This window comes from Salmonella enterica subsp. diarizonae (genome assembly GCF_008692785.1).
Classification (GTDB): domain Bacteria; phylum Pseudomonadota; class Gammaproteobacteria; order Enterobacterales; family Enterobacteriaceae; genus Salmonella; species Salmonella diarizonae.
Map to the genome: position 1 here is coordinate 1 of NZ_VXJV01000006.1, position 57,671 is coordinate 57,671.

Consider the following 57,671-nt stretch of genomic DNA (forward strand, 5'->3'; position numbering starts at 1 on the left):
TATATAAAACCCGGGACATAGCCCGGGCGGATATCTTCGATTACATTGAAGTGTTCTACAACCGTACCCGACGCCACAGCCACCTCGGTGGCGTCAGCCCAGAGGCCTTCGAAAAGGCCTCACCGTGGGGACAGAAACTGTCTACCGGAGCGTGGTCACTCCAATTTTTTTACCTGTGGCTGCAAAAATTATTCACATCCATATGCTCTGTAATTGAGCCCGTCGCCAACGATTACTGGCATAAAGCTGCTTTCAGGTACTCTCTGTTCCTGATAATAACCGAAATTCAGAAAAAGACATCACTGACCAGCGATATACTATCTCAGTATGTATGGTTTCGTTGATGTGTCGTATAATTATATTGTAGTTAACTATTGTCTTCTTTTATCTCATGTGGCGGTATGGTCCTGTAAATTCGTTTACAGTTATCATGAAACATTTTCCGTTGTGCTGCATGAGAATATCCTTTCATTTCACATACCGTCATAAATCCATGAAATATGTCACTGAAACTACCGCAAAGACTATCCACAGGGAAATTACTTGCAAACATGATTCTGTCTGGGCCAAACATTGATATAACTTCAGAGATAATCCACAGGTTATTTTCCACCGACCACGGGATACCCTTTAAACCAATACCTGACACTTTCACCACAACATTTTCGCACTCGGCTAAAGCTGCCATTGATGAATGCCATCCGGCAAGTCCTTCAACAGAACGCTGGGCGGGTAGTCCCGTATGGTTCAGGATTATCATCGTATCCGGGAAATCATTGGCCAGTTTAACCGCTTCATGTAAATTCCACCACGGAGTCTGTAGATCAAACATCAGATTATATTTTGCAAGTAATGAATAACCATATCGCCATTTTTCATTACTCATCAGGGTGGTGTACTGCCCTACATCTTCAGGTTTGTCAGGTCCCTCCGGTTTATGCCTGATGCTGCGCATGAGTTCGTATGTACTTTGCATTTTCAATACGGACTCTATGTCATCATGGTGTAACCAGGCCTGACCGACAACAGCATTCGGATACCCCGTCTTTTTGGCCACCGAGGTAATAAAATCACTTTCACCACAGGGGTCTGTTGGGTCCCATTCTGTTTCCATATAGCAGGTTTCCACAACATTAATATTCCCGACATCCAGGAAATAATCTTCCGGGTAATACTTTTTCTTAATGGCTGTATAATCACCATATCGAAAAGGGATCAACACATCAGGCTTCAGCCACGGATGGTCATTTTCAATTGGGTCCCAGAAATGATGATGGGCGTCAATAACCGGACCATCATATAATTTCAATTTTTCAGTATTCATCTTTATCTCCTAGCGTACATGACGTAAGTCAATAATATTTGTCATAATAATGAATATTACAGCACAACCTGCGAAGAAGTAGAGTACCGGGTCAAATGAACCTGTCAGGTCTAAAATAAGACCAACTATTAATGGAATACAGATCCCACCAACGCTACCAGCCATATTCATCATACCACCCACTGTTGCTACCCGGGAGCGTGGAGCCAGCAATGGAGGAAATGTCCAGTACATACTCCCCCACATTAATACAAATGCAGCGCAGGACAGAAGAATAATGGATGTTTTGACATCCGGGATGCTAGGTAATACCGCAAATGCAAAGAGTGTACAAACGCCTGAGATTGTCAGTAATAATTTGCAGGACCGACCCCGACCTAAACCTTTGCTTGATAATTTATCCGCAAGCCAGCCACCACAAAGGCTACCACATCCCCCTGCACAGAAAATTATCATCGTAGCGAACCCAACGGATTTCAAATCCAGATTTAATGCTCGTGTCAGATATCCAGGTCCCCATGTTAACAACCCAAAGAAACACATTGCCCATGAACAACGACCCAGAAGCATACCTGTGAAGGAACGCAGCGGAATAATTTTTAGCAATGGTTCCTTATTTTCTTCAACAACTTCATTTTCAGTTCGATCAAGATTAATAATTTCCAGTTCACCGTCATTTACTTTAGGTGAGTCTTCGGGTTTGTCACGAATAATCCAGTAGGCTATCAGTCCAAGAATAACTGCAGCTACACCACAGATAATAAAAGTAATCCGCCATGATGAAAAATACAGAATCATTTCGGCTACTAATATTCCACCAATTGCGGCACCAAACGGACCACCGGCGTCCATTAGCGTGGCCCCACGCGCTCTTTCATTCTTGTTTAACCAGATAGCATTCAGTCTGGCGCCGGAGGGAAACACAGGCGCTTCACTTGCACCGAGTAAAAGGTTAGCAGCAAGTAAAGCAAAGCCTGTTGGACAAAGCCCTAACAGGGCTTCTGCAATACCCCAGAGGACTGCAGATAAAGTCAGTATAACCCTTGCGCCAAACTTATCCGCCAGGAATCCTCCAGGGATCTGCATACAGGCATAAGTCCAGAAAAAACCACTCAGGATCAGCCCCTGCATGGTATCACTCAGACCCAGGTCTTTAGCAATCGTCGGCATCGCTATTGATATTGAAGCACGGTCAATCATACTGACAACAACAAGAAGGAAAAGAACGAAAAATATTCGCCATCGGATATTAGTTGGCTTTTGGATCTTGCTCGAAGAAACAGAGTTTATTAATTTATCACTGAATGACATGGCTGGCCCCCTCAAATTAACTAATGAGAATTTAATTAATTTTCAATTTTTAATGGGTGTTTAGTTATGCATGATATATTTAATATTTATATTCAATGATGATTTCTTTTATTCCTTTTTCAGCTCACAGAAAGTATCACCGATTTTTATTTATGTGTTGTGGACGCCATTCTGGCTGCAACAGCAATAGCGCGTTCTGTTGCCAGTGTTTTGGCCACGCCCTTGCCTGCAATATCAAATGCAGTACCGTGTTCCGGCGTTGTGATTGCATACGGTAATCCTGCTGCCACCGTGATCCCCACGTCAAAAGCATGGAGCTTGGTGGCAATCTGCCCCTGGTCATGGAACAGGGTCACAACCGCATCGTATTCATGATTAAACGCATGAATAAAAACAGTATCACCCGGTACCGGGCCGTACATATCCATCCCTTTCTCGCGGAAGCTTTCAATGACCGGGATAAGAACGTCAATCTCTTCCTTGCCACAGGTGCCGCCATCGCCGGCATGGGGATTCAGGGCTGCTACTGCAATTCGTGGGTTTTCAATGGTCGCCATACGTAATGTGTCATAGCATAACTGAACCGAACGGCTGACATTTTCAGGTGTAATATGGCTGGCAATATCTTTAAATGGGATGTGCCCGGTCACACGAAATACCCAGAGGTCATCGAGCACGTTCAGCAATCCACGCGGTCTGTCCAGACATCCCAGTTGTTCAGCGAAGAGATAATGTTCGTCCTCAATATCCCAGCCGCCTTTCTTGAACGCTTCTTTATTCAGGGGGGCGAAGACAAAACCGTCAATCTTTCCGGTTTTAAGTAATGACATGCAGGTCACCAGTGACTCGCCCGTTGCGTGCCCGGAGCAGGTATCAATGGTGCCCATGACCAGATTTTCAGGATTAAAGTTTTTCAAATCCAGCAGCGGAATATTCCCGGTATTCCAGTCCGCATCAGACGGATCGCTGATGACATCCCACTGAAAATCCACGCCGGCAATTTTTTGACCAAGCGCCATAACCCGTGCGTCGCCAATCAGGATAGGTCGGCAGTACTTATAAACGGTACCATCAGCCACCACTTTAGCAATCAGCTCAGGACCGATCCCGGCTGCTTCACCCAGAAATATCCCCAGAACAGGTTTACGTTCCATTATTCACCTCTGTGTTTTACAAAATTTCGTGTTGCGTTTCCTGACATGCCAGGTCAACGGTTATTACATAATTGCGTTCATTATCCAGGGGACAAATTCCTGGCTGCCATAACCAAGTTCTTCACTTCGCGTCCGGGCACCCGAGGCCATCTCGATAAGTCTCTGATAAATTCGCTCCCCGGCCTGTTCAATTGTTTCCTCGCCTTCCACAATGGTGCCGCAGTTCACATCCATATCATCCTGCTGACGGCGCCACAGAGTATTGTTGGTCGCAATTTTCAGACAGGGTGTCGGTTTAGAGCCGAAGGCTGATCCCCGGCCGGTGGTAAAACACACAAGATTTGCCCCGCCGGCGATTTGCCCGGTGACAGCCATCGGGTCGTACCCGGGGGTGTCCATAAAGACAACGCCTTTCGCAGTGACCGGTTCGGCATACTCGTAGACTTCCATCAGGCTGGTCGTACCGGCTTTGGCGATACCCCCCAGTGATTTCTCCAGTACCGTCGTCAGACCGCCCGCTTTGTTCCCTGCTGACGGGTTGTTATTCATTTCACTCCCCGTTCGTTCACAGTAGTCCTCCCACCACTTAATCCGGCGGATCAGTTTTTCCCCCACTTCCCGGCTGATGGCCCGGCGCGTCAGGAGATGTTCAGCGCCGTAAATTTCAGAGGTCTCTGACAGTATTGCGGTTCCCCCCTGGCGAACCAGCCGGTCCACTGCGTACCCGAGTGCCGGATTTGCAGAGATTCCGGAGTAGCTGTCAGAGCCACCACATTCGAGGGCAAGAATGATTTCCGAAACCGGTACCGACTCGCGTTTAACCCGGTTAGCCTCCGGTAACATGTCGTGGATCAGGGAGATACCTTTTTGGATAGCATTACGGGTTCCCCCACTTTCCTGAATGGTCAGGGTATGGAACATCGCGCCTTCACTCAGTTTATGGACATTCATCATGTCCTTTATCTGAAAGGATTCGCACCCCAGTCCCACGATCACTATCCCGGCAAAGTTTACGTGGGTGGAATAGCCCGCAATCGTCCGGCGCATGACTGTCATCATTTCGCTGTCAGATCCGAAGGCACAGCCAAAACTTTGTGGCAGGGCCACAATGCCATCCACATTCGGGAAATCACTGAGACCACGGGCACGGAAATGATCTTCAATTGCCCTGACGACCGTCGCGCTGCAGTTCACCGAACTGAGTACACCGATAAAATTGCGGGTTGCCACCCGACCGTCTGCTCTGCGGATCCCCATAAAGGTATCCTGATGCGCTTCCCGTTCCGGAGGACGACTGTCCGCTCCCCAGGCATAGTCCCGCTCAAAATTGCCCATACCGAGATTGTGCACATGAATATGTTCACCCTGCCGGATGTCACGAGTGGCAAAGCCAATAATCTGTCCATAGCGCTTTACCACGCTGCCGGCTGATATATCATGAAGTGCAATTTTGTGGCCAGCCGGAATGAGATCGCACGTTTCCAGACCCTCAGCTTCCAGCCTGCTTCCTGCAGGAAGGTCCTGTCGGGCAATCACAACATCATCCGCTGCGTTTAGTTTGAGTACCGGACTGTTATTCATCTTTCGACCCCCATGATTACTGGTGAATACTTGCCAGAATGGCTTTCACCTGAGCAGTTTTTTCATCACTGAGCGGCAGTGCTGGCGCCACAACGGCGGTAGATATGTCAAGCCCACACAGTCTGATGGCGGTCTTTATCACACCAAAGAAAGGCTGCTCCAGCGCGTACAGTGGAGAAAGTTTGGCCAGTTGCTGCTGAAAATAACGGGCCTGCTCCAGGTCGTTATCCTGAAAAGCCTGATAAATACCTCTGGTGATATCCGGCGCAAAGTTGAAGGTGGCCGGAATGCCGCCGTGGCCACCCAGCAGCAGGGTATCCAGCATATATTCGTCATATCCACTGAAGACAATGAAGTCCGGGCGAAAAGTATGCACACGGTTGATGATCTCCCGGGTATGGCTGATATTATCGATCGTGTCCTTGATGCCCACGATGTTCGGTACTTCTCTGGCCAGCCGGGTAATGACATCCAGGCCAATATCCTGGCCTGTCAGGTCAGGGAAGTTATAGAGAAATACCGGCGTATCGAGCGCGTCAGCAATATTTTTGTAATGCATGAACCTGGCGTCATCGCTGAGTTTTACATAGTACGGGTTTACAACCAGCACGCCATCCGCACCGTGCTCCTGCGCATGACGGCCCAGTTCAATGGTCTCTGCAGTCCCTGTACAGGCAATACCCACCAGAACCGGTACTCTGCTGTCCACATGATGCAGGCAGAATGCCGCTATCTCTTTTCGCTGCAGGGAAGAAAACTGTGAGAACTCGCCTCCACTGCCCAGGATCAGCATTCCGTCCGCGCCACTTTCAATAACATGATCAAGCATACGGGCCATACCTGCTTTATCCAGTTCCCCCTGTTCATCGACAATGGAGGGAACCGGAGGGAAGATACCCCTGAATTTCGTTGACATACTACCCTCATCTAGTTCAATATATGGAACTTAAGTTCCGCTCATTGAAATTAGTACATCAGAATTCGATTCCGGTAGTCAAAGGGTTTTACAACGAGAGCTGATATCTGTGAGTTATGTCAGATTTATAGCGGGATACCCGTAACCGGAAATGATGTATAACACCAGAAGAAGGCGGTTCTGTGCTCCATAAATGACCGAGTACACTACTTATGGCTATGAATTAAAGAACATTTTCCTCTATGAATAATCAAACCAGTAAAACATCCGTACCTGCACTCGATAAAACTGTCCGGATTTGCAATTATCTTTTTAACTCCCCGGGTGCCACCTTCAGTCAGATCCAGCAGGATCTGGGGCTGCCCAAAAGCAGTACTTCATCTTTACTGACAGCACTGGTTGAGCATCACTTTTTACGCCAGGAGAGAGGTAGATTTTTCCTGGGACTGAAGCTGTACGAATGGGGAAACCGTTCCCTGGAACAGTTCGACATCAGTAAGGTTGCCAGGCCGGTGCTGGAGAAACTGAGGGACAGTACAGACCTTATTTGCCACCTGGGGATCCTTGATGAAGTTGCGCCCATTTATATCCTGAAGCTTGAAAGCGCCCAGCCAATAGGGATAAAGACATGGGTGGGCAAGAAACTGCCACTCCACAGCTCTGGGGTAGGTAAGGCTCTGTGCGCGTGGCTGCCGCCGGAGACCATTGATACGCTGTTACCGGATGAAACCTTGCCGCGCTATACGGATACCACTATCACCTGTAAATCTGAGCTGATGCAGGAATTCGCGCATATTCGTGAGCAGGGATGGGCTTTTGATAATGCGGAGGATTCACCGGGAATTTACTGCATTGCCGCGCCAGTCTTTAACCGGGCGCAGGAGGCTGTGGCCGCAATCAGTGTCAGTGGTGTTGAGGTTCAGTTGCCTAAGGAAAGAATTCCGTACTATTCCTCCCTGGTTCTGGAAGCCTGTCAGGAACTGTCAGTAAAGTTAAAATATATCTGAAAATGGATATTACCACCCAAATGTATGACGGTATGCTTTATGTATACCACATCAAACGATACCGGCTAATATTATTGTGACCATATGAGTGATGCCACAATTATGAGACGACAATAACTCCCGTCCGGCGCATTGACTCAGCATTTTTGTTACCCAACGCGCACTGTTGCCTCACCAAAATTGTTACTTTGGTTGTGTGATAAATAATCAGTCAAAGGTGTACCTGTGAACAATGTATTGTTGCCTATGGATACCCGTCGTCAGCTTCTGCGGGCGCTGAAAACGCGATATCAGGCAACCAGTAAAGCCGAGAAAACCCGGATACTGGAAGAGTTCATACTGATCAGTGGGTACCATCGTAAATCAGCAATCCGGTTGCTGAACGGTGCCATCACCAGCGGTAATCACCGGCGTCGCTCAGCCCCGGCTCGGTTTATGGCGCAGCTGTTCAGCAGGCTCTGATCGTTCTCTGGGAAGCTTCAGATCGGTTGTGCGGTAAGCGTCTCAGGGCATTACTGCCCCAGCTTATTCCAGCGATGGAGAAACACGGGCATCTCAGTCTGAATCCGGCACTTCGCGAGCAGTTTCTGAAAGTCAGTGTATAGTCCATCGATCGCCTGTTGAAAGAAGCACATACCACTGCCGGTAAAAAGCGTAACCGGGCGGTTAACCGTGTCAGTAAAAGTATCCCGGTCAGGATGTTCACCGAGCATGAGCGACATTCTCCGGGATTTATGGAAATGGATCTGGTGGCACACTGTGGCCGACATCTCTCTGGCACCTTTTTGTGGACGCTATCGCTAACCGATATCGCCAGCGAATGGACTGAATGTGTGGTGCTGTCGGCACGTAACGCTGAGTTGATCATACGGGCCGTTGATAAAGTTCAAAAGAGCCTGCCATTCCCGCTTCCCGACCATACTGGAAAAACGATCAGTCCTGGATAGAGCAAAAAAATGGCTCAGTGGTCAGAAAACTGGCGGGATATGGTCGTCTTGACGGTGAGCCTGCAGTAAAAGCGCTGAACCAGATGTAAATAACGTTTCAAATTTGTGCTCCACTTTAGGCCCGGCGACCAGACGGGGAAGCCGCGTCCAGAAAATTCCTTACCTGCTCAAGCAGTTGCCACATGAACCGACACTGATGACTTCGGGTCACATGTTCGTGTAACACTTTCCAGAGATATTCTATTTTGTTCAGACACAGGGAATAAGCGGGTAAAAATAACAGATGGGAGACTGTAAAATTTTCTGTGTAAATGGCCACAGCATCACTGGGGTACCCGCTCTCCATACATCAGCATAAACTAGCTCATTGCGGGTTTCCAGTTCTGGATCGGCATCGTCCATTTTGCTGAGATATTGTGCAGCGCAAGGTACAGCAGTTTCAACACTGATTCATCCGTCGGGTATTTAGTGAACAATGATTCTGATGGTGTGGAGAATACTCTGCAATATTGTGAACAATGCCTTAAGAATATCGACCTTCTTTTTCTCGAATGGGCTGATGCCATTCTTGAACGTCGGAAGAAAAACTATTCTGAATCAATACGGCATTACAGAAAGATAATTTCAGCCAGACCTGACTGGTACAGTGCAAGGTTACAACTGGCCACAGTATTATATCTGAACAAAGACATTCTTTCGGTCAAAGAGCAACTGAGAAAATTACGCAGTGAAGCGTTGTCTCAGGATACGGCCGGCCTCATTGACCGGTTCATTGCCAGAATACAGAAAACTGATCACTGGTCATTTCGTGGTGGTTTTACTTATCTGAATGAAAAAAACATTAACAATGTCCCCCCCTCCGGACGAACTATCGGAAAATGGAGACCTGGAAAACCGCAGTCGGGTAAGGGGCTGCTGTACTGGGGCGAGGCAGAAAAAAACCTTTCTCTTCCGGATAATCTTTTCGGTGTCACCCGACTGACCGTATCAGGGAAAACATACTGGAATAACCATTCTTATGATGAACTCAGTGGCAGCACTGGCGTGGGACTGGGTTACAGGAACGTTAACACAATGATTCAGATTATCCCTTTTTACGAAAAAAAGTTATTATGGCGGTGGGCGTGTGTCAAATAATGGTCTGCAGCCCTATTAAGATACTGCGGGTATTATAGCAGAAACGCAACTCCAGCTTACCCCCAGGTGGCGTTTATACTCGGACTTTAAATCGGGTAAAAATTAATATAAAAAAACAAACTTATCTTGACGGGTACAGTTATTCGTTAAATGAGACCCTGATTTATTTCCCGGATTCCCGGCAGTATATTTCAGCGGGTCTGGGATACAGTATCGTCAGAGCAGAGACAGAAGATAATTCATTTGATAAGACCATATTGCGGACAGGATGGATGTACGAATGGAATGGCGGGGTATCCACACGTTTACAGGCAACTTATGGTTATAAATCGTACCGGGCCGGAGATTTCTGGGGAATAAAGCAAATAAACCAAGAATACAGTACATCTGTAACCATGTGGCACCGCGATATCTACTTTTTGGGAATAACACCAAAAATAACATGAAATTATCAGCGAACTGACAGCAATCATCCTTTCCATGACACGGAAAGAAATCGTCTTTTCCTGAGTTTCAGCGTAAGCGTACAGCGAGAACCGTCTGGTCATAATCTGATGGATTCGACAAAGTGGTGTCCACCAAATAATAGTGGAAACCAAAGTGTCCGATATGCAGAAAAATATAACTCCTGGCAGGCGTAAGGGCTGCCCTCATTATTCTCCCGAATTTAAGCAGCAGCTTGTTGCTGCCTCCTGTGAACCGGGTGTGTCCATATCAGGACTGGCACTTGAACACGCTATCAACGCTAATCTGTTGTTCAAATGGCGTCAACAGTGGCGACAGGGAAAGTTACGGTTGCCTTCGTCAGACTTTCCGCTGCTACTTCCTGTGACGCTCGATATCCCCGGCGTACCGCCGGCAGTGCAGGCAGATCAGTCTGCAGAGGAGCCGGAAATCCTCAATATCGGCTGTGAGGTGACGTTCCGGCACGGCACGCTCCGTCTGAATGGCGCTGTCAGCGAAAATCTCCTGACTCTGTTGATACAGGAGCTGAAGCGATGATTCCGCTACCTCCGGGCACAAAAATCTGGCTGGTTGCCGGCATCACCGATATGCGTAACGGCTTCAACGGCCTGGCCGCAAAGGTGCAGACTGCGCTAAAAGATGATCCCATGTCCGGCCACGTCTTCATCTTCCGGGGTCGTAGCGGCAGCCTGGTCAAACTGCTGTGGTCTACCGGTGACGGACTGTGTCTGCTGACCAAACGGCTGGAGCGCGGTCGCTTCGCCTGGCCATCAGCCCGGGATAGCAAAGTGTTCCTCACTCCGGCACAACTGGCGATGCTGATGGAAGGTATCGACTGGCGGCAGCCCAGGCGGTTGTTGACATCCCTGACTATACTGTAGCTCTCTTTATCCTGGTTCCCGGGGAATAAGCCTGGTAAAATACGGACTTATGAACAACGCCCCTTCTGACGATATCCTTCTGCTGAAACAGCGCCTGGCTGAACAGGAAGCGTTGATCCACGCCCTGCAGGAAAAGCTGAGCAACCGGGAGCGCGAAATCGACTATCTGCAGGCGCAACTGGACAAGTTGCGCCGGATGAACTTCGGCAGTCGTTCCGAAAAGGTATCCCGCCGTATCGCACAGATGGAAGCTGACCTGAAGGTGCTTCAGAAAGAAAGCGATACGCTGACCGGTCGGGTGCGGGCAACCTGAAGTACACGGCACATAGCTTTGATACTGAATTCAGCCTGATGTTTTTCGATGAAGACATACTTCATTTCAGGCGCTTCGCGAAGTATGTCGCGGCTTTTTGGATAATGGTCAGCTCCTCAGCCTGCTCCGCCAGTTGCCGCTTAAGGCGGGCAATTTCAACCGCCATTTCCTGCTCACGCTCGGAAGAGAAATGTGCATTCTTCAGCTTGCTGCGCCACGCATAAAGCTGTGATTCATACAGGCTAAGTTCGCGGGCGGCTGCGGCCACACCAATACGTTCAGCCAGTTTCAGGGCTTCGTCGCGAAATTCAGGCGTATGTTGCTTGCGTGGCTTTTTGGTGGTTGATGCTGGTTTTGTCATGTGAGTCACCTCTTACTTGAGAGTTTACTCACTTAGTCGCGTGTCCACTATTGCTGGGTAAGATCACGACAACTGGCGACAGCCAGTTGGACAGACTATACGCGCAGCGAACAGGCCGCCCGCCGGGCGAGCGAAGCGAGTCAATCCCCTCCTCACCGCCATATTACGAGCACATGTTATTAATTAACATGCGCTGAGATTAATGACAAACCCTTTCATAAACAATTGACCTGTCTTTCTTGCCGGTTGGCGCTGTGCTTACCCGGCCTACATTGCGCAAAAATATCAATATGTTGCACGTTTCATTGTCGTCCCGTGTAAGCGTAGTGCCGCCGGGCGAAACTCACAAAATGCACTTTGTCAGCAGTCTGAAAATATTACTTTATATTTTGAGTTATGAATTCATAGCACCAGCGTGATTATCATATTAGTATCAATGATATATTTACCAGTTATTTGAAAACCCTCAACATAATATAATGATAACGTTTTCGTTAATTCAAGGGTAACATCCCCACTTATTGTATCAATACCAATAACACGAACATCTTTAAACCCCGCCTTCCTCTCACCCAGTTCAGGATAAAGTGACTTAAATAAACTCTCTTTAATTGAAAACAATAAGTACAGACCATTCTCATAATCTATATTAGTGTGTTTTATTAAAGCAAGCTCCTCATCTCTGGCTAATAAACCCGCTACTCCTAATATTTCATTTTTTCTTAAAAATTCCAAATCTACACCCGGCATAACGCCTATAGCTTCAGATGCTATAAGTGCGATAGCAGAATTATTCGAATGTGACAAACTGCCACACCAACCAACTGGCCAGACTGGACTTCTATCCATAGCTGTTCCAGGAATATGTTTGCAGCCAGCCATAGATAGAATGCCTTTAGCCGCATACCTTACTGCAAGATATTCAGCCTTTCGTTTGATACAAGATTGCTTCAGTGCTAATGGTAGCTGTATAGCTAAACTGTCAAATAACCGATCGTTATAATGTTCAGGATCGAAATCAACGATGCAGTATTTCACCTCCGGATGAGCAGTAACAAACCCGCATTGTAAGGTATGTACAAATCCCCTACTATACTTTGTAAATTGTTTCGTAAACATGCTCGCCTCCCAAAAAACATCAAATAATTACACTCTTTACTATCCACGTACTATTTCAATAACGGCAATCAGACCTATATAAATATAAACCATCATTCTTTAAATATTATAAACATGAAGAAAGGGCCAAATACGCCCTCCCTCAATAACATAAAGAGTTTACCTTGGTTTAATACTATCCAGGCCCATATAATCCTGAAGAACTTGAGGGATGGCCACACTACCATCCGGCTGTTGATAGTTTTCCAGGATGGCTAATATAACACGACTGGTCGCGATAGCAGTGCCATTAAGCGTATGAACATATCCCCGCAGCGATTTATCATTATTTTGATATCGAATCCCTAAACGACGTGCCTGGAAATCAGTGCAGTTGCTCGCTGAAGTGACCTCGCCATATTCTCCACCGTCTTTGCCAGGCATCCAGGCTTCAATGTCATATTTCTTAGACGCCGGAGCGCCAAGATCTCCAGCGCAGATTCGCAACACACGATAAGGCAGATTGAGTAACTGATAAATCTCTTCTTCAATTTGCAGGATCTCTTCATGCAAACGCTGGCTATCCTCGGGCGCGCAAAAGACAAACATTTCAACTTTGTTGAACTGGTGTACGCGATACAGTCCCTTAGATGTCCTCCCCGATGCACCAGCCTCAGTGCGGAAACAGTGGCTCAGGGCAACATATTTTAACGGCAGCTTATCCAGTGCTAATGTTTCATCAGAGTGCATCCCCCCTACAGTAATTTCCGCAGTGGCAATAAGACTCAAATCCGTACTCTCAACCCGATAAATGTTGCTTTCATTGCCTCTGGGTGAAAAACCGATCCCTTCCAGAATTGAATTCTTTGCTAAATCAGGGGTTTGTAGCGGAATGAAACCGTGTTTCTGCACAATCTTTAGAGCAAAGGCTTGCAGGGCCAAATCCAGCATGACGGCTTCATTTTTTAAGAAATAGAATTTTTTCCCCGCAACCTTCGTTCCTGACTCGAAATCAATGAGATCTAACCGCTGCCCGATCTCAAGATGATCCCGGGCATTGTCTATTGCTGGCAGCGCCCCCCAACGTTTGATTTCGACGTTCTCATTATCACTTAACCCTTGAGGCGTGTCTGAGGGGATCCAGTTAGGTAGAGTCAGCATCGCCGTCTGGAAACTCTCCCGATACATCTTCTCCTGAGGCTCAAGATCCACTATCGATCTTTTAAGTGCACTCGCCTGCTGAATAGCCTCGCGATCCAGAGAGCCGTCTGTTCCGATTTTACGGGATAATTGATTCATGCTGGCACGCAGCGAGTCCAGTTTCTGCGTGCACGCTTTGTATTTCGAATACGCCAGGACGATCTCATCCACATTGCATTGAATACCACGGGAAACCACGTTACGCTTCATTTCATCCATTCTGGCACTCAATTCTTGCATATCTATCATACAGGCTCCATTAATCATATTCCTTGAGTGTTTTACCAGGTCACCGTGACCAGTCATACGATAAAAAACACACAGCATCAGGAACGGCCGACAGCAACTGGCTGTCGACCGCTCTCGCATATTACTCTGCGGTGTACATTACAACCATGACATCGCGATACCCCGTGTCAGCTTGCTTTTCGCACTCAATATTCGTGACGCCGTGCATGGTCTGCCGATCGTCTAAAAGGATAAAGTCCCCCGGATCGCGCATCAGCATTGAACTTAACCGCGTGTGACCATCAGCGCTATACATGGAACTCTCCCCGCCAACAACGGACTGCCTGTCGCTCAGAATGGTAAGAACATAATCTGCACCGTCACGGTGAATACCCTCTGGCGTAGGTGAACCCGGTTCACGACGCTGGGCAGAAATACGATTCTGGAATATTCGCGCACGCCAGAGGGTTTCCGGGTGCTTTACCGCCAGTATCCGGGCGCACTCCAGCAAAATATGACAGAATGCCTCATTGCTAATCGTCTCTGGCGCAATGGACAGGTAATGCCGATCAACATCGCCGTTCAGGTAATTCAGGGCCTTTGACTGCCTGTAGGGCACCTGCGGCTGCACCTCCACGCTCTGGCGGGCCGGATCGACGAGAAACTCGGCGTAGCGCCGGCTGCGATAAGTCCCCCCGTCCGCCATGTACCCGTCCTGCTGCAAATCAAACCAGCTTTTTGCAAAGTTTCTCCACGCCGTCGTGCGGGTGATGGTATTAGAAAAGGCTTCATCAACATTTCCCGTAATATAGAATTTGTCGGTAAGGTCAGATGCCATATCCGTGTATTTAGCGATATTCACTTCATCAGTCATATTCATTTTTATTAATCCGTTTGAGTTATTTTTGATTAACCAGTGAATGGGGATAAACAGAGCTAACCTCTTCCAGCTCTTTTAGCGTGCGCGCTCCACGAATAGCCGCTATTTCCTTTTCCCATTCATCCCGTTCAGTTAAATAAAGCGGCTGCTGCGCACGTATTGAACACGCATCAGCTACGCCTTCCCGTAGAATATATTCCACGTCGCCAGTGATTTTTTCTTTATACTGGTTGATAAACTGTTCTACTGACATTTTTAACCCTGAGAACCAGCGACCTTCGATGGCTTCTCTCACCCATACCTGCTCGAGCGATATTTTTTCGCGTAAGAGCTCAGGATCTAATGTCGCCATCTCAAGGTGGCGACAGGCATTCATCAGCAAACAGGCTGCGGGCGCCTCACGAACCTCAAGCACCTTTTCACCGTCATCCAGATGTTCCAGGCCACAGTATCGTCCGATTCCGTAGGCACCAACGCGATGATTCAGCTCAGCAATCAACTCGACCAACGGGAGCCGGACCCCGTCAACAGAGACGGGAACGCCCTCTTCAAAGCGAACCGCTATTCGGGCTGGCCCTCGTTCCCCCACAGGCTGCGCCGTCCAGGTAAACAGTTCAGCCGGAACCCGAAAATCTTCCGGATTGTCCAGCCAGCCGGACTCAAACTCCCGACACCAAAGATTGGCATCCCCGCTCGTACCACGCGCTTCAAACATACTCAGGCCACAGCGTTGCAATGCCTCAAGCTTTTCCTGACGAGTCAATGCTGAATATTCGTACGGGCTACCGTAAAAACCGTCAAAACCCAGTTGGCGGAGCGCGCCGTTCAGGCGGCGCAGGCTGTTTTGTGACTGGTTGGCTGTATGAATGATGGCATCGCATCCATGCTGCGCCGCGACCTCAATAGCGATGCGGCAAATCAGCGGCCGGGACAAAGAGGCACTGATCGGGTACAGCCCCATGTATTGCGCATTACAGCGCAAGGCTGGCAATACCGCCTCCCGGGCAAAGATTTCGCGCCCATCAATGACAATAGACCGCGCGCCAAAGTGTCCGGCGATATTCGCCAGGTCTTCACGTTCGACCCCTTCCCCCATATCGATAGTGAGGGCTATGATCTCACAGTGCTCGTATTTTGCTAATTCGCTGAGCACGTAGCTGCTGTCTAACCCACCGCTAAGCAGGGTCAAAATTCGCTTGCAGCGCCCCGTGATATATTCTAAATCCGCAAAACTGCGAATTTTCTGTTGCTTATTCATAACAGTCCTTTTTTTCTAAAATGACTCATCAAACTGCGTGAGAGCGTCGTAGTTCACACAGAGCTGCTGAATACGCAGAGCTATCGGCGTAACATTTTCCTGGAACAACATGCTGTAGTGAGTGCCATTCACTGGCGTAATTGTTAATCCAGCCCTCACCCTGTTGGCCCAAAACTCACCGGGATCCGTGTCTGAATCTCTGGCAATAAACAGATCTATATTCCCGTCGTAATCTGGGATCTGGTATTTATAATAAGCCTCCTGCAATGTTGAGAAGACCTGGTAAATATATTCCAGCTCATTTCTTGTAATATTGACCCGCTCTTCACCGCTGGATTGCATCCTGCCGAGAATTGCTTCGAACAAGGCGCTTTCCGTCGACGAAAGTGCATCATTATTTCCCCCACCCGTCTGCGGCGTCAGCCAGCCAATCCGCTGAAGAAATTCGTAAAATTCCACTCGAACTTCGCGTTCATCAGGCATCGTGTCACGGGTATGTGGATAGCTGTCAATAAGCAGCGTCCCCAGTGGTATACAACCGTTTTTCATTGCCAGTCGCGTCATCTCATACGCAATGAGCCCTCCAGCTGACCACCCCACAAGGATCCACGGCGTCTGAATAATGTCAGACAGCTGGTGAAGATAATTTGCAGCGATTTCAGGAACGCTAGCCTCCGGTCTAGTCAACGTATCGAGATCGACGGCGCTGATGCCTGTCACGTCCATCTCCTTACTCAACGCGCCAATCAACGGAGCGTAAGCTTCCCCAATTCCCCCGCCTCCGCCGGGATGAATACAGACGAGCTTAACGGGTGAACGACCGCGACGCAGATGAACCAGATTCGGCCTGTCCGACGTTGCCACGTCCTTCTTATCCTGGGCGGTCAGCTGTTTCGCCATCTGAGACAGAACGGGATTGGCAAAGAGATCCCGTAATGCAAACTCAACGCCCAGCGTAGCGTTGATGCCTTCTATGAGCCTCAGAGCAAGCAGAGAATGTCCCCCCAGCTCAAAGAAGTGATCGGTACGCCCCACCCTAGAAACCCCCAGCAGTTGCTGCCAGATCTCCGCCAACGCCATTTCCACGTGGCCCTTCGGCGCGGCATACTCCCGAGTGGCCAGTGACGTCAGATCCGGTTCAGGCATCGCATTACGATCGACTTTTCCGTTTGGCGTAAGTGGGAAAGCCGGTAGGGTGACTATTGCCGTAGGTACCATAAACTCGGGCAACGTTTGCGAAGCGTGAGCGCGCAGCACTGCAACCGGGGATGTCCCCAAATCCGCGTTAGCCACAATATAAGCAACAAGCCGTTTTTCGCCTGTGCGATCCTCACGGACCATAACAATGCACTCGCGAACGGCAGGATGCGCCTGTAAACACGCTTCAATTTCCCCGAGTTCAATACGGAATCCCCGCAGCTTCACCTGATGATCGTTACGTCCCAGATATTCAATGGTCCCGTCTCTGCGCCAACGGGCCAGATCTCCGGTACGATACAGCCTCATTCCCGGTTCCTCCGAGTACCTATCGGGGATGAAACGTTCAGCAGTTAACTCCGGTTGCCAGAGATAGCCGCGCGCCAGCCCGGCCCCGCCGATGTACAGTTCACCAGCCACGCCAACGGGCTGCAACAATCCTTGACCGTTAAGGATCCTCACGGTGGTTTCTGCGACAGGAGTACCAATCGAGATCGGCGTGTCGACATCCTCAATACGCTGACAGGTTGACCAGACCGTCGTCTCCGTCGGGCCATACATGTTCCAGAAACGACGCGTGGCGCAAACCAGTCGATTGCATAACTCCCGATCGAGCGCCTCTCCACCACACAGCGCTGTGAGCTGTGGACTACCCTGCCAGCCAGCTTCCAGCATCATTCGCCATGTCGACGGCGTTGCCTGCATGAAAGTAACGTCTCGATGGGCCACGAGCCGGGCAAGAGCGGCACCATCGCGCATCTCTTTACGACTGGTTAAGACAATTCGACCTCCGGTGATGAGCGGTAAATAGAGCTCCAGCACCGCGATATCAAATGACGGCGTCGTCACGGCAAGCATGCCATCATTCGCCGTAAAGCCCAGACGGTCGCGCATTGCATACAGGAAGTTGATGACTGCACCGTGGGGCAGCATCACGCCTTTCGGGCGTCCGGTCGATCCTGAGGTATAGATAATGTAGGCAAGGTTCTCGGGCGTCAGCCCCACCAGCACAGGTTCGGGATCGCAGTCTGAAACGCCAGAGACCAGCGGGCTATGGCCTTCATCATCCAGAACGAGGCAAGGTATGCCGGTGCTGCCATAGGGGGCCACATCATCTTCACCGCCCAGTAAGAGCTTCGGCTGGCAGTGTCGCAGCATGTATTCGACCCGCTCCTCCGGATAACCAGTATCAAGGGGAACGTAGGCCGCGCCTGCTTTCAGGACGCCCAGAAGTGCCACCAGCATCGCGGGGGTTCGCTCCAGCAGGAGCGCTACGCGATCGTCCGGGCCAATACCGGAATGAATCAGATGATTTGCCAGCCGATTCGCCCGACGGTTAAGCTCGCCGTAGGTGTACGATTGCTGTCTGAATACCAGCGCAAGACGCTGTGGATTTTCCTGCGCATTACGCTCAAACAAGTGATGCAACAAATACCCGGTCGGATAACCCGCACGCGTCGCATTGAAGGATGTCAGCAGTTGATAGCGTTGCTGCTCCCCCAGCATATCCACCCCAGAAAGGCGGCGCGTGCTATCCACCGCCACGTCTCGCAGAACGTTCAGCAGGTGGCTGCTGAAACGTAACATTGTCTCCTCGTCCCATAAGCCGGTGAGGTACTCAATGTGGCCAGATACCTCATTAGCCGTTTCGGTCAGCTCAAGGTTAAGGTCGATTTTCGCACTGTGGGTACGACCTTCGCGCCCCTCCAGTTCCAGGCCTGTCATCTGCAGCTGATGGTCGGGCGAGTAGAGGCCAAACATCACCTGAAAAATCGCCTGCCGTGAAAGATCGCGTACCGGCTGTAGCGCCTCCACGATCCGCTCAAAGGGGACGTCCTGGTTCTCGTAAGCTTCAAGCGCGGTCTGCCGCGTCCGGTGCAGCAGCGTCTCAAACGACGGGTCGCCGGACAGATCTCCGCGCAACGCCAGCGTGTTGGCGAAAAAACCAATCATCGGTTCCGTTTCCGCCAGCATACGCCCCGCGACGGGCGAGCCGACCACGACATCGTCCTGACCGCTCCAGCGCGACAGCACCACCTGAAATGCCGCCAGCAGCACCATATAAAGGGTCACCCCCTGGCGCTGCGCCAGGGCTCGCAGCGCTTCAACCGTTTCGGGAGCAAGCGTGACCGGCACATGTGCCCCGCGATAGCTTGCCACTGCCGGTCTGGGGCGATCTGTCGGCAGCTCCAGCCCGGCCGGTGCGCCCTGAAGTTTGTTTTTCCAGTACGCCAGGCGCCGCGCCGCTTCCGGCTTATCCAGCATCTGCCTCTGCCACAGCGCAAAGTCGGCAAACTGAACAGGCAGTTCCGGCAGGATAGCTTCACGCTCTTCCACCCTGGCGGTGTAGAGCTCGCACAGCTCGCGCGCCAGGACGTCGACAGACCAGCCGTCGCAAATAATGTGGTGGGCGACAAAGGCGAGCACATGCCGTTCAGCAGATAGCCGGTAAAGCCGGAAGCGATACAGCGGGCCGGTTTGCAGTTCAAACTTATACTCAGCTACCGTCTGCAAGACATTATCGAGCGCATATTCCGGGACAGATTGCGACACAAGGGACTCATTCTCGGCTGGCACGATCGTTTGAACGGCCGTGCCGTTGCTGTTACGGAATACTGTACGTAAACTTTCGTGGCGGCAAATCACCTGATTAATTGCCCACTCCAGCGCGGCGGTCTGTAGCTCGCCGCGCATCTCGAGCGACCAAGGTACATTATAGGCCACCCCGGCCTCAACCAGACGGTCGAGGAACCAAAGACGCTCCTGAGAAAATGACAGTCTCAGCGGCTGATTGCCGTCCCGTGGCGTAATGCCAATCGGAGAAGAGCCCTCCTCCCGGGCCTGATAATGCGCCAGCCGTGATGCCAGTTGCACAATTACTGGCGCATCAAAAATCTCACGCAGCGGCAGCTCGGCTCCGAGACGCGCACGTACCATTGCCACCATGCGCATGGCAAGCAGGGAGTGTCCACCTAGCGCGAAGAAATCGTCCTCAATCCCGACCTCAGGACAATTTAGCAACAGGCCCCAGATTTCGCAGAGCGCAAACTCTTCTGAAGTCCGCGGCGGCACGGCTTGGCGCTGACGCGTCACGAAAGTTGGCGGTGGTAATGCATTACGATCAACCTTGCTGTTTGGGGTTAACGGCAGTGCGCCCAGCGTCACGAAAGCCGCCGGAATCATATGTTCTGGCAGGAACCGGCGCAGATATACCTGCACCTCGGCAGTCTGCAATGCCGGATCCTTCAGCACAAGGTAAGCAACAAGCTGCAGCGGCTTTTGCTCACTGGACCAGGGAACGACAATCGCCTGGTGGATACCGGGGTGCGCCAGCAAGCAGGTATCAATTTCGCCCGTTTCTACCCGGAAGCCGCGTATTTTAACCTGGTGATCGATTCGGCCAAGATATTCGAGCACGCCTCTGGCTGTCCATCGGGCAAGATCGCCAGTGCGATACATTCTCTGCCCGTCACTGAAAGGATCCGGGAGGAAGCGTTCAGCGGTGATGTCTGGTCGGTTGAGGTAACCACGAGCCAGCCCCGCTCCGGCGATATACAATTCACCGGGCACCCCAACCGGGCATAAATTGAAATACCTGTCCAGCACGTACAGTCGGGTATTGCTTAGCGGAGCACCAATCGGCACGACCAGACGATCTTCATCGGCAGAGCACTGATGCCAGCTTACCTCTACAGAGGTTTCCGTTGGACCGTATTGGTTATGTAGTCTGCAGTCAAAACGTTGGGAAAAATCCTGTAGCAGTGACGGGGGCAACGCCTCACCACCGACAATAAAATCGCGGACCCGACGCAGGGTATGCGGCGACACAATGTCCACCAGAGCCTGAAGCATCGATGGCACCATATGCATAACCGTGACCCGGGACGACTCAATTAAACTGGACAGATAGCTCAGGTCGCGATGCCCTTCGGGGCTGGTCACTACCAGCCCCGCACCATTGAGTAGCGGCCAAAAGAGCTGCCAGACAGAGACATCAAAACTAACAGGCGCATTCTGGAGCACGCGGTCGTCGGGGGTCAGCCGGTGCGTTCTTTGCATCCAGCTCAGGTGATTCAGGATGCTGAAGTGGCTAATCATCACCCCTTTAGGACGCCCCGTAGAACCTGATGTATAAATGACGTACGCGAGATGATGAGCATTGATGTTGCGCGCTTTCCGGGGCGGGAGCGCCGTCTCTGAAGTTTCGTCATCAATGAACATGCAGCAGGCAGACGTCTCCGGCAGCCTCGCCAGGAGACGGCGCTGGGTCAACACAACGGGAACCTGCGCATCCTCCAGCATATAAGCGATCCGGTCTGGCGGATAATCCGTATCCAGCGGCAGGTAGGCAGCTCCAGACTTCAGGATCCCCAGCAGCCCGGAAATCATCTCAATGGAGCGCTCCACAAACAGCCCGACCACGCAATCCGGGCCAATCCCCGCGTGCACGAGGCGGGAAGCCACCTGCTCCGCCCGACGGTCCAGTTCACGATAGTCGATCTCCTCGCCATCAAAATAGACGGCGAGCGCATCGGGCGTTTGCTCTGCCTGAGCCTCAAACAACGACGCGATGCATTGATCGTGGGGGTAATCTTCCGCCGTGTTGTTCCATTCGGTAAGCAACTGATATTGCCCGGCAGCCGTCAGCAGCGGCTGCTGCGATAGAGGGCATTCAACGGTGTCGGGCAGAGATTGCAGCAACGTTGATAAGCACTGGACAATCTGTTCTGCGCTTTCCTTGTCCCAGAGATCGAGGGCATACTCTAGCTGACCTGAAAGCCCATCACGGGTCTCCGTTAGCTCAAGCGCAAGATCGAACTTTGCGCTTTCTGGTAGCCTCTCTTCGGCGCGCAGGGATATCCCCGGCATCTGTAGATCGCTGAACTGCGGATGCAAGGCCAGCATCACCTGAAAAATGGCCTGCCGTGAAAGATCTCGCACCGGCTGTAGCGCCTCCACGATCCGTTCAAAGGGGACGTCCTGGTTCTCGTAAGCTTCCAGCGCGGTCTGCCGCGTCCGGTGCAGCAGCGTCTCAAACGACGGGTTGCCGGACAAATCTCCGCGCAACGCCAGCGTGTTAGCGAAAAAGCCAATCATCGGTTCCGTTTCCGCCAGCATACGCCCCGCGACGGGCGAGCCGACCACGACATCGTCCTGACCGCTCCAGCGCGACAGCACCACCTGAAATGCCGCCAGCAGCACCATATAAAGGGTCACCCCCTGGCGCTGCGCCAGGGCTCGCAGCGCTTCAACCGTTTCGGGAGCAAGCGTGACCGGCACATGTGCCCCGCGATAGCTTGCCACTGCCGGTCTGGGGCGATCTGTCGGCAGCTCCAGCCCGGCCGGTGCGCCCTGAAGTTTGTTTTTCCAGTACGCCAGGCGCCGCGCCGCTTCCGGCTTATCCAGCATCTGCCTCTGCCACAGCGCAAAGTCGGCAAACTGAACAGGCAGTTCCGGCAGGATAGCTTCACGCTCTTCCTCCCTGGCGGTGTAGAGCTCGCACAGCTCGCGCGCCAGGACGTCGACAGACCAGCCGTCACAGACGATATGATGAAGTACTATGGCTAACGAAAAGTTTCTGTCGCCGGATTGCAGCAGTTCAAAGCGGTATAGCGGCCCGCGCGTTAAATCAAATTCCCGGTTAGCGAGCTGGTTTAAACGCTGTTCGCATTCACCTGTGGTCAGAGACTCAACGTCAAGAGACAAGGTTTCAGCAGGCATAATCTCCTGCAGACACTCACCGTCACGTTCCTGAAACCGGGTCCGCAGGGAGTCATGTCGGGCAACGATCACGTTCAGCGCTGCGTTCAATGCAGGGATATTAACCTCGCCCTGCATTTGCAGGTGCCAGACTATCGTATATGCCGCTTTGCTACCCCCCAGACGGTCGAGAACCCAGAGCCTTTCCTGGGTAAATGAAGCCCGGCAGTAACGTCCATGCTGCACTGGCCGCAATTCTGTCTCAGCGCGGCTGGCACCGGCATCCGCCAGCGCCCTTGCGATAGCCCGCGGCGTCGGGTCAGGGAAAAACAGGGAAGGTACGATGTCCACGGTGACTCGGGTACGCAACAGGGCCATCACTTTCATCGCCTGCAACGAATTTCCGCCCAGATAAAGAAAGTTATCAGTCGCGCCGATACGCTGTAGTCCCAGTACCTCAGCCATAGCCTGGGCAATATCTAGCTCGATACCCTGCTGCGGTTCAACATAGGCCGTAAGAGGAGGCTTATTCTCATCCGGAATGCGCAATGCCTGACGGTTAATCTTCCCGGTCGCCGTTGTGGGAAGGACGTCGTTGAGAACATAGGTGGTCGGACGCATATATGGCAGCAGCGTTGTCTCAGCGTAGCGACGCAATGAGTCGATCAGCGCATCTTCAGCATCATACGTCCCCTCACGCACGGCGAGGAAAGCGACAAGACGCTGCTGGTCAGCATCGAAAACGATAGCCGCTTGTTTCACAGACGGATGGTCACACAGCAGGTTTTCAACTTCCCCTGGCTCAATACGGTAACCACGTAGTTTTATCTGGCTGTCGATCCGCCCAAGATGAATCAGATCGCCGCTCGCCAGCCTGATGACTTTATCGCCGGTCCTCAGGACCCGCACGTTCTCACCCTCAATATTCAGGGAGACAAATCGCTGCCCTTCCTGATCCGGGCGATTCAGATAACCATTACACAGCGAGAGTCCCGCTATGCATAGCTCGCCAGCCTGTCCATCCGGGAGCGGTTGCTGTCCCGCATCCACTACCACCATCGATGTCCCCTCAAACGGCTTGCCGACAGGCACATAGTGGCTTCCATAGTCCGGGGGAGCTGTCCAGCCCCAGGTATCAAAGGTCGTGATGTCCGCACAGCTCTCCGTCAGGCCATACTGATTAATCAGATGCGCCTCAGGCATCGCTATCCGAAAGCGTTCGCATAGCGAAACGGTTAACGCCTCTCCGCTCACTACCCAAAGCTGCAACGCCGGGACGACACGTGAAAGCGAGGGGTAGATTTCCAGCCATGTCGCCAACAGGGAGGGCACCATACATATACGACGTATCTTTAGCGTCGCCAGTTCCGGCAGCAGGCGCGAAGGATCACGCAACAGGTCATCATTCAGCACGCAGAGTGCATGCCCTGCACACAGCGGTCCAAAAATTTCCCAGAAGGAGTCGACCGTAGTGAAAGCGGTATTGAGGAAACAGCGCTCTCCCCTGATGAAGGGCTGGTGCGACCACATAGCCTGGAGCCTTACGACACAGGCGCGATGACTACCGAGCACGCCTTTTGGTTGCCCTGTCGATCCAGAGGTATAGAGAACCCACGCCACATCGGAAGACGTCACAGGATGAGCGGGACGGGTATCCACTGCGGTTTGCGCCGCTGCGGCCAGGGCTTTCCCGGACAATACCATCACGTCGGTCGTGGCAAAATGCACCAGTTGCGCGTCATCGGCCACGACCAAAATAGCCTGGCTGTCACGCAGCATAAACGCTCGCCGTTCGGCGGGTGCCTCTGTCGAAATGGGCAGATAGGCCGCACCCGACTTCAGAATGGACAGCAACGTTGCAATAGCCATCGCAGAGCGCTGCATACACAGGCCGACCACACTCCCCGCAGTGACGCCATGCTCTCTGAGAGGTTCAGAAAGGCGGTTAGCAAGCGTGTTTAGCTCCTGAAAGGTAAGCGTCATCTCATCTGAAACTAAGGCTACCTCGTCAGGCGTTTTTCTGACCTGCTCTTCGAACAGTGACACCAGCGTCATCGCAGCAGGAAAATCTACTATATTATTTATTTTCATATGGTTACGGGTAAACCTGGCGTGTCGGACGGATCACGACATTGTTAAAGTGCACATGCGGTGGCTGACTCACAGCAAACATGAGGAAGTTAGCGACATCGTCACCCGTCACAAAAGGGCCGCTCTGCTGCTCATATGCAGCAAAGGCCTGCGCATCGTACCCGGCCACTTCCTGGAATTCCGATTTCACGGTTCCCGGTTCGATAAGGGTGACGCGCACCCAGTGTTCGCAAACTTCACGTCTGAGCGCTTCCGCGAGGGAATTAACCGCGTACTTGGTCGCACCATAGATGGGATTAACGGGTGACAGATGCCGTCCGACAATGGAGCCCAGGATGATAATGTCCTGCGCCAGCGGCTGCCCGGCGCGTCTTTTCGCACGTTCAACCATGACCTGTGCCGCTGACTTCATCTGCGCCATGGCAGATAAACAGTTCAACTCAAATAACGATGCCCACAACGACTGGTCGGACTGGAGCAACGAGCCCGGCAGCCCGCGCCCCGCATTCACAACGAAGATATCTGGCGTTTCACCAAACGCCGCCTGACTGGCGGCCATCAATTTGACGAGGGTTTCCTCTTTGTTGATATCTCCCGTCACCCCTACGAAGCGCCGTTCGCCGTAGCGTTTTTCAGCCCCAGTAGTCATATCGTCAAGCCTTTGGGCGCGCCTGGCATTTCCCACCACCCGGACGCCAGCCTCCAGTAACGCGTTAACAATGCTATAACCTATCCCTGCGCTGGCGCCTGTCACGACAGCAATACGATTTTCAAAATTGTTCATGTAAGCCTCAGGATGTCATGCTGTGAAAATTAGACTTTTGTCGAGCCGGGGAGAAAACCTCTCTCCACGCAGCAAGCTAAAAAGCGAGTAAACCAGGCCCGATCCACCGGGGGAATTTCTGCATCCAGACGTTTCAGCAAGGTGTGCGTGACGGCAGCATCGATGCGGACCTTACGCGAGGGCCGCGTCGACCACATTTGGCCCAGAGCCGCTTCGCGAGGAAAATCTGCATCCATCTTGCGCAGCGCCGACAAGTACTTTTCGGTACTCGCCAGTTGCACAGAGAATCCGGAGGCTTGTAACACCTCCACCAGGTCGTTATGCATAAATTCCGCATCAGGCGTCATGTGGAATGTTCTGCCCGAGATACAGGTATTCATCACAATCCTGACGATCGCATGCGCAAGATCGTCAACCCGGCAGAGCAAAAGGTCTTCCTCACGGTCAGGGATCAGTCCGCTCAGCACATAGGTGTTCAACGACTGCATCAACCGGTTGCTTTCAATGTTGATCTGGAAGGTTCCCGTTGAATCTGCAGACACGCTGCCGGTTCGGTAAATGCATGCGCTCCCGCCCTCCCGGATAAATGCCCTGACGACAAGTTCGGCCTCATATTTGCTTTGCTCATACGGCGTCATAAAGCTTTGCCCGATGTGCAAATGATCTTCACTGAAGCTTTGCTTATCCGTTACGATGCCCGCCACGCTCAGTGTCGAGACAAAATGAAGCCGCTTGGCGCGTTCCATGTGGCAAAACTCGACGATGGCGCAGGTGCCCTCCACGTTGGTCTGGCGAAGTTCATCCAGAGGCGCCATCAGCCGCACATCCGCAGCGGCATGGACCACCGTATCGATTTCTCTTGCCAGCCGGGTGAACGCTGCCGGAGCAAGGCCAAAGCCGACTGAGTTCAGGCTCCCCTCATGAACCACCACCCGGGCGCTCAATGCATCACGATCGGCGTGCGGGAAGTACCAGCAGAAGCGTTCCCACAACCGTTCCTGAGCAGAGCGCTGATCGTCGCCACGTACCAGGCAATGCACGACACAGCCAGGGGTTGCCAGCAACATTTTTAGCAAGTAGATGCCGATAAAGCCGGTCGCTCCTGTCAGCAGCACCGCCCGAAGCGCACCGGAGGGTCGAGTTTCACGCAACCCACTGAGGGCGGACGGAATATACGTGAGAAGACCCGTGCTGTTGTGCTCGCTGAACAAGGTTGAGGTTTGTTCCGCAACCGCATTCACGCCCGTCTTCTGCAGGGCATCATTGAGCAGCCCAATAAACCGCTCCCCAATACGGGTAATGGTCTGACGGGAATGGACATTACTGGAGTAGGACAAATCAAGTGTCAGCCGGTTCGCCACCACGCGTCCCGTCAGCTTCAGTAGATGCACGCGAGATACATCAGGGTGTCGCGCGGCTCCGGGATAGAGGTTCGACCATGACCAGCCAAGCGACGCATCAGAATCGAGGCCAAAATGACCGAGAAAGTTAAAACAGAGTTCAGACCCTTTAACGCTTTTCCGGGGAGCATCGGATAAGTAGCGGCGGATACCGTATAGTGCGCCAGCGTCGGCTTGCTTTTCCGCCAGGTTCGCCAGTCGGCGGGCCGTAAGAAGAACAGGTTCGCCATCCACAACTTCGGCTATCAGGGGATAGACGGCAGTAAACCATCCCATCGCACGGTTCATCTCCAGCTCATCCTCGAACAGCTGGCGCCCGTGGCTTTCAATATCAACAGACAGATGCGTGCCGCCGGATGCCAGAACGTCAGCGACGCTGCGCACATACGCGGCCAATAGCAGGTGTTGAATCGCCACGCAGTGCTGTCGGGGAATATCACGCAACAGCGCGTGAGACTGCCGCTCGTCAAACCCAATCCAGAGCGTGTTTGCGCTTCCTTCGCTGTTTGGACCCAGCCTAAAATCATTACGCAGCTTCGCGAGGTTTGCGGCTGCTTCCGGGTATACCTCCTCCGCAGGCAGAGTCGCCGCCAGCGTCTTCAGTTGACGAGACCAGGACCAGTACAGCCGCGGTTCAATCGCCACGCTGCGCTGGATATTATCCCGGGCCGATTCGTATAATCGCGCCAAATCGTCAATCAGAATTCGCCACGAGACGCCGTCAATTACCAGATGATGACAAACCATCAGCAGGCGATCGTGACCGTCGAGCCCCTTCAGTAGCCATATACGCAAGAGCTGGCCTGTACGGATCGCAATCTCCTGATGCGCGCGTTCTATCATATTTTCCAGCTCTTCGGCGCTCCCCTGCAGCTCCAGGCAACGGAAAATGTCCGCCACTTCGCACACGTTATCCTCTACGCTCCAGCCTCCTGTACGCTGAATGAAGCAGGTCCCCAGAATCGGGTGCGCTTTCAGCAACCCGTCCAGCGCCTTGCGAAACGCCGCAACATTGATCTTCTGCGCCGCATCAATAACCATAGCCTGCGACCAGCGATCGACCCCCTGAGGAAACTGCTCAAAGAACCAGTGTTGAACAGGAGCCAGGTATCGTTCAGAGATGCCTTGCTGAGGGGAAACGGCGGGTTGAAGTTCAGTATCCATGGCCTGAATCAGCCGGGTAAACGTGGGATCCTGGTAAAAGTGCGAGGCGCGAACTGGATAGTTTTCATTCTGCAGCAGGGAAAGCAGCTGGATAGCCAGTATCGAATCACCGCCAGCGTCGTAAAAATTTTCATCATAGCGGTGAGGATGGCTCCCCAGACACTGACGCCATGCGGAAGCGGCAACCCGTTCGTTACCCTCCAGCCCGGCGACGTGGAGGGTATTCTCAACGTGCCGGGCGGGAACGGATAGCTGAGCTTTCAGCGCCTTATAATCCACTTTTCCATTGTCGGTGACGGGCATTGTGGACAGCAGTACTATCCGCCCCGGCATCATGTGCGCGGGAAGAATACGCGACAGTAAGCTCTGTATGGACAATACCGAATCCTCAGCGGGTTGCTTTGGAACGATACACGCTACCAGCTGCGAATGGCCGGGTCTGTCGCTGTCGCAGGCAAAGATTGCAGCAGATTCAACGTCATCTTCATAAGCGATCAGCGCCTCGATTGCGTCAGGATCGACGCGATAACCGCGGATTTTTACCTGACGATCTTTGCGACCGATAAAAATATACGCTCCTGTTTTCGACCTTCTGAAGAGATCTCCCGAGGCATAAAACGGACCGTCCGCCATTCGATGTGGCAGCCGATAAAATTTCGTAGTGGTCAGTTGAGGATCGTTGGTATAGCCGGCCGCTACGCCAGGGCCTCCTATCATTAATTCACCCACAGCCTCTCCGGCCAACCTCTGCCCTTCTTCATCGACCAGTTCAAAACGGCTTTGACCAATAGGAAAACCCACGGGCACCACGAGATCGTCAGGGACGTCATTCAGATTACGCATCGGAAAAAGTGCCACACCGACCGTGGTTTCAGTCGGACCATAATGGTTTGCCACGGCCCGTGCCCACCCCTTCTGAAACACCGTCCTGACACGCTCTGATTGCAAGGATTCCCCGCCGAAAATTAACCACTTAAGCGTAAAATCGGTGTAGTGATGCATCGTCAGGCTGGTAAAATGGGAAGGGGTAATTTTCACCACATCTATACGCTGCTCGCGCATATAACGTTGAAACTCGCACGCATCCCTACGCAGGGTGTCACTGATGAAATGCAGAGTTCCCCCGGTAAGGAGTGATAAAAAAAGGCTGGTATTACCAAGATCTGCCGATAAACTCGACATATAGGCGTAGCTGAGCGACTCGTTTATCGATAAAAGCGAGATGAGCGAGGTAGTGTAGTGCCAGATGCTGGCACGGGTAATATCCACCCCCTTTGATATCCCGGTAGAGCCTGACGTATAAATGGTATAAATCAGGTGATTCGCATCGATATCAGGGAAGCTATCGCGCGATACGTTGCGGCCCCGGTCACGTGAAAGATTGTCCATTGCAATATGCGCAATACCGAGGTCGGACAGCGCCTGAGCATGTCTGCTGACGGCTACCGCGGGGATATCGCCGCATCCCTGAAGGCGTTCAAAGGCATGGGTATCATGCCCGTCCCATTCAAGCGGGACATAACAGATACCTGCCCGAATAGACGCGCTAATCGCGACCAACGCCTCGATGCTTCGGTCAAGTACCAGGATTACCTTATTTCCGGAATGTCGATACGGGAGCAGCGTTTCGGCCAGTGCAGCGCTCAGTTCGTCAAGCTCGCCATAGCTCATCGCACAATCCGCATCAACGACCGCTATTCTGTCTTTATATAAGAGAAAAATATCTTCCAGGCTTATTTGTTGGCTCACAATATTCTCTCACTCTTCTGCGGTGATAACCGTTGCTCTGCACATTGCAATGTGAAAGGCCGCATATCGCGCCATTCTTTCCTGATATAATCCAGACAATCTTGTTTCTTGCCGATAAAACCAGAAACCTGCCACCCCTCCGGCAAAGGTAATTCAAGGAGCCAGATAGAAAATTGACCTTCGCTATTCTTCACGACGCTATATTCATCTTCTTTTCCTGTACCTTGTAAATCAATTGGACCCATACCCCCTCCAGTTTAAATAGGTTTAATCCGATAAATTTAATGTATTACAGTTGTCACAGATTATTCCGCTGTTTTTAAGCAAATGTGTATTTTTAGCTTTCAGTCACGACAAAAATGGTAATATCAAATAGATATAACCAGGCCGCTATTATGACCGTGCGGCGTAATCACTGTTCGAATCACAAACGCAGTAGTATTAAAGATGCTATAAAGCATGCTCCGGATAATACCGACAAAACAATACTGAAGATGCGCCAAAAATTGTCATTAAAATACCTGAAACGATAATAACAGAGGGTATTGAGAAATATCCCACTGCAAGCGCCCCGACCCCGGCCCCTAAAGGAATAGCGGCATACGCAACCATACGTGAAAAAGAAACGACCCGGCCGAGTAGTTCGCCGGGAACGCGGATCTGGCGTTCAGTAAAGTAAGTCACCATAATCAATGCATCGACGAAATTTACCATCGCCCATGCTACAGAAAAGAAAACAGGCTGGTTAATCGCCATAAACAACGTAGCTACACCGAGCAATATGGCCAGAATAGAAATTTTCTTTAGCGCACCAATTCTTTCATCAAGGATATTTTTCGCCATAAAACTGCCGGCAATCGCCGCGGCCCCTCCGACCGAACACACGGCACCGACAGCAAGATCGGATAATCCAAAATTATGTTTCAGATGATAAACAAACACACCTAAGTAAAGAAACATAGCAAAATTATTTGCCATGAAAAGTAAAACACCAAACTTTAAAAAATCATCTCTGCTTATTGCTTTAGCACCTTCCTTTAGCATATGCCCGACGTGAACATTACGGACCTGGATACTCACAAAATGGATACACCTCAGGGTGACGATGACCGCAACAAGATAGCTAAACGCATTGAGATAAATGACGAACTCATAACCCAGTACCACCACCGCCAATGCGCCAATTATAGGCCCTAGCGCACTGAGCAAACTGTCTCCGGCATTTACCATCGAATTTGCCCAATGGAGACGCTGCTTGCCAATCGCGATGGGAATGCTGCCCTGAAAAACGGCATGATAAAATGTACCAATCGACGATATAACAAAAATCATCGTATAGATGGTAGAGATTGGCGCCTGGTGGTGGACCTGAAAGGCAAGTATCAGGCAGGAAGCAAAACCGACTAAATCCAGAAGCCATAATAACGTTCTCTTATCATAGCGATCGGCCATAACGCCTGCGGGTATTGCAAACAGAACCTGCGGTAAAAAAGTTAAAATATATCCCAGAGCCGTACCCAGTGCCGAATTCGTTTTAGCGTATAAAAAGAGTGGTACTGCAAAACGAAATGCCCAGTCGCCCAAAGCACGGAAAAGATAAGTATATATCAGAGCACTGTCTCTATTTTTCTTCACCTTACTTATCCTATTTCCAGCTTATCAATAATTCAAATTCTCATAAAAAACACGGAACGGAACCTCCGGCCTGGCTGGAGATCGTCTGTGCACAATAAAAAACGCATTATCAATATGTTAATGTATTCACTAAGAATATATTTTCCGTTGAAATAATTAACATCTGGCTTCTGTCTTAGTTTTATCATCTAAAAAATTATTTTCAAAGCTGAAAACATACAAAAAATTACAATGTTATCAAAATGTGATTTAAATCACCTTTTCTTAACAACAATGAAACAAAACAACAAAAAATAAATTAAAACAGCACGTTGCATGTTATCCATGCGCGTCATTTGATCGAGACAACAGAGACATTAAAGACATTAGAGACATTAGAGACATTAGAGACATTACAGAAAAAATAAAATAATAACATTATGTAATAATAAAATTCACAAACAATAACACAAAGGAATCATAACGCTTATAAAGCATATTAGAATATTTTTCTATCTAATAGACATTCCAGAAAAAAATTGTATCAAGTATTAGTTAATACGAAGCCATCAGCAATAGAAACTGATAATGCTCTCATAAGGCACTAATCATGGATAAAAATAAATCAAAAGAACAATTAATTATCGACGGGTTTTACTCTCTGCTTGTGCAACACATTAACAAGAATGGCAGTATACAGTTACAACAATATATAAACTGGAAATCTCATATCAGCACTAAGTTAACGTGGGTGATCCTTCATCTGGCCATACATTCTGACCGAGATGACGATGACAAAGAAAAAAACAGATCTTCTTTTGCATTAGATTTCATCCTGCAAGAAATGGAGGGATACGACCCTGAAATATTATTAAATTATTGCACAGGCATAGAGGCTCCGGATCTCATTTTCATCGATCATCTGTCGTTTGAATTTAATGTTAATTCTAACTGGCTTCTCTATGGAGAGGGCTTACCTTTTATAGAAAACAATAATTCCGGCATTGATCATACAACTTAAAAAACAGACCATATACTCCCCCTCCCGCGATATAACTGACTGAGTCTACGGGTAGACCACTTACTACCTATGTATCCCTACGCGCGGAAACCGCCATGCAGCACTACACTGTCCGGTCACGTTACGATAATCAGCTACGTCTGCAAGATGAGAACTCATCCCCTCTCACCGCCATCTTAAAGAAAGAGCTCGTACGAAAGTACGGGCTTTTTTGTCTATGGAAAACCCCCAGCCAGGCTCTGTCTCTTGATCAGATCTCCTGATCAAGAGACAGGGCTATGCCGGAGGATATTTATTTCGCATTAAGTTACCTTACCGGGGGGATGAGAACACCCGATCGGGGTTCGACAACTGGCGCAGCCAGTTGGACAGACGACGAGCCTGCGAGGAGACCGCCCACAGGGCGAGCGCAGCGAGTCAATCCCCCTCACCGCCATCTTAAAGAAAGAGTTCGTACGAAAGTACGGGCTTTTTTTCGCATTAAGTCACCCGTCCATTGCCGGATGGCGGCGCAGTTCACAGGCGCCTTATCCGGTCTACATAAGCGCAGCGCCACCGGGCAATAAAACTACCATCCGGCTTTCAATTTTAGCCAAGAATTTCAGAGAGTTTAACTTTGCGCCCCTCGTTTGAGGAAAGCGTCGCAGCATCAGCGGTAGCAATGGCATTTGTCGCCGCTTCTCCCGTTAGCAATTTAGCAAACTCCTCGCCTGGCTCCAGACCGTTTATCACATCATGCAAGTACTGCATCTCCAGTTTCATAATTGATGAGAGCCACATCGGCGTACGTTTACCGGGTTTACCATAAGCGATTGCGCCATCCATCTCACTGGATATGTTACCGTTGCGACGATCATCATCCTCCGCCTGGCTTTCATGCACAAGAAAGTGTGTTTTTTTGCCCGCTTTTATTAGATAACCAGCCGTGTTTTGCATATCAATGAGAATTGCACCTCTCGTGCCCTCAATTAATACATAGTGCTCAGGGTAGTGGAACGATGATCCCCACTGAAGTGTCGCGAAACGACCGCTTTCAAACTCAAGGGTGATCAGGACAACATCATCTTCATCACCAAATTTTTCACCTTTGTGCGCAACATTCCCCGCAGCCATTGAAACCAGGGATGGGGTTTCATCCATGATGAATAGTGTACAATCTAGCTCGTGAATGTGATGGTACAGATGCCCGCCTGACTTTGCGCGAATCTTCTTCCATGAGATCTCATCCTGCACGTCTTCAAAACCATTACGTTTAGTGTGAACTTGTGTAACTTCACCGATTTCACCGGCTTTGATGAGCGCTTTAGCGTGGCGAACCCCGTGAAAAAAGTTCATAACGTGACCCGCCATAAAGGTAACACCAGCTTCTTTGCAGGCATCAACCATCTCCTTACAATCCTGGTAATTTAAGGCGATAGGTTTTTCACAAAACACGTGTTTACCCGCTTTAGCCGCCGCAATGACCGGCGCTTTATGTAAGTAATTTGGTGAAGCAATAATTACGCAATCCACATCAGGATGAGTACAAAGTGCCTCCATCGTTGCAGTGGCGACACAGTTCAGCTCTTTCGCTATCGGAGCCGCATTTGCCGGATCGTAAATCGCAGTGATTTGCGCCCCTTCAACCTTAGACATAAATCGCGCCAGTTCAGCGCCAAAATAACCCGTACCTACAACACCGTATTTCGTCATCATTTATCCTCTATTAAAATTCTTTTGTTGACTGAAACCTTTCACGACGTGCTTTTAGTCTATCCGGAATGGATAAGCCAATAATGAGTAGAATTGTTGCGGTCCAGAAAGCAACAATGAACGTTAGCGCAGCGCCTAGCCCCATTGTTATTCCAAGCCAGGTCGCCGCCATTGAATTGAATGTGCCTGATGTCGCAGCAAGATTGTAAATCAGCCCGGTACCCAAACCACGAACCTCAAGAGGAAAGTAGTCGTAGAGGAATTTGGGAACCAGCCCGCCAACACCCACGTTAGTCGCCATTAAACCGAATAAACATGCGCCCAGCAGTAAATAATTATCTTGCGGAATTCTGAATAACGGGAAAATGAATAAAAAGGACATGAGAAGACCAATGCTGAACGTTTTCTTCAAACCAATTCTATCTGCGCACAGGCCCCAAACGATATTTCCCAATACAGTGCCGAATGCCGCCGCCGTCATTAAATTAGAGACCACGCCCGTATCAAAGCCCTCTCCCGCCAAATACGTAGGCAGTAGACCAAAGATCGGCCAGTTTGCGCCGAAGATAGAGAACAGAACAATAAATACACATAATGTCAGTGGAAATTGAGCTCGATTAAATAGCCCTTTCATTGACAAAGAGAAAACTGACCAGGCACTTTGTGAATGCTTTCCGAGACCACTGAGTTTGGCTTCTTCCCACTCTTTAGATTCAGGTGCCCTGGCCCGGATGTAGATTACTAAAAGAACGGGTAGCAAACCGACAAAAAAAGCAGCGCGCCAACCATACGCTTCGGCAAATGACGGCATAAAGTAGGCTGCTATGATGTTACCAATACCGAAACCTGAAACCAGAAATGCGCTCGCTTTAGATTTTAAATGCTTTGGCCAACTTTCCACGGCATAAGTTGAAGCGCAAGCATACTCCCCCGCCATCCCCATACCGACAATGAAACGACTAAGCGTCAGCATAATTACACCGGAAGCCAGGCCACTTAACCCTGTACCTACAGAATAGGCAACTATCGACCACATCATTAACGGCTTACGGCCAAATTTGTCTGCCAGCAGACCAAATAGCGCCCCGCCAAATGGTCGCCCAATAAAGGCCGCTGTGGCAAGGAATGCGCCCTCCATATCTGTCAATCCTAAGTCAGCCTTGATCAGATACATAATGTAGAAAATCAGCATAAAGTCGAAGCCATCAAACACGTAACCCAGCCATGCTGAAAATAAAGCATTTTTTTGTGGACGTGTTATCTCGCTATACCACGGGAAGAATTTTGCTATCACAATAAAACCCTTATTTGCTGTTACCGTCTGAAATGCTTACGGAATTACTTTTTAAGTCATATCAATTGCCGAATAAGACACTATCAACCGGCACTTTCCAACGACCGCCTGAGATCGTGGCTATGTAAGGCGTATCTTCATTGTTTATCATCCTTATTCGTAGCTACGTTAAGGACGTGAATACTCAAGACAAAGTCTAACGTTCTGTAACGTAACCACGGGTATAAGATTATCGATATAAGTACTAAGCAAAGATTAGTACAGTAACTCTTTAACCTTTATCAAAAATGGTATTGTAATCCAACGCGATAACGGGTCTGTCTCTCATCGGTATTATTTTTCACCGCTACATTTCCGACCTCAACGTATGGTGTAAATGACTTATTCAGTTTCCAGGCTAAAGCCACATTATGTTCATAGTTTGTTTTTTTGTTATCAAATTTAATTTGATCGCTATCCATCCAGGTAAAGTTATATTCTAATTTTAACTTATCAAAAGAATACCCGATATAAGTATCAAATCTGTTCGTCTTTTCGTCATCAATGTTGTTAGCTGTCTTTCTGGCATAGTCATAACGGTAACGACCAGCCATATAAACACCAGAGTCAAAATTATATTGCAACCTTAAGTAAGGCTTATATATGGAAGTATCCGAACCGCTTTCAAATATAAATCCAGGCTGCAAAACAACATGATCCGTGATTTTATAATTATAACTTACCCCCATTTCTATAGCGTTCGTGACTAGATCACTTAAATACTTATCCTGCTCGCCATCCACTCCTCCCGACTTAACACTGGCATCGACATAAAAACCAATGCCGTTAGGAAGCTTTTCAATTATAGCAATACGGTCTTTATTAATTCTGGTTCTATCAGCATATTCATGCCGATAATCAATGGTTGCCGCTTGTAGATATGATGAAAATGCTATAAACGAAACCATACCCAGAAGATATCTGTTGATTTTCATAAAATACTCCGCTTATCAATTAACTTTATTTTTGTATTTAAAAAATTATTTTACTAATAAATTACCATCACGCATGGTAAAGGAGGTTACAGACGAAACAGGTTTCCCTTTAGCATTTTCACCACCAATAAGGAAAACTTCATCACCATAACTTACTGATACACCATAGCCGAGAGGTTGTTTCATTTTACCCATATATTGCCAATGACCATTAATCAAACCATAGACTTCATCTCGCCATTTTTTATTTATTCCTTCGTGGGAATAAAACTTTCCATTGGTATAATTTTGTTTTGCCCCCGGAAAATTCGCGCCACCAGCGACAAGCAGGACACCGTGACTATAGCCCGAAAATGCTCCGGCCAATCCTTCCTGCTGTTGTTCTCCAGGCGATGGCGGTAACTGGCTGTTCTTCAGCCATGTTAGCTTATCGTTATCCCACATGGCGCGGTAAATCACATCGGTACGTAAACCCGGTTTGAGTTCACCATTAATCAGCATCAGAGAATTATTTTCCATTACCGATGACGATCCTGCCGTTCCCGCGCCTGGCAGCTCACCGGCATTCTCCCATGTGTTCTCTTTAGCATTGTAGATAAATACAATTTTATTAAAAAAATAATCTTTGGCAGGTTTATTAAAATAATTATAGATGACTTTATTTTTTTCACTTTCATCCGCAGCCGCAGCCGCAGCCGCTATATCAATAAAATACTTATCAAAGATATGCTCATTAACCCCTCCGGTAATAAGTACCATCGTTTCGTTTAATTTTACTCCCGTATGCCCTGTTAATCCAACTGGAGATATAGTGTCAACTTTTTGCCATGTATTTTTCACCGGTGAGTATTTGTACACATCGCTATAAACCTGCAACGGTGATTCACTGTTTTTTTTCCCTACGCCACCAAAAACATACAACTCATCATTTAAAAATACCGACACTGATTGCTCACGAGCTCCGCCAGGAAACGACTTTATACGCTCCCAGTCTTTATGTTGCTTTTTAAGATCAATTTTATACCAGGATGTCCCTGCGGTACCTAAGCCGACATAAATCACGCCATTATTATCAATAGCGCCAGTACCATTTTTCAGTGGTTCTGGTATATCAGGAAGCGTCGTTGCATATCCTGATGTGGTGATAGCAACTGATAAACATAGCGCCATTAGCGTCATCATTTTCTTAGAATTTTTCATCTGCATCCCCATGCGAAGAAATACAATTGGAGTAAAGCTTCATCATTAGTGATCTTATGGTGCGCAATTTCAACAATGATAATGACAAAATGTGACCAAGCGCTAAAAATAATTACATGAGGTTATCATGTACGAGGTAAAAGCACACCATGGTGATGTTAGAAGTGATTATGGGTGACCTGTCATGGTCAAACTCGTTAGCGATAGCATTCTGAATAAATACAACAAGAATTATGTGATGCATTTCATACTGGCTATCCCGTAGCGTATAAGCTCCTTCTGAGCATTTTATCTTTATGCCGGAAGCAGTTAATAAAATACAGCATGCTGCCGTCAGAATGAGTTGTATTTGTCTTGTAGCTTCAGGTCATTGCCTCAAATCCGCTGGCGCGGTAATTGAATGACAAACATACCTTATGACTGTGTTCACATTTTTCTATCTTCTTGCTTGATGCAGCAACACTCCACAACATAATATAAAACGGAGCAAAACTTCAAAATATATAAGGCGGAACTGAATGTCACTATTAGCCAGGCTGGAACAAAGTGTACACGAAAACGGTGGGCTGATTGTCTCATGCCAACCGGTACCAGGCAGCCCTATGGATAAACCTGAAATTGTGGCTGCAATGGCACAGGCAGCGGCTTCGGCGGGTGCGGTCGCTGTGCGCATTGAAGGCATTGAGAATCTGCGGGCTGTTCGTCCCCATCTTTCTGTTCCTATTATTGGGATAATTAAACGTGACCTTACAGAGTCGCCAGTCCGTATCACTCCATATTTACAGGATGTTGACGCCCTGGCGCAGGCAGGCGCCGATATTATCGCTTTTGATGCCTCATTCCGCTCTCGCCCGGTTGATATTGATAGTTTACTGACACGTATTCGCCTGCATGGATTACTGGCGATGGCAGACTGTTCAACCGTGAATGAAGGCATAGATTGCCATCAGAAAGGAGTGGAATTCATTGGTACAACACTGTCTGGCTATACCGGCCCCACCACGCCGGTTGAGCCAGATTTGGCAATGGTGACACAACTGAGCCATGCAGGTTGTCGTGTTATTGCCGAGGGGCGCTATAACGCGCCTGCACTGGCGGCCAATGCTATTGAGCATGGTGCCTGGGCAGTTACCGTTGGTTCCGCTATCACCCGTATCGAGCATATCTGTCAGTGGTTCAGTCACGCAGTAAAACGCTGATCAGGGAAAGTAAATGCTCTGCCTTTCACATCTCATGATTAGCGTCATTGGGGTTAACAAAAACTATTACTTGATCTGAATATCGTATCGTCTGAATGATGGGAAGATAAAAATACCCAGACGATGACCGCAACTCTACTCAAAACCATAAGCAGGAAAGAACTATGATCACACATTCTTTCGGCATCGTTAACTATCTTGTATTATTTGGCTACCTCCTGGCCATGATGTTAGTCGGTGTCTATTTTTCCAGACGGCAAAAAACAGCAGACGATTATTTTCGCGGTGGTGGCCGGGTTCCTGGTTGGGCGGCTGGGGTCAGTGTATTTGCCACTACGTTAAGCTCAATTACATTTATGTCAATTCCTGCCAAAGCGTTTACTTCCGACTGGACGTTTATCATTGGTCAGTATCTGGCTATCGCAATTTTACCGCTGGTTTTTTATTTCTATATTCCGTTTTTTCGGAAATTGAAAGTCACATCAGCCTATGAATATCTCGAAGCACGGTTCGATGTGCGCTGCCGTCTGTTCGCCAGCATGTCATTTATGTTATTTCATATTGGACGTATCGCCATTATCACTTTCCTCACCGTGCTGGCCTTGCGCCCCTTCATCGCTATAGACCCGGTGATTTTGGTACTGTTGATTAGCGTGATGTGTATCATTTATACCTGGATGGGTGGAATTGAAGGAGTAATATGGACTGATGTTATTCAAGGTCTCTTACTTTCTGGCAGCGCGATACTGATTTTTATAGTGATATGTCTCAAAGTCCAGGGCGGCATTGGTGAAATTTTTACGGCGACGCAGCAGGCGGATAAATTCTTTCCGGCCACGCAGTTCCACTGGAGCTGGACGGAAAGCACAGTACCTGTATTGATGATTGGTTTTCTGTTTGCCAATATTCAGCAATTTACTGCCAGTCAGGATGTGGTCCAACGCTATATCGTGACTGACTCCATAGAGGAAACGAAGAAAACATTACTTACAAATGCCAAACTGGTTGCTGTGATCCCTGTTTTCTTTTTTGCTATCGGCTCGGCATTGTTTGTCTACTATCAGCAACATCCACAATTATTACCGGCGGGATTCAACACTGGCGGCATTTTACCCTTATTCGTGGTCACCGAAATGCCAGTCGGCATTGCAGGGTTGATAATCGCCGCTATTTTCGCTGCCGCGCAGTCCAGTATCTCCAGCAGCTTAAACAGCATTTCCAGTTGTTTTAATTCCGACATCTATCAGCGCCTGAGTCATAAAAAAAGAACGCCAGAAAACCGTATGAAAATAGCTAAATTAGTTATTCTGGTCGCGGGCCTGATAAGTAGCGCGGCCTCGGTATGGCTGGTCATGGCCGATGAATCAGAAATCTGGGATGCATTTAATAGTCTGATAGGTCTGATGGGAGGGCCAATGACCGGTCTGTTCATGCTGGGTATTTTCTTTAAACGAGCAAATGCCGGGAGTGCGGTTTTAGGAATTATTATCAGCGTCATTACCGTGCTGGGCGCACGCTATGCCACTGACCTTAACTTCTTCTTTTATGGGGTCATTGGCTCGCTAAGTGTGGTGATCAGCGGCGTTATTTTCGCCCCGTTATTTGCCCCGGCAACGCCATTGACGCTGGATGAAAAACCTGAACCAAAGGTGACATTATGAGTTCATGATACCACGCTATACCGACACAGCACACGGTGACGCCGACGCCCGGGGCGACAATACCGGGCCAGGTATAAACCATCCGTCAGATGGCGCGCTATAAACACCGTAAGAGCAAACAGATTACTCTCCAGTGATGTTCTGTCATAAGTTGGCAACGCGATGTAAATATTCCCCCTCCTTTACTTACATCGCGCTTTTTTTCATGCCGCAGACTTGATAGGCTCTGCTCTGTTCGATATTGCAGGCTTTTTGCCGCAATCAGCCCTCAAGAGCAGGAACTATATGGAGCCTCAACCCCCACGTCTTAAACCCGGAAAAATCCTTGATACTCTGGGTGCTATGCAAAAAAGCCTGACACGTGCCTCCCAGCGTATTGCGCAATATATTTTAGCCTTCCCCAGACAGGTGACACAGTCATCTATTGCCGATTTGTCGCGCGAAACACAGGCCGGAGAAGCCACGGTTATTCGCTTTTGTCGCACCCTGGGCTATAAAGGTTTTCAGGATTTTAAAATGGACCTGGCCATTGAACTTGCCACTACCGAGTCTGATGACAGTAGTCCTCTACTGGATGCCGAAGTTAGCGAATCCGACGATGCCCACGCCATTGGTTTAAAATTGCAGAACACCATTAGTAATGTATTATCTGAAACGCTAAATCTGCTTGATATGCAACAGGTTATCGGTGTTGTGGACGCCCTACGTCACTGTCACTCAGTTTATATCTTTGGTGTGGGCTCATCGGGGATCACGGCGCTGGATATGAAACACAAGCTAATGCGTATTGGTTTACGGGGCGATGCGGTAAGCAATAACCATTTTATGTACATGCAGGCTACGCTATTAAAAGCAGGCGATGTCGCGATGGGTGTCAGTCACTCGGGCACATCGCCAGAAACGGTGCATTCACTCCGGTTGGCCCGACAGGCTGGCGCCACCACAGTCGCCATTACCCATAATCTGGGTTCTCCATTATGTGAAGAGGCCGATTTTTGCCTGATCAATGGTAATCGGCAAGGAATGTTGCAGGGTGACTCGATCGGTACGAAAGCCGCACAGCTTTTCGTCTTTGACCTGCTCTATACCCTTCTTGTACAGTCCTCGCCAGAACAGGCCCGAGAAAGCAAATTACGGACAATGAATGCCCTGGACATGACAAAATAATTCCCTTCACGTACAGGCGTCATTTTCCTTTTTGTTCATGAGTCTGCTGGACGCACTATAGACAACAAAGCCCGGTCTCCCGGGCTCTGAAAGTCAATGCTATATTAGCGGTATGCGTGAAGTGTTCGCTGACAAAGCGCCGAGCGTACGCAGTCGTCTTTGTTGAATCGCACTATCCCTACCATCTCATCTTCGTTAAAGCGAGCTAAGGCATCGCTTAAACCTGACTGAACGTGTGCCGGCAAATCGCACTGGGTGATATCGCCATTGACAATAACCGTGACGTTTTCTCCCAATCGCGTCAAAAACATTTTCATTTGCGCCGCTGTCACATTTTGCGCCTCGTCAAGGATCACGACCGCATTTTCAAAAGTACGCCCACGCATATAGGCGAACGGCGCAATTTCTACCTTACCGATTTCCGGACGCAAGCAATATTGCATAAAGGAGGCGCCCAACCGTTTAAGCAGTACGTCATAGACGGGACGGAAATAAGGCGCAAATTTCTCAGCGATATCACCGGGCAAAAAACCAAGATCTTCATCAGCCTGCAATACCGGGCGCGTCACAATGATCCTCTCGACGTCCTTATGAATCAATGCTTCCGCCGCCTTTGCCGCACTAATCCATGTTTTTCCGCATCCGGCTTCGCCGGTCGCAAAAATAAGCTGTTTACTGTCGATAGCGTTCAGATAATGCGCCTGTGCTTCATTTCGCGCCTTAATAGGCGAGGTATCGCGACTATCGCGCGCCATGCCAATGGCTTCTACTCCGCCCATTTGTACCAGTGACGTGACCGATTCTTCTTCACGTTGCTTATGACTACGCGAATCTCGTCTCAACACACGCTTTGCTTCACGACGTGCTTTGATCACTGCTTTTTGTCTTCCCATGGATAGCACCTTGAGTTGTAGGTATACATCACCCGCGTTCTATTAAACGCGATTATGCGCACACACATCTGAGGGTTGGCTTCCTTGTAAGCCTTATCTTGCTTTTTGAAACGACGCCACACACGGCTACGCGCACCAAATATGACGTCATGGATATGGGGAGTAAGGGAAATGATGAGAGATTTTAAGATGGCAAGATCACCACCGGAGAGAGAACGTCCGTACAGGGTGTTGTAACTACTGTAAACAATGTGTCCTGGTGCGGACATTACCATTCGCGATCTCCATAGTGAGTGGCCATCACTGCCGGGGAACTACCGCTGTTACTACTAAGTACAACACAAAACACCAAAAATGCAACAATGTGCTTACAAAAAATTAACTAAAGCTTATTGCGTCACTGCCAGTCTCTTACAGAAAGATTACACAATTATTTCATAGGCAGAATACTAAAAAATATAATCATCAGATTCTGCAGGTATTAATTCTGAAAATACCCATAACCCATTGAATATGCAACATGTATAAGGTTCAAATGGGATAATTAATGTGTCCTCTATATCGTCGCTACAACGGCATTTATTTAGCAAAATTTTATGCGGTACATTTACGCCAGTAACGCTGAATCGTTTTAATTCTTGTCATTACTCTATCGCGTTAAGGCTATTAGTACCATTAACAGGAGATTTCATATGTGGCCAGTTGGTGATTACGCGGGACGTATTACACCCACAGCATCAGAAGCATCCCCCGCAGCAAATACGAGCTATTATACCTTATGGCAAACCTGGGCTAATGAAGCCATTGTCGGAGAAGGGGAACAACGAGATATAGCGGTTGAAAGATTGTATGCTTGCCTTTCCAATCAGGAGAGTATTCTTGATTTAGGGGAGCTTAACCTGCGCACTTTACCCCTATTGCCTGCATGTGTTTCAACTCTGAATGTCAGTAATAATCATTTATCTGCCCTTCCAGATCTACCCAAAGGATTAAGAGCTCTTACTTGCGCTGGCAATACATTGGCCTCACTTCCCGTGCTCCCTCCAACGTTACAAACACTTGATTGCTCACAAAACACATTATCCGAACTACAAAACGTCCCTCCCGCGTTAACGGCGCTCAATTGCTCAAAAAATAGTTTGAGAGAGCTTTCTCATTTACCTGATACACTTCAATCATTAGATTGTTCAGGTAATATGATAGCCTCACTTTCAGAATTACCTGATAACTTACAAATACTCGATTGTTCAGGAAATAGGCTTGAAGTCCTACCGGATCTCCCCCCTTCATTGAAAACTCTTAATTGTGCTGTCAATGGATTAATAGGCTTTCCATTTATGCCTTTTTCGCTGCAAACACTCAATTGCTCATACAATGAACTCACCGGGCTTCCCCCTTTTCCTGATTCACTGATAAATCTCGACATCGCCTATAATGAATTTAATTCTCTACCGCCACTCCCTCCTTTATTGGCTACATTCATATGTACAAATAATCCACTTCACCAGTTTCCAGTATTGCCTCTTTCACTACAAAGACTTACCTGCGCCAGCACATCACTAACGGCACTCCCGCCTCTGCCATCTGCACTACAGGAACTTCATTGCCAGAATAATGAGCTTATCTTCCTGCCTGAGTTGCCTGCTTCATTAACCGATTTGAATTGCTCAAATAATTATCTGGTGAGAGTGCCAGCGCTACCTGACTCGCTCATTTCGCTTGATTGCTCACACAATCGTTTAGAAACGCTTTCTATTTTACCCAATTCACTTCAATTCCTGATTATCCATCATAATCGATTAACGACGCTTCCTCAATTATCTGAATCACTGAGGTTTCTCAACTGTTCGAGTAATGGGATTACGGTACTCCCAGATTTACCTAATACTTTAAATAGTCTTTATTGCTATGCCAATAGACTGGAAACGCTTCCTACTTTGCCAGATACCCTACAAGAGCTTGGCTACAGCGGTAATCCACTGACAACGTTACCCGAATTACCGGCGTCACTCATAAGCCTGAATAACAGTGAGTCTGCCGGAGGCGCTATCGCTCCTCTTTCGTTCATCCAAAGTATTGGATATTGGTTTCCGTTCTCGCAGAGAGCTGAAATGCTTACTCGTTTTGAGGGAATAGCCAACGAAGAGAATGCAGAGATATTTAGTCGTTTTCTTAACAGACTTCAATATCGTTACAGAGACCCACAGTATGAAGATTTCAGATCCCAGGTTAAGGAGTGCCTTATCCGACTCGCTGACAAACCTGAATTGAGAGAAAAATTATTTATGTGCGCCTATGAATCAACACTAAATTGCGATGATCGCATTTCTCTCACATGGAATATGATGCGGGTCGCTGAAATGGCTTTTACCGTAGAGCAAGAGGGTCATGAGGGAAATCTTCCGGAAATGATCGATATAGCTCGTCAAGTATTTAGAATAGAATCGTTAACGGAGATTGCCAACAGAAAAATCCAGCAGATCCTGAGAGTAAACAATACATTCAATGAAGATTTAGAGGTGATATTAGGCCTACAAACCCAACTGCGCGACGCTCTTCGCTTAACGCATGTCGCCCCAGATATGTATTTCTTCCGTTTTTCTCATCTTACTGAAATAGATGTAAAAACTGCAGAACGTCAGGTGCGAGTAGCGGAAAATAGCCGGTTTGAATCATGGCTCAACAATTGGGAACCGTGGCAAATGTTGCTAAAACGTATAGATCCACTGTGGTATGAAACGGCTGTAAATGAAAAATACGCTTTTGTGGATGGCCCGGATTTTCAAAACCGACTGGACGAAAAATTCCAATTACATCAGGTACCTCCTGAGGCTCGTGACGATGCCCGCTATCCTTTAGGTAAGATCGTTCTTGCAGAAAAAATACACGAAATTTTTGTTAATCAGACACGCAAAATTTTGGCAGCGAAAGAGCACTCATCCTTGTTGGAGCCACTATGGACCGAATAAAAAACCGATTCTTCAGGAAGAAAAAACAGACAGTTAGCTAACAGCGCAGGCGACTACTGCCGTTCCTATATGATGCCATGAACAGGAGAGTTATTATGCTACCAATAAATAATCCCGGAGGTATTCCGACATTGGTGCCAGAAACACCGCCAGCTACGGACAAGGACTATCCTGCTCTCTGGCAGGCCTGGGCAAAAGAAGCGCCCGCAGGAGGCCATGAATTGAGAGAGATGGCAGTCGAAAGATTACTGGCCTGTCTGGCAAAACAGGAAAGTACGTTAGATCTCAGCGAGCTTAACTTAAGTTCGCTGCCAGACTTACCGCCATTGATTAAGACACTGCACGTGAATGATAATCATCTTTCGTCGTTGCCGGATCTGCCTGAATCGTTACAGATACTCATCTGTTCATTTAATCCACTGGAGCAACTGCCTCCCTTGCCCTACTCGTTGAAAGAGCTTACCTGTTCAGCCTGCCATCTGAAAAACTTGCCTTCATTGCCAGACGCTCTGGAAGAACTCTGTTGCTCAGGGAATTCTCTGGAAGAACTTCCCGTACTCCCTGTATCGATGAGGTATCTTACCTGCACAAACAATGGCCTTAGATCGCTTCCTGCTCTACCAGAATCGCTACGCATGTTGATTTGCTCAGACAATCCACTATCAGCATTACCCGGTTTACCGGGATCACTGTGTTCACTTTACTGCTCAGGGTGCAAATTAGAAACACTGCCAGACTTACCAGAGTCGCTAAACTCTCTCATCTGCCCACGTAATCAGCTCCGGGAAATGCCAACATTACCTCTTGACCTGGACGAACTTAACTACCTGGAAAATCCCCTACTGCAATTTCCTGTTTTGCCGCCGTCACTCATTACACTTAATAATAGCCCCTATGAAGGCGGCGCGACCAACACTGCGCGTCCGCTGACGGATAGCGTCGCCGACTGGTTTCCTCTCGTCCAACAACGAGATATTCGTGAGCGCTTTCGGGAGATCACGCATGAAGCAAACGCCGGAATTTTTAGCGAGTTTTTAGACCGGCTGCGCAACCGTTACGCCGATCCGCAGTATGAGACTTTCAGGTATCAGGTTATGGGCTGCCTGATCCGCTTAGCCGCGTCCCCTGGGTTACGGGAAAAATTATTTATGTGCGCGCTGGGCGCAACGGCTCGCTGTGACGACCGCGTCTCTCTGAGTTGGAACAACATGCGCATCGCGGAAATGGCCTACACCGTTGAACAACACGGCGCTGAACATAATCTGCCTAAAATGGTCGACCTCGCCCGCGAGGTATTCCGTATGGAAAGGCTTACTCAGATCGCCAGTCAGAAGCTCGCCCAAATTCAACGCGCGCACGAACACTTTAATGAAGATTTAGAGGTCCTGCTGGGTTACCAAACCGCTCTACAACATACGCTTCGTTTGACGCAAGTCGTACCGGATATGTATTTCTTCACCTGTTCGTATCTGACAACAGAAGATGTGGAAGCGGCAAGGATTCAGGTTCAGACAGCAGAAAATCAACATTTTCTGGAATGGCTGAGCCTGTGGGAGCCATGGCAGGCAATGCTCAAACGGCTTAATCCTGCCGCCTGGGACGCTGCGGAAAGCGAAAAAAACGCCTTTACGGTTAGCGAAGAATTTCAGCGCCGAATTAATGCGAAGCTGGAAACGCCCGGCTCGTCTGAATCCGTTCCCAATAAGACGATGCAGGAGGCTGGCGTCGAAGTGATGAAAGAGAAACTACGAGAATTATTTATGCCCTGTACGCTCAGCACGCTGGAAGCCAAATCGCAGTTATCGCTGCTGGAACCGGTCTGGGACTTATCAGGGAACCAGGCAGGCGTATAATACCGCCGGGTAAAACATGTCCGATAGCAATAACGCTATCGGACATGTCGGTTATTCCGCCTGTAGTTTCGACGGCGGCGCTGAATGATAATGCGCGTCCGCTTTTGCAAAGCGCTCCTGCATCGCCGCTGTCGGCGCTTTGCCAAGCAGGCTAAAGACTACAATGCCTATACTGCCGAAAATGAAGCCGGGGATGATCTCATACAGTTCCAGCCAGCCATACTGTTTCCAGACAATAACCGTGACCGCGCCGATGATCATTCCCGCCAGCGCGCCGTTACGTGTCATACGCGACCACATCACAGAAAACAGGACAACAGGTCCAAATGCCGCGCCGAATCCAGCCCAGGCGTAGCTCACCAACCCCAGCACACGGTTATTGGGGTTCGCCGCCAGCGCAATGGCGATCAGCGCCACCACCAGCACCATCACTCGCCCTACCCATACCAGCTCTTGCTGGCTGGCGCTTTTACGCAGAAAAGCCTTATATAAATCTTCCGTAATCGCGCTGGAGCATACCAGCAACTGACAACTCAACGTCGACATCACCGCCGCCAGGATAGCAGACAGGAGAATACCGGCAATCCACGGGTTAAACAGGATCTGCGCCAGTTCAATAAATACGCGTTCTGAGTTTTGGTTCACCGCCCCGGCCAGCGCAGGGTTATTGTTAAAGTACGCAATGCCAAAGAAGCCCACCGCAACCGCGCCCGCCAGACACAGAATCATCCAGGTCATACTGATACGACGCGCATGCACAATGCTGTGATGGGAATCCGCCGCCATAAAGCGCGCCAGGATATGCGGCTGACCGAAGTAACCCAGTCCCCAGCCCATCAGGGAAATAATGGCGACAAAATTCAGTCCCTTGAGCATGTCAACGTTTTCGATGCTCTTTTGCTTGATCACCTCCAGCGATTCGCTAAAACCGCCTACGCCGACAATAACCATCACTGGCGTCAGGATTAACGCAAAAATCATCAGGCTGGCCTGAACGGTATCCGTCCAGCTAACGGCAAGGAACCCGCCGATAAACGTATAAATGATAGTTGCCGCGGCCCCCGCCCACAGAGCGGTTTCATAGCTCATACCGAAGGTGCTTTCGAACAGTCGTGCCCCAGCGACAATACCTGACGCGCAATAGATAGTGAAAAACAGCAGAATGACCAACGCGGAAATAATACGCAGAACCCGACTCTTATCCTCAAACCGACCGGTAAAATAGTCCGGCAGCGTGAGCGCATTATTGTTAAATTCGGTATGCACACGCAGGCGTCCGGCCACCAGCTTCCAGTTAATCCATGCGCCTAACGTCAGGCCAATGGCGATCCAGCTTTCAGAGATCCCCGACAAAAAGATAGCGCCTGGCAGCCCCATTAACAGCCAGCCGCTCATATCCGACGCGCCGGCAGATAAGGCCGTGACAAACGGTCCCAGGCTGCGACCGCCAAGAATATAGTCATCAAAGTTTTTGGTTGAGCGCCAGGCGATAAACCCAATCAATATCATGCCAAAAATATAGACACAGAATGTCACCAACATCGGTGTGCTAATAGCCATCAAGGTTCTCCAGATTTATTTATTGGCAATGCCGTAGCGTGCCGTTTTGTACCCTGCCGGAACGTGGCAACGGTGTTTATGTTTACCAGGGCGACCGTATCCTGCCGGAAGCGGTGGTTATTCACAATCGATTTAACACACCATTTACATCAAATTTGATTGCAGAGGGATACTATTTTTCTCCAGGTTGCACTCTCTCACATTTTTTGCGGTTGCACCTTTTAAAAGTGTTAACTACCGCAGAGAAAATAAATCCAGATTGTTTTCCCGTCAGAGTCGCTCTTTCTTTTTTTAACAATTTATTCATTTTTAAGCTTGCAACGCAGGTCACATTTAACGCGGTTGCACAAAGTTGCAACATGGTAGATATTTTCCGCTAACTATCAGTTAGCAGATATAGCGAACAACAGGAGCAGAGGGTATGGGAACCACCACGATGGGGGTTAAGTTGGACGACGCCACGCGCGAGCGGATCAAAACGGCCGCATCGCGTATCGATCGCACGCCGCACTGGTTGATTAAACAGGCAATCTTTAGTTATCTGGACAAACTGGAAAATAGCGATACGCTGCCGGAGCTGCCTGCGTTGTTTGCCGGCGCGGCGAATGAAAGCGAGGAGCCGACCGCGCCGCAGGATGAGCCGCATCAGCCCTTTCTGGAGTTTGCCGAACAGATCCTTCCTCAATCCGTCTCGCGCGCCGCTATCACTGCCGCCTGGCGCCGCCCGGAAACCGATGCGGTGTCAATGCTAATGGAACAGGCGCGCCTGTCGCCGCCTGTCGCTGAACAGGCGCATAAACTGGCGTATCAACTGGCGGAGAAATTGCGCAATCAAAAATCCGCCAGTGGTCGCGCGGGTATGGTGCAAGGCCTGTTGCAGGAGTTTTCCCTCTCTTCGCAAGAAGGCGTAGCGCTGATGTGTCTGGCGGAAGCGCTGCTGCGTATTCCCGACAAAGCTACGCGCGATGCGTTAATTCGCGACAAAATCAGTAATGGCAACTGGCAGTCGCATATTGGCCGTAGCCCGTCGCTGTTTGTAAACGCCGCCACCTGGGGGCTGCTCTTTACTGGCCGACTGGTCTCAACGCATAACGAAGCCAATCTTTCGCGCTCGCTGAACCGCATTATCGGCAAGAGCGGCGAACCGTTAATCCGCAAAGGCGTCGACATGGCGATGCGTTTAATGGGCGAGCAGTTCGTTACCGGCGAAACCATTGCTCAGGCGCTGGCGAATGCCCGAAAACTGGAAGAGAAAGGGTTCCGCTATTCTTACGATATGCTGGGCGAAGCCGCGTTAACCGCCGCCGATGCGCAGGCCTATATGGTCTCTTACCAGCAGGCGATTCATGCCATCGGCAAAGCGTCTAACGGTCGCGGTATTTACGAAGGGCCAGGCATCTCGATTAAACTGTCCGCCCTGCATCCGCGCTATAGCCGCGCGCAATACGATCGGGTAATGGAGGAGCTTTATCCGCGCCTGAAATCCCTGACGCTGCTGGCGCGCCAGTATGATATCGGTCTCAATATCGACGCCGAAGAGGCGGATCGCCTGGAGATCTCGCTCGATCTACTGGAAAAACTCTGCTTCGAACCCGAACTGGCGGGCTGGAACGGCATTGGCTTTGTGATTCAGGCTTACCAGAAACGCTGCCCGCTGGTCATTGATTATTTAGTCAGTCTGGCCTCCCGTAGCCGCCGTCGGCTGATGATTCGTCTGGTGAAAGGCGCCTACTGGGATAGCGAAATCAAACGTGCGCAAATGGAAGGGCTGGAAGGCTATCCGGTTTACACCCGCAAAGTGTATACCGATGTCTCTTATCTGGCCTGCGCGAAAAAACTGCTCGCCGTACCTAATTTGATCTACCCGCAGTTTGCGACCCACAACGCTCACACACTGGCGGCGATTTATCATCTGGCCGGGCAAAATTACTATCCGGGTCAGTACGAATTCCAGTGCCTGCACGGTATGGGAGAACCGCTGTATGAACAGGTCACCGGTAAAGTGGCGGACGGAAAACTTAACCGCCCCTGCCGTATTTACGCGCCGGTGGGAACACACGAAACCCTGCTGGCCTATCTGGTACGACGCCTGCTGGAAAACGGCGCCAACACCTCTTTTGTCAACCGCATCGCCGATGCCACCCTACCGCTCGATGAACTGATGGCGGACCCGGTCGAGGCCGTGGAAAAACTGGCGCAGCAGGAAGGTCAGGCTGGCATACCACATCCGAAAATTCCCCTGCCGCGCGATCTGTACGGCGAAGGCCGGATAAACTCCGCCGGACTTGATTTAGCGAATGAACATCGCCTCGCCTCACTTTCTTCTTCCCTGTTAAGCAACGCCATGCAGAAATGGCAAGCCAAACCTGTGCTGGAACAACCGGTGGCCGACGGTGAGATGACGCCGGTTATCAACCCGGCGGAACCGAAAGATATTGTCGGCTGGGGACGCGAAGCGACAGAAAGCGAGGTTGAACAGGCGTTGCAAAACGCGGTCAATCAGGCACCGGTTTGGTTTGCGACGCCGCCGCAAGAACGCGCCGCCATTTTGCAGCGGGCGGCGGTATTGATGGAAGACCAAATGCAGCAGTTGATTGGTCTGTTGGTGCGTGAAGCGGGGAAAACGTTCAGCAACGCCATTGCCGAAGTGCGCGAAGCGGTAGACTTCCTCCATTATTATGCCGGTCAAGTGCGTGACGATTTCGATAACGAAACGCATCGCCCGTTAGGGCCGGTGGTCTGCATCAGTCCGTGGAACTTCCCGCTGGCCATTTTCACCGGCCAAATCGCCGCCGCGCTGGCGGCAGGCAACAGCGTTCTGGCAAAACCGGCAGAGCAGACATCGCTGATTGCCGCCCAGGGCATTGCTATTCTGCTGGAAGCGGGCGTACCGCCGGGCGTCGTGCAACTGTTGCCGGGACGGGGAGAAACCGTCGGCGCCCAGCTCACCGCCGATGCGCGTGTACGCGGGGTGATGTTTACCGGTTCCACGGAAGTCGCGACGCTGTTGCAGCGCAACATCGCCACGCGTCTTGACGCCCAGGGCCGCCCCATTCCATTGATTGCGGAAACCGGCGGCATGAACGCTATGATTGTCGACTCTTCCGCGCTCACCGAGCAGGTGGTCGTGGACGTGCTGGCTTCCGCTTTCGACAGCGCCGGACAACGCTGTTCCGCGCTCCGCGTGCTGTGTTTGCAGGACGATATCGCCGAACATACGCTGAAAATGTTACGCGGCGCGATGGCGGAGTGTCGGATGGGGAATCCAGGCCGTCTGACGACCGATATCGGGCCGGTGATTGATAGCGAGGCCAAAGCCAACATTGAGCGCCATATCCAGACGATGCGCGCCAAAGGTCGCCCGGTTTTCCAGGCCGCGCGTGAAAACAGCGAAGATGCGCAGGAATGGCAGACCGGTACGTTTGTTATGCCAACGCTTATTGAACTGGAAAACTTCGCAGAACTGGAGAAAGAGGTCTTCGGACCCGTGTTGCACGTCGTGCGCTATAACCGTAACCATCTGGCGACACTTATCGATCAGATTAACGCTTCCGGCTACGGGTTAACGCTGGGCGTGCATACCCGTATCGATGAAACCATTGCGCAAGTCACCGGTTCCGCCCATGTCGGCAACCTGTACGTTAACCGTAATATGGTGGGCGCGGTCGTCGGCGTCCAGCCGTTTGGCGGCGAGGGACTGTCCGGTACCGGGCCAAAAGCGGGAGGGCCACTCTATCTCTACCGCCTGCTGGCACACCGCCCGTCCAATGCGCTCAATACGACTCTTACTCGTCAGGATGCGCGTTACCCGGTAGATGCGCAGCTTAAAACGACGCTACTCGCGCCGTTGACCGCCCTGACGCAATGGGCGGCGGATCGCCCGGCGCTACAGATGCTCTGCCAACAATTCGCCGATCTGGCGCAGGCCGGCACGCAGCGCCTGCTACCGGGGCCGACCGGGGAGCGCAATACCTGGACGCTGTTGCCACGTGAACGGGTGTTATGCCTGGCTGATGATGAACAGGACGCGCTGGCGCAGCTTGCCGCCGTTCTCGCCGTCGGCAGTCAGGCGCTATGGCCGGACGATGCCTTCCACCGTGATCTGGCGAAATGCCTCCCCGCCGCCGCTGCGGCGCGTGTCCAGTTTGCGAAAGCGGAAACGCTGATGGCGCAGCCGTTTGACGCGGTGATTTTCCACGGCGACTCCGACAAGCTGCGGACCGTGTGCGAAGCCGTCGCCGCCCGCGAAGGCGCAATAGTGTCGGTACAGGGGTTCGCCCGCGGCGAAAGCAATATGCTGCTGGAACGGCTCTATATTGAACGTTCGCTAAGCGTAAACACTGCCGCCGCTGGCGGTAATGCCAGCCTGATGACAATTGGTTAATACTGTGGTTAATTAGGGCTCCGTCAATGGAGCCTTTTTACTCGCATCAGAGGACCGTATGAAACGAATTTTCCTTACCTGCGCTGCGTTGTTGTTCAGCAGTCAGGCGTTGGCCGATGAGTGTGCGAGCGCCAGTACGCAACTGGAAATGAATCGCTGCGCCGCAGCGCAATACCAGGCGGCAGATAAAAAGCTGAACGAAACCTATCAAAGCGCGATTAAACGTGCGCAACCGCCGCAGCGCGAGCTGTTACAAAAAGCGCAGGTTGCATGGATTGCCCTTCGGGACGCCGATTGCGCGCTTATTCGCTCAGGTACAGAGGGCGGCAGCGTTCAACCGATGATCTCCAGCCAGTGCCTGACCGATAAAACGAACGAACGCGAAGCATTTTTAGCCTCGCTGTTGCAATGTGAAGAGGGTGATTTGAGCTGCCCACTGCCGCCAGCCGGTTAACGCACGCGAATCCCTTCAATAATAATGCGCTGAACGCTTTCGACCGTTTGGTTGAAAAAGGCTTCATCGCGAAGCGTCGCGCCGGTTACCGCTTCAACCTGAGGGGCAAAATCGGCGTAATGTTGCGTGGTGGCCCAAATCATGAAGATCAAATGGTACGGGGAGACGGGCGCCAGTTTCCCGCTGAGTACCCATCCGGCAATCAGCGCTGATTTTTCATCTATCAGAGCTTTTAGATCGCCGGTCAGTTCATCCATTAATAGCGGCGCGCCCGCCAGCATCTCCATACAGAATAGCCGTGACGCCTGCGGATAATCACGCGAAACTTCCAGCTTGAGACGGATATACTCTTTGATGGCCTCCAGAGGAGAAAATTCTGCGCGAAACGCCTTGAGCGGTGCCAGCCAGACATCAAGGATCTGCCGCATTACCGCGACATACAACGCCTCTTTCGAGGGATAATAATAGAGCAGGTTGGTTTTGGAGACTCCCGCCCGTTCAGCCACCTGCTCAAGGCGCGCGCCATGAATGCCATACTGGGAAAAAACAGCGAGCGCGGCCATCAAGATAGCCTGCCGTTTTGCACTGGCGGCCTGCGAACGTTTCCCGATTTTTTTCTCTACGCGTTGCGACATGCGCCCTCTCCTTTTTGTCAGGACGCAAGCATACCAAATCCGGCTTATAAACAAAAAACCGCCGGAGATCCGGCGGCGGTGGCGCATAACGCTTTTTAACGCGAAACACTAAACGTCAAGCTATTTTTACGCAGGCTAGCTATTACGGTTACTGCTTTTGCCCCCTTTTTTGCCTGCTTCAGATGCACGCTGCGGGTCATTCTTAAAATTGCCCCCGCTGTGCTGGCCACCTTTACGACCTGCTTCTGATGCTCTTTCGCGGTCTTCCGCAAAATTACCGGAACCGCCACGATGGTTTGCCATTACTGACCTCCGTCATAGATTAGACATCATATTGCATAGGTAGTGAGGAGTATCTCCTCGCGCAGCGTATAAACGATGCCATCAGTAACGCCACGTAAGATTAAGCGTAGTGAAAATCGCCGTGGTATGCCGCTTACCGAAATATTCTGCAACATCAGAAGCCGAATATGTAGAATAATAACCATAAGAAATAAATAAGTTGCTCTTATGATTAAAAAAATCGAAGCGCTTAAAAATGTATCATTTTGCAACAAAGGCCGAAAAATCAATTATTGTTATAAATCAAAGAAGTGGCGCTGAAATTTGCACTCTTCACAGGAGGGCATATCTTTAAATAGACGTAGCGAATCGCTACACACATGATTAATCTGAGGAGTAGTACAAATGGCAAAGATTCTGGTGCTCTATTATTCCATGTACGGACACATTGAAACCATGGCGCACGCGGTGGCGGAAGGGGCAAAGAAAGTCGACGGCGCAGAGGTCATTATAAAGCGTGTGCCAGAAACGATGCCGCCTGAAATCTTCGCAAAAGCTGGCGGTAAAACGCAAAACGCCCCCGTCGCAACCCCACAGGAGCTGGCGGATTACGATGCGATTATCTTTGGTACACCAACCCGGTTTGGCAATATGTCAGGCCAGATGCGTACCTTCCTGGATCAAACCGGCGGACTGTGGGCATCCGGAGCGCTATACGGCAAGCTCGGCAGCGTGTTTAGTTCTACCGGAACGGGCGGCGGCCAGGAGCAGACCATCACCTCGACCTGGACTACACTTGCCCATCATGGGATGGTGATTATCCCGATCGGTTATGCCGCACAGGAGCTGTTTGACGTCTCCCAGGTACGCGGCGGCACGCCTTACGGCGCAACGACTATCGCCGGCGGCGACGGTTCACGCCAGCCAAGCCAGGAGGAACTTTCTATCGCGCGCTATCAGGGGGAATACGTCGCCGGTCTGGCAGTAAAACTCAACGGCTAATCTTCAACAGGAGGATTCGAATGCCAACTCAAGAAGCAAAAACGCACCGCGTCGGCGAATGGGCAAGCCTGCGTAATACGTCGCCGGAAATTGCCGAAGCCATTTTTGAAGTCGCTCACTATGACGAGAAACTGGCAGAAAAAATATGGGAAGAAGGTAGCGATGAGGTGTTGATCAAAGCCTTTGAGAAAACGGACAAAGACTCGCTCTTCTGGGGCGAACAGACCATCGAACGTAAGAACGTATAAGACAAACGCCCCCGCCTGCGCGGGGGCATACTGTTATTTTGCGGCTGTATTCATGACGTTATCGAACTTATCAAGCGGACAGAAGCCGTTCGCATCCACCGGACATCCTTTCAATTCCAGCGTTACCCTTTGCGCAGGCGATTTGAGCGTTAACGCTTCCGCGTTACGTAACTGCCGGGCGCTCTGGTAGACATACTCGATTTTCATCAAATCCCGGTTAGCGTTGCCGTCATGCCAGCGTTGGAAGACAAGCTGACCGCCAATCGGCGTTCTCTCATACTGGTCATGGAGCTGATAGGGTTTAAAATCCAGCGCCGTCAGCAGCGAAGCGATATTGGAATCATGCCCCACCAGCACGGTAATCTTCGGCGCGCTAACGCGATCGGCAACCAGCACCTTATCGATATATTTCACCAGCGGCGCAGCAACATTGCGCGCCACCGTTGGTGAGGTAAACAGGCTGTCCTGGTAGCCGTTTTTCAGTTTTGACAGCACTTTCCACTGCCGATCTGTGTTAATCTTGCCCCAGGCAACCTGATCCAGCGGAAAACCTTCGTAATATTGTAGGGTAAACGCATCCACCAGCGAGTTCCCTACTTTCAGCGGCCCCTGCACGCCAGGCTCTTGCTGATAATTCGCACTGAAGGTATTTTTCGCGTCGATTAGCGAACATTGATGCTTCTCTTTGCAGGACGGCGAGTCCTGATAATGTGTTATCTGCTCAAGCAGTTTATAACTCTCATCAAGATGCATCTGACTACGCGCTTTTTCCATCGCCTGTACGGCCTGTTGCCTGAACGCAGCGGAATCATCGGTAATCACCGGATTGAAGGTAGGGTCCATAGTGCCCATTTTTTCCTGATGATGAACAGGAATATCACAGCCGGGGAAAGCGCCGGTAATGAAAAATTGCGCAGTGGCGACGGTGCGCTGCAAACTATTCGCATAGGCATATACCGTATCGGGCGCCGGACATTCTCCTGGCGGTATCAGCCCCTGCGCGACCAGCCATTCACGTGTGTAGTGCCCCATATAGACTTCCAGCACGCCGCCTTTCGTCGTCAGTTGCCCGCCGGGAACGTCCCACGCCGGCCAGGCGTTCGGCGTCGACTGCGCCAGTACGCTGCCATTATTCGCCAGCGGCGCCCGCAGATTATGGCGGCTCATCATCAGCACCTGTTGTAATTGATAACCTTCTGGCGTTATCTGCGCCTGAACGGCGGATGACAACAAAACAGCCCCTGCCACAGCAACAGCGAGTAATGATTTTTTCATCCCTATGACCTCTTGTTGTTATCAAATCGTTCTGAGTGTGACAGAAACGGATCATTTTTCCGGGAACGATTTCGCAAAACGGGGGTTTTTCTTACAGTAAACGCGTTAGCGCCGGGAAATCCCGGCGCATATTCAGAACGTTTTCGCC

The 57,671-nt window shown here is 50.1% G+C and carries 41 protein-coding genes and 3 pseudogenes (1 of these 44 running past the window's edge); 19 read left to right on the forward strand and 25 right to left on the reverse strand.

The annotated features are described in order from the left end of the window. Nucleotides 1-122, forward strand: a pseudogene (locus tag F4V72_RS13210) (IS3 family transposase); the annotation flags it as partial. A 245-nt stretch (nucleotides 123-367) separates the two neighbouring features. Here the strand turns inward: F4V72_RS13210 and F4V72_RS13215 are convergent. The 5 genes from F4V72_RS13215 to F4V72_RS13235 all read right to left on the reverse strand — a co-directional run bounded on the left by F4V72_RS13215 (nucleotide 368) and on the right by F4V72_RS13235 (nucleotide 6,286). Then, the gene (locus tag F4V72_RS13215; protein WP_023246998.1) at nucleotides 368-1,324 is read right to left on the reverse strand and encodes an amidohydrolase family protein; all 957 of its coding nucleotides are present in this window, start codon (nucleotides 1,322-1,324) and stop codon (nucleotides 368-370) included. A 9-nt stretch (nucleotides 1,325-1,333) separates the two neighbouring features. Beyond that, nucleotides 1,334-2,635: an MFS transporter gene (locus F4V72_RS13220; RefSeq protein ID WP_023246999.1), complete on the reverse strand. Its 1,302-nt coding sequence runs from the start codon at nucleotides 2,633-2,635 to the stop codon at nucleotides 1,334-1,336. A 146-nt stretch (nucleotides 2,636-2,781) separates the two neighbouring features. Next, nucleotides 2,782-3,789 carry a PdxA family dehydrogenase gene (locus F4V72_RS13225; protein WP_023247000.1) on the reverse strand — a complete coding sequence of 336 codons (1,008 nt, stop codon included), beginning with the start codon at nucleotides 3,787-3,789 and terminating at the stop codon, nucleotides 2,782-2,784. A 63-nt stretch (nucleotides 3,790-3,852) separates the two neighbouring features. Then, on the reverse strand, nucleotides 3,853-5,370 hold the full coding sequence (locus F4V72_RS13230) for a UxaA family hydrolase (protein WP_070801989.1): 1,518 nt from the start codon (nucleotides 5,368-5,370) through the stop codon (nucleotides 3,853-3,855). Between the two features lie 16 nt (nucleotides 5,371-5,386). Continuing rightward, the gene (locus tag F4V72_RS13235) at nucleotides 5,387-6,286 is read right to left on the reverse strand and encodes a dihydrodipicolinate synthase family protein (protein ID WP_070801988.1); all 900 of its coding nucleotides are present in this window, start codon (nucleotides 6,284-6,286) and stop codon (nucleotides 5,387-5,389) included. A 242-nt stretch (nucleotides 6,287-6,528) separates the two neighbouring features. On the opposite strand from F4V72_RS13235, the gene F4V72_RS13240 reads away from it, so the two are divergent. The 8 genes and pseudogenes from F4V72_RS13240 to F4V72_RS13280 all read left to right on the forward strand — a co-directional run. Beyond that, nucleotides 6,529-7,293 (forward strand): IclR family transcriptional regulator, encoded by a 765-nt coding sequence (locus F4V72_RS13240; RefSeq protein WP_023247003.1) that lies wholly within the window; start codon nucleotides 6,529-6,531, stop codon nucleotides 7,291-7,293. A gap of 225 nt (nucleotides 7,294-7,518) precedes the next feature. Further along, entirely contained in the window at nucleotides 7,519-7,755 is a 237-nt protein-coding gene (locus F4V72_RS13245; protein WP_129382446.1) for a hypothetical protein, read from the forward strand. Nucleotides 7,756-7,913: 158 nt separating this feature from the next. After that, on the forward strand, nucleotides 7,914-8,240 hold the full coding sequence (locus F4V72_RS13250; protein WP_134950018.1) for a hypothetical protein: 327 nt from the start codon (nucleotides 7,914-7,916) through the stop codon (nucleotides 8,238-8,240). A gap of 468 nt (nucleotides 8,241-8,708) precedes the next feature. Continuing rightward, on the forward strand, nucleotides 8,709-9,377 hold the full coding sequence (locus F4V72_RS24625) for a surface lipoprotein assembly modifier (RefSeq protein ID WP_162785997.1): 669 nt from the start codon (nucleotides 8,709-8,711) through the stop codon (nucleotides 9,375-9,377). Between the two features lie 101 nt (nucleotides 9,378-9,478). After that, nucleotides 9,479-9,823 carry a surface lipoprotein assembly modifier gene (locus tag F4V72_RS24805; protein WP_077944603.1) on the forward strand — a complete coding sequence of 115 codons (345 nt, stop codon included), beginning with the start codon at nucleotides 9,479-9,481 and terminating at the stop codon, nucleotides 9,821-9,823. A gap of 163 nt (nucleotides 9,824-9,986) precedes the next feature. Beyond that, nucleotides 9,987-10,379, forward strand: coding sequence for an IS66-like element accessory protein TnpA (gene tnpA, locus F4V72_RS13270; RefSeq protein ID WP_024149548.1), 393 nt, complete (start codon nucleotides 9,987-9,989; stop codon nucleotides 10,377-10,379). Beyond that, nucleotides 10,376-10,723 carry an IS66 family insertion sequence element accessory protein TnpB gene (gene tnpB, locus F4V72_RS13275; protein WP_023246648.1) on the forward strand — a complete coding sequence of 116 codons (348 nt, stop codon included), beginning with the start codon at nucleotides 10,376-10,378 and terminating at the stop codon, nucleotides 10,721-10,723. The genes tnpA and tnpB overlap by 4 nt, the downstream gene beginning before the upstream one ends. Nucleotides 10,724-10,772: 49 nt before the next feature. Next, nucleotides 10,773-11,024, forward strand: a pseudogene (locus tag F4V72_RS13280) (IS66 family transposase); the annotation flags it as partial. On the opposite strand, the pseudogene F4V72_RS13285 reads toward F4V72_RS13280, so the two are convergent. From F4V72_RS13285 to F4V72_RS13330, 10 genes and pseudogenes are all read right to left on the reverse strand, one after another. After that, nucleotides 11,021-11,397 (reverse strand): annotated as a pseudogene (locus F4V72_RS13285) (transposase); the annotation flags it as partial. The pseudogenes F4V72_RS13280 and F4V72_RS13285 overlap by 4 nt on opposite strands. A gap of 402 nt (nucleotides 11,398-11,799) precedes the next feature. After that, nucleotides 11,800-12,516: a 4'-phosphopantetheinyl transferase gene (gene tniP, locus F4V72_RS13290; protein WP_023246651.1), complete on the reverse strand. Its 717-nt coding sequence runs from the start codon at nucleotides 12,514-12,516 to the stop codon at nucleotides 11,800-11,802. A 159-nt stretch (nucleotides 12,517-12,675) separates the two neighbouring features. Then, nucleotides 12,676-13,944 carry a serine--tRNA ligase gene (gene tniS / locus F4V72_RS13295; protein WP_136058357.1) on the reverse strand — a complete coding sequence of 423 codons (1,269 nt, stop codon included), beginning with the start codon at nucleotides 13,942-13,944 and terminating at the stop codon, nucleotides 12,676-12,678. 121 nt (nucleotides 13,945-14,065) lie between these two features. Next, on the reverse strand, nucleotides 14,066-14,803 hold the full coding sequence (gene tniD, locus F4V72_RS13300) for a 2OG-Fe dioxygenase family protein (RefSeq protein WP_136058358.1): 738 nt from the start codon (nucleotides 14,801-14,803) through the stop codon (nucleotides 14,066-14,068). A 19-nt stretch (nucleotides 14,804-14,822) separates the two neighbouring features. Beyond that, on the reverse strand, nucleotides 14,823-16,061 hold the full coding sequence (gene tniG, locus F4V72_RS13305) for an argininosuccinate synthase-related protein (RefSeq protein WP_136058359.1): 1,239 nt from the start codon (nucleotides 16,059-16,061) through the stop codon (nucleotides 14,823-14,825). A gap of 15 nt (nucleotides 16,062-16,076) precedes the next feature. Further along, entirely contained in the window at nucleotides 16,077-25,049 is an 8,973-nt protein-coding gene (gene tniN, locus F4V72_RS13310; protein ID WP_150342465.1) for a non-ribosomal peptide synthetase, read from the reverse strand. A 4-nt stretch (nucleotides 25,050-25,053) separates the two neighbouring features. After that, nucleotides 25,054-25,833, reverse strand: coding sequence for an SDR family oxidoreductase (tniO, locus tag F4V72_RS13315; RefSeq protein ID WP_023248689.1), 780 nt, complete (start codon nucleotides 25,831-25,833; stop codon nucleotides 25,054-25,056). Nucleotides 25,834-25,862: 29 nt separating this feature from the next. Next, on the reverse strand, nucleotides 25,863-30,146 hold the full coding sequence (gene tniQ / locus F4V72_RS13320; protein ID WP_136058363.1) for a non-ribosomal peptide synthetase: 4,284 nt from the start codon (nucleotides 30,144-30,146) through the stop codon (nucleotides 25,863-25,865). Further along, nucleotides 30,143-30,391, reverse strand: coding sequence for an MbtH family NRPS accessory protein (tniA, locus tag F4V72_RS13325; RefSeq protein ID WP_023248691.1), 249 nt, complete (start codon nucleotides 30,389-30,391; stop codon nucleotides 30,143-30,145). Before tniA ends, tniQ begins: the two co-directional genes overlap by 4 nt. 205 nt (nucleotides 30,392-30,596) lie before the next feature. Further along, nucleotides 30,597-31,781 (reverse strand): MFS transporter, encoded by a 1,185-nt coding sequence (locus F4V72_RS13330; RefSeq protein ID WP_157719792.1) that lies wholly within the window; start codon nucleotides 31,779-31,781, stop codon nucleotides 30,597-30,599. Between the two features lie 589 nt (nucleotides 31,782-32,370). On the opposite strand from F4V72_RS13330, the gene F4V72_RS13335 reads away from it, so the two are divergent. Next, a complete protein-coding gene (locus F4V72_RS13335) occupies nucleotides 32,371-32,781 on the forward strand; it encodes a hypothetical protein (protein WP_023248693.1) in 411 nt (136 codons plus the stop codon). Between the two features lie 588 nt (nucleotides 32,782-33,369). Here the strand turns inward: F4V72_RS13335 and F4V72_RS13340 are convergent. From F4V72_RS13340 to F4V72_RS13355, 4 genes are all read right to left on the reverse strand, one after another. Further along, entirely contained in the window at nucleotides 33,370-34,476 is a 1,107-nt protein-coding gene (locus F4V72_RS13340) for a Gfo/Idh/MocA family protein (protein WP_077918477.1), read from the reverse strand. A gap of 10 nt (nucleotides 34,477-34,486) precedes the next feature. Next, nucleotides 34,487-35,767, reverse strand: coding sequence for an MFS transporter (locus F4V72_RS13345; RefSeq protein WP_000560753.1), 1,281 nt, complete (start codon nucleotides 35,765-35,767; stop codon nucleotides 34,487-34,489). Nucleotides 35,768-36,048: 281 nt separating this feature from the next. Beyond that, entirely contained in the window at nucleotides 36,049-36,741 is a 693-nt protein-coding gene (locus F4V72_RS13350) for an oligogalacturonate-specific porin KdgM family protein (protein WP_023248695.1), read from the reverse strand. 45 nt (nucleotides 36,742-36,786) lie between these two features. After that, a complete protein-coding gene (locus F4V72_RS13355) occupies nucleotides 36,787-37,953 on the reverse strand; it encodes an N-acetylneuraminate epimerase (RefSeq protein ID WP_121767771.1) in 1,167 nt (388 codons plus the stop codon). A gap of 506 nt (nucleotides 37,954-38,459) precedes the next feature. Here F4V72_RS13355 and F4V72_RS13360 point away from each other — a divergent pair. From F4V72_RS13360 to F4V72_RS13370, 3 genes are all read left to right on the forward strand, one after another. Beyond that, entirely contained in the window at nucleotides 38,460-39,140 is a 681-nt protein-coding gene (locus F4V72_RS13360; RefSeq protein ID WP_023248697.1) for an N-acetylmannosamine-6-phosphate 2-epimerase, read from the forward strand. Between the two features lie 164 nt (nucleotides 39,141-39,304). Then, nucleotides 39,305-40,801 (forward strand): sodium:solute symporter, encoded by a 1,497-nt coding sequence (locus F4V72_RS13365; protein ID WP_136058364.1) that lies wholly within the window; start codon nucleotides 39,305-39,307, stop codon nucleotides 40,799-40,801. A gap of 285 nt (nucleotides 40,802-41,086) precedes the next feature. Then, nucleotides 41,087-41,968, forward strand: coding sequence for a MurR/RpiR family transcriptional regulator (locus tag F4V72_RS13370; protein ID WP_023248699.1), 882 nt, complete (start codon nucleotides 41,087-41,089; stop codon nucleotides 41,966-41,968). Between the two features lie 104 nt (nucleotides 41,969-42,072). Here F4V72_RS13370 and phoH read toward each other — a convergent pair whose 3' ends face one another. Further along, nucleotides 42,073-42,861, reverse strand: a complete 789-nt coding sequence (gene phoH / locus F4V72_RS13375) for a phosphate starvation-inducible protein PhoH (RefSeq protein ID WP_023183463.1) — start codon at nucleotides 42,859-42,861, stop codon at nucleotides 42,073-42,075. A gap of 692 nt (nucleotides 42,862-43,553) precedes the next feature. Between phoH and F4V72_RS13380 the strand changes: the two genes are divergently transcribed. After that, entirely contained in the window at nucleotides 43,554-45,830 is a 2,277-nt protein-coding gene (locus tag F4V72_RS13380; RefSeq protein ID WP_136058365.1) for an NEL-type E3 ubiquitin ligase domain-containing protein, read from the forward strand. A 95-nt stretch (nucleotides 45,831-45,925) separates the two neighbouring features. Then, on the forward strand, nucleotides 45,926-47,683 hold the full coding sequence (locus tag F4V72_RS13385; RefSeq protein WP_024149720.1) for an NEL-type E3 ubiquitin ligase domain-containing protein: 1,758 nt from the start codon (nucleotides 45,926-45,928) through the stop codon (nucleotides 47,681-47,683). 51 nt (nucleotides 47,684-47,734) lie between these two features. Here the strand turns inward: F4V72_RS13385 and putP are convergent, their stop codons facing one another. Then, nucleotides 47,735-49,243 (reverse strand): sodium/proline symporter PutP, encoded by a 1,509-nt coding sequence (gene putP, locus F4V72_RS13390; protein ID WP_023248704.1) that lies wholly within the window; start codon nucleotides 49,241-49,243, stop codon nucleotides 47,735-47,737. Nucleotides 49,244-49,664: 421 nt separating this feature from the next. On the opposite strand from putP, the gene putA reads away from it, so the two are divergent. Both putA and F4V72_RS13405 read left to right on the forward strand, forming a co-directional pair. Further along, nucleotides 49,665-53,627, forward strand: coding sequence for a trifunctional transcriptional regulator/proline dehydrogenase/L-glutamate gamma-semialdehyde dehydrogenase (putA, locus tag F4V72_RS13400; protein ID WP_136058366.1), 3,963 nt, complete (start codon nucleotides 49,665-49,667; stop codon nucleotides 53,625-53,627). A 58-nt stretch (nucleotides 53,628-53,685) separates the two neighbouring features. Next, a complete protein-coding gene (locus F4V72_RS13405) occupies nucleotides 53,686-54,081 on the forward strand; it encodes a lysozyme inhibitor LprI family protein (RefSeq protein WP_053510693.1) in 396 nt (131 codons plus the stop codon). On the opposite strand, the gene rutR is transcribed toward F4V72_RS13405, so the two are convergent. Then, a complete protein-coding gene (gene rutR, locus F4V72_RS13410; protein ID WP_136058367.1) occupies nucleotides 54,078-54,716 on the reverse strand; it encodes an HTH-type transcriptional regulator RutR in 639 nt (212 codons plus the stop codon). The two genes, F4V72_RS13405 and rutR, sit on opposite strands and share 4 nt — an antisense overlap. A 135-nt stretch (nucleotides 54,717-54,851) precedes the next feature. Continuing rightward, entirely contained in the window at nucleotides 54,852-55,019 is a 168-nt protein-coding gene (locus F4V72_RS13415) for a general stress protein (protein WP_001273663.1), read from the reverse strand. 384 nt (nucleotides 55,020-55,403) lie between these two features. Between F4V72_RS13415 and wrbA the strand changes: the two genes are divergently transcribed. Then, nucleotides 55,404-56,000 (forward strand): NAD(P)H:quinone oxidoreductase, encoded by a 597-nt coding sequence (gene wrbA, locus F4V72_RS13420; RefSeq protein ID WP_023248708.1) that lies wholly within the window; start codon nucleotides 55,404-55,406, stop codon nucleotides 55,998-56,000. Between the two features lie 20 nt (nucleotides 56,001-56,020). After that, nucleotides 56,021-56,248 carry a YccJ family protein gene (locus F4V72_RS13425; RefSeq protein WP_023248709.1) on the forward strand — a complete coding sequence of 76 codons (228 nt, stop codon included), beginning with the start codon at nucleotides 56,021-56,023 and terminating at the stop codon, nucleotides 56,246-56,248. 33 nt (nucleotides 56,249-56,281) lie between these two features. Here the strand turns inward: F4V72_RS13425 and agp are convergent, their stop codons facing one another. Then, nucleotides 56,282-57,523 carry a bifunctional glucose-1-phosphatase/inositol phosphatase gene (gene agp / locus F4V72_RS13430; protein WP_053530162.1) on the reverse strand — a complete coding sequence of 414 codons (1,242 nt, stop codon included), beginning with the start codon at nucleotides 57,521-57,523 and terminating at the stop codon, nucleotides 56,282-56,284. 132 nt (nucleotides 57,524-57,655) lie between these two features. Beyond that, nucleotides 57,656-57,671, reverse strand: partial view of a protein disulfide oxidoreductase gene (locus F4V72_RS13435; protein ID WP_023248711.1) — the final stretch only. The gene runs 491 nt beyond the window's last position; the window shows 16 of its 507 coding nt (coding positions 492-507); its start codon lies off the right edge, out of view; it ends in the stop codon at nucleotides 57,656-57,658.

What these genes read in the sequence shown, in the direction of transcription:
- F4V72_RS13425 (WP_023248709.1), top strand. Translation starts at nt 56,021, where the DNA reads ATGCCAACTCAAGAAGCAAAAACGCACCGCGTCGGCGAATGGGCAAGC.
- tniN (WP_150342465.1), bottom strand. Translation starts at nt 25,049, where the DNA reads ATGAAAATAAATAATATAGTAGATTTTCCTGCTGCGATGACGCTGGTG.
- tnpA (WP_024149548.1), top strand. Translation starts at nt 9,987, where the DNA reads ATGCAGAAAAATATAACTCCTGGCAGGCGTAAGGGCTGCCCTCATTAT.
- tniO (WP_023248689.1), bottom strand. Translation starts at nt 25,833, where the DNA reads ATGAACAATTTTGAAAATCGTATTGCTGTCGTGACAGGCGCCAGCGCA.
- rutR (WP_136058367.1), bottom strand. Translation starts at nt 54,716, where the DNA reads ATGTCGCAACGCGTAGAGAAAAAAATCGGGAAACGTTCGCAGGCCGCC.
- F4V72_RS13365 (WP_136058364.1), top strand. Translation starts at nt 39,305, where the DNA reads ATGATCACACATTCTTTCGGCATCGTTAACTATCTTGTATTATTTGGC.
- F4V72_RS13370 (WP_023248699.1), top strand. Translation starts at nt 41,087, where the DNA reads ATGGAGCCTCAACCCCCACGTCTTAAACCCGGAAAAATCCTTGATACT.
- F4V72_RS13335 (WP_023248693.1), top strand. Translation starts at nt 32,371, where the DNA reads ATGGATAAAAATAAATCAAAAGAACAATTAATTATCGACGGGTTTTAC.
- F4V72_RS13405 (WP_053510693.1), top strand. Translation starts at nt 53,686, where the DNA reads ATGAAACGAATTTTCCTTACCTGCGCTGCGTTGTTGTTCAGCAGTCAG.
- F4V72_RS13215 (WP_023246998.1), bottom strand. Translation starts at nt 1,324, where the DNA reads ATGAATACTGAAAAATTGAAATTATATGATGGTCCGGTTATTGACGCC.
- F4V72_RS13220 (WP_023246999.1), bottom strand. Translation starts at nt 2,635, where the DNA reads ATGTCATTCAGTGATAAATTAATAAACTCTGTTTCTTCGAGCAAGATC.
- tniD (WP_136058358.1), bottom strand. Translation starts at nt 14,803, where the DNA reads ATGAATATGACTGATGAAGTGAATATCGCTAAATACACGGATATGGCA.
- tniS (WP_136058357.1), bottom strand. Translation starts at nt 13,944, where the DNA reads ATGATAGATATGCAAGAATTGAGTGCCAGAATGGATGAAATGAAGCGT.
- F4V72_RS13230 (WP_070801989.1), bottom strand. Translation starts at nt 5,370, where the DNA reads ATGAATAACAGTCCGGTACTCAAACTAAACGCAGCGGATGATGTTGTG.
- F4V72_RS13360 (WP_023248697.1), top strand. Translation starts at nt 38,460, where the DNA reads ATGTCACTATTAGCCAGGCTGGAACAAAGTGTACACGAAAACGGTGGG.
- putA (WP_136058366.1), top strand. Translation starts at nt 49,665, where the DNA reads ATGGGAACCACCACGATGGGGGTTAAGTTGGACGACGCCACGCGCGAG.
- F4V72_RS13240 (WP_023247003.1), top strand. Translation starts at nt 6,529, where the DNA reads ATGAATAATCAAACCAGTAAAACATCCGTACCTGCACTCGATAAAACT.
- tniA (WP_023248691.1), bottom strand. Translation starts at nt 30,391, where the DNA reads ATGGGTCCAATTGATTTACAAGGTACAGGAAAAGAAGATGAATATAGC.
- F4V72_RS13380 (WP_136058365.1), top strand. Translation starts at nt 43,554, where the DNA reads ATGTGGCCAGTTGGTGATTACGCGGGACGTATTACACCCACAGCATCA.
- F4V72_RS13355 (WP_121767771.1), bottom strand. Translation starts at nt 37,953, where the DNA reads ATGGGGATGCAGATGAAAAATTCTAAGAAAATGATGACGCTAATGGCG.
- agp (WP_053530162.1), bottom strand. Translation starts at nt 57,523, where the DNA reads ATGAAAAAATCATTACTCGCTGTTGCTGTGGCAGGGGCTGTTTTGTTG.
- wrbA (WP_023248708.1), top strand. Translation starts at nt 55,404, where the DNA reads ATGGCAAAGATTCTGGTGCTCTATTATTCCATGTACGGACACATTGAA.
- putP (WP_023248704.1), bottom strand. Translation starts at nt 49,243, where the DNA reads ATGGCTATTAGCACACCGATGTTGGTGACATTCTGTGTCTATATTTTT.
- F4V72_RS13225 (WP_023247000.1), bottom strand. Translation starts at nt 3,789, where the DNA reads ATGGAACGTAAACCTGTTCTGGGGATATTTCTGGGTGAAGCAGCCGGG.
- F4V72_RS13235 (WP_070801988.1), bottom strand. Translation starts at nt 6,286, where the DNA reads ATGTCAACGAAATTCAGGGGTATCTTCCCTCCGGTTCCCTCCATTGTC.
- tniG (WP_136058359.1), bottom strand. Translation starts at nt 16,061, where the DNA reads ATGAATAAGCAACAGAAAATTCGCAGTTTTGCGGATTTAGAATATATC.
- F4V72_RS13350 (WP_023248695.1), bottom strand. Translation starts at nt 36,741, where the DNA reads ATGAAAATCAACAGATATCTTCTGGGTATGGTTTCGTTTATAGCATTT.
- tniP (WP_023246651.1), bottom strand. Translation starts at nt 12,516, where the DNA reads ATGTTTACGAAACAATTTACAAAGTATAGTAGGGGATTTGTACATACC.
- F4V72_RS13385 (WP_024149720.1), top strand. Translation starts at nt 45,926, where the DNA reads ATGCTACCAATAAATAATCCCGGAGGTATTCCGACATTGGTGCCAGAA.
- F4V72_RS13340 (WP_077918477.1), bottom strand. Translation starts at nt 34,476, where the DNA reads ATGATGACGAAATACGGTGTTGTAGGTACGGGTTATTTTGGCGCTGAA.
- F4V72_RS13415 (WP_001273663.1), bottom strand. Translation starts at nt 55,019, where the DNA reads ATGGCAAACCATCGTGGCGGTTCCGGTAATTTTGCGGAAGACCGCGAA.
- tnpB (WP_023246648.1), top strand. Translation starts at nt 10,376, where the DNA reads ATGATTCCGCTACCTCCGGGCACAAAAATCTGGCTGGTTGCCGGCATC.
- phoH (WP_023183463.1), bottom strand. Translation starts at nt 42,861, where the DNA reads ATGGGAAGACAAAAAGCAGTGATCAAAGCACGTCGTGAAGCAAAGCGT.